Source organism: Streptomyces sp. NPDC086549, assembly GCF_044746205.1.
Classification (GTDB): Bacteria; Actinomycetota; Actinomycetes; order Streptomycetales; family Streptomycetaceae; genus Streptomyces.
On sequence record NZ_JBIVBS010000006.1, the window covers coordinates 451,281 to 508,951 of the forward strand.

The following is a 57,671-nucleotide window of genomic DNA, read 5'->3' on the forward strand; positions in this document are numbered from 1 at the left end:
AGGCCGAGAGCTTCCGCGCACCCAGTGAGGCGGACCTGCCCTATGCCGCCTGGCCTCAACTCAACAGCGACGGCCGCACCTTGCTCACGGTGGAGAAGAACCGCGTCGTGCGGTGGGATGTGGCCAGCCGGCGGCGCGGCGACCAGTCCACGATGCCCGGAGTGCAGGTCGGCCGGATCGCCTCAGCCAGTGACGATGCACAGACGGTCGCCGTGTACGGTCAGAGCGGTGCTCAGGTGTGGGACCTGGCCCGGGGCCGGCGCATCTGGGAAGACAGTTCAGCGAGTCTGCAGCAAGTAAGCCCCAGCGGGCGGATACTCGTGCTCGATGACACAGGGCGCCGTACGGCCCGGTTGTGGGACCCCAGGCGGCAACGCACATTGTTCGAGAGCTCCGAGGTGTATGCGGACGGAGCCGCCATCAGCCCGAACGACCGTATCGCCGCCTTCTGCTCACGCGGCGGCCTGACGGAGCTGTGGGATGTGGCCCGCGGAGCGCGATTGCAGTCCGGTCAGAGGAATATCGACATGGGGGAATGCCAGGCCCGCCTCTCGACAGAGAACAGCGCGGTCAAGTTCAGTGCCGACAGCAGCACCGTGGCACTCCTCGCCCCTCGCCGCACTGTGCGTGTGTGGGACATCTCCTCCGGCAAAGAGCACCTGATCCGCCAGTCGGGTGTGGAAACATTCGCCCTCAGCAAGGACGGGAAGTTCGTCGCAACCGCGAGCAGGGACGAAATCCGGCTGTGGCGCGTGAACGCACCGAGTGAACCGGTCTTTCGGTACTCGCTGGTCAACGAGTCCGTCTCGCAGCTCAGGGTTGATATCGATGCCGGAAGGATTCGGTACCTCAGCGGAGAATGGTATCCCACCGTTTCCGTGCGATCCCTGAATCTGGGCCTGGCGGCCGCCGCCGGATGGCGCTCGGAACCCCTGCGGGCTGCCGCATTCAGCGCGGACGGCCGCTTCCTCGGCGTGACGTGGGACGACCACCCCATGGGCAGGTTCCAGACCCGGGATGGGCTCAGCGGGAAGCTCATCTCCGATCTGCCGGGAATTCGGATACCGCCGAAGAACAACAGGGGGGAAGTGGACAGCATCAGACTGCTTTCCTTCAGCCCAGGCGCAAAGGACCTGGCCTACGCAGTGGCGGCCTCATCCGATCAAGCACGTGATCGGATCAGGATATGGAACATGGCGACGAAGACGGAGGAGGCTTCGCTGTACCCCACCGGTCCCGGGGTCTCCCCGGTCAGCGGACTGGCCTTCACCCCGGACGGTAAAGGGCTGATGATCTCCCGGATGAATGACGGAATCGAGCAGGAAGGGGGGATCGACGTCTGGGACAGGCACCTCCGCACCAGACTCAAAACCCTTCAGGGGGACACATTGAGAGGCGACGTCTGGAGCCGAAGTTTTGCGCTGAGGCCGGACGGCCGGCTCCTCGCCACCAATGACGGGCTGATCCGCCTTCCCGAAGGAAGGATCGTTCGCAGGGGTCTGAGCCAGGAAGCAGTGACCGCTGTCGCGTTCGGCCCCGGCAACGGCAGAAGCGTTCTCGCGGTCGGCGACGCCTCGGGCGGGGTGAGCCTGTGGGACGGTGACGTGCGTCATCGCCTGGGGATGCTGCCGGGCAGGTTCGACAGCTCGCGACGCGGCGTCGAGACGGTGAACGCCCTGGCGTTCTCCCGCGACGGCCGCACACTGGCGGTGGGCGGCAGTGCGGGCACCCTGCAACTGTGGGACGTGGAGTCCGATCAGCCATTGGGTTCCGCGCTGCCCACGCCGGGCGACAGCATCCTGTCTCTCGCCTTCGGTGACGACGACACTCTCTATGCCGCCGGGGCCCACGTCCTCCACCAGCGATACGTACTCGACCTCCAGCAGACGTCCAGGACGGTGTGCAGGCGGACCGGCGGCGGTCTGTCCCGCGGCGAGTGGCAGACATACGTCCATGGGCTGCCTTACCGCAAGGTGTGCTGACCGCACCAGCACCCCCCTCAAAACGCTCAGGCCTGTTCAAACCCCACTGGCTCCCGCCCTCTTGACGAACCAGTCAAGCTGCTTGACCATTATGGTCAAGCAGCTTGACCATTCTTCCTAGGGGGACACCCATGCCCGTCATCCGCTCGTCCGAAGCCGTGACCCACGAGATCCACGGCGCCCGCTTCGTCTCGTACGCCACTCCCCTCACCGGCAGCAAGGAACTCTGCGCCTGGCGGGGCGAGATCCCGGCCGGGACGAAGGCGCCCGCGCACACCGTGACCCACGAGGAGATATTCCACCTGCTCATCGGTGAGCTGGTGATCACCCTCGACGGCCGCACCGACCGGATCACGGCCGGCGACACGGTGATCGTCAACCCCGGCGCGACCCTCGCCGTCGAGAACCCGGCCGACCACACCGCGATCTCCTGGGTCACCACCTCCATCGGTCTGGAGGCGGAGATGGCAGACGGCACGCGCATCGCGCCGCCGTGGGCCAACTGACAACCGCCGCCCGGAGAAGGGGGGGTTACGCGGCCAGCGTCCCCGGCATCACCGCCCGTGGTCCGAACTTCGCTCGCGCGCGGTCCGCGACCTCCTCGATACGGCGGACCTTCTCGTCCACGGGATCGAAGGTGAGCTGGTGGGCGGCCTGCCCGGCGGGGGCGAGCCCTTCCGCGCGGAGGGTGATCGCGCGGACCCGGGCGCGCTGGAGGCCGAGCGCCTCGTACATGTCGTACGCGGTTTTCGCCAGCGCGGCGGAGTGCGCGGTCGGTTCCCCGAGGGTGCGGCTGCGGGTCGTCGAGGAGCGGTCGGCATAGCGCACGGTGAGGGTCAGGGTGCGGCAGACCTTCTCCAGGGCGCGCAGCCGGGCGCCCACTTCCCCGGCGGCCGAGAGCAGGGCGCGGCGGTGCCGGTCGGGATCCAGCTCGTCGATCCCGAAGGGACGTTCGGCGGCCAGGGAGCGGGATACGGCGTTCGGCACGACCCGGCCGCGGTCGACGCCGTTCGCCTTCTCGTGCAGCTCGCGACCGGTCTTCGCGCCGACCAGGCGCTGGAGCGTGGACAGCGGCGCGGCGGCGACCCGGCCGAGGGTGTCGAGGCCGTACTCGCACAGGGTGCGGGCGGTCGCGGTGCCGACGCCGGGGAGCGCGACGACCGGCTTCTCGGCGAGGAACTCCGCGATGGCGTCCGGCTCCTCGGGGACCGCGCAGGTCACCCCGGGCCGGGCCGCGCGCAGCGCCACGCGGGCCAGCATCGGGCCCGGCCCGGCGCCGATCGCGCAGTCGACGCCGTACAACGCGAGCGCGCGGACGCGGATCACCGCCGCCAGCTCGACGGCGCTGCGGCCGAAGTAGCGCTCGGCACCCCGCAGATCGGCCAGCGCCCCGTCCGGGGGCAGCGCCTCCACGACCGGGGTGAACTCCTCCAACAACCCGAGCAGCCCCGGCAGGGCCGCCTCGTACATCGGAGGCAGCTGGAAACGTACGCAGAGGATGGTCATCCCGCACTCCCCGGACTCTGGTGCCACAACTTCCGTATCTGTGAAGGCTCTTGACCCGCCGGTCGCAGATCGGCCCACGGGTGCATCTCGTATCCGGTGGCCATCCGGATCCGGCGGCCGTGTGTCGGATCGCCGTCCGGCCCCTCCGGTCCTTCCGGCACCGGCTCCGCGAGGCGCGCCGCCACCTCGTCGAGCCCGCCCCCGTCGCGCAGTTCGACGAGTTCGGCGAGGTTCCAGGCGGCGGTGCCCACCACGCTGAGGCTGCGCGGGCCGCGCCGCTGCACCACCCCGCGCACCAGCAGCAGCCAGGAGTGGAAGACGGTGTGCGCGCAGGCGTCGTGGGAGTCGTCGAAGAAGGCGAGGTCGACCAGGCCGGTGCCGTCGTCCAGCGTGGTGAAGATGACCCGCTTGCCGGAGCGGATCGGCGGGGTCTGGGTGGCCGCCTTGGCGCCCGCGACCAGCACGGTCTCGCCGTGCCTGGCCTCGCGCAGCCGACGCGCCGACACCACGCCCAGCTCCGTCAGGAACTCCTGGTGGTCGTCCATCAGATTGCGCGAGGCGTCCATGGACAGCACGCCCAGTTCGGCGCTGAGCTTCTCCGCCGAGGTGAGGTCGGGCAGCCCGGCGGGGGCCGTCTTGCGCCCGCCGGCCAGAGGGAGCTGGCCGCCGCGGGCGCCCCGGGCGCCCCGGGCACCGCGGTGCAGCTCGGTCAGGTGCAGTTGCAGATCACGGCGGTTGGCGCCGAAGGCGTCCAGCGCGCCCACCTGGGCCAGCCTCTGGGCGAGCGGGCGACTGGGGTGCGCCCGCTCCCAGAAGTCCAGCAGGGAGGCGTACGGCTGCCCGTCGGCGATCCGCGCCGCCTCGGCCTCGCTGATGCCGTGCACGTCGGAGAGGGCTAGCCGGAGACCCCACACGGCGGATGATTCAGGCGTTTCAGTTGATTCAGACACCAGTTCGATACGGTGGGCGACCGCCGATCGGTTCACGTCCAACGGCAGGATCGGTACCCCGCGCCGGCGCGCGTCCGCCAGCAGCAGCCGCTTCGGGTACATCCCGGGGTCGTGCGTGAGCAGCCCCGCGTAGAAGGCGGCCGGGTGGTGCGCCTTCAGCCAGGCCGACTGGTACGTCGGTACGGCGAAGGCGACCGCGTGCGCCTTGCAGAAGCCGTACGAGCCGAAGGCCTCGATGATCTCCCAGGTCCGCTGAATCGTTTCCGCGTCGTATCCGCGCGCCGCCGCGTGCTGCGCGAACCAGAACCGGATCCGCCCCAGCGACTCCGGGTCGGACAGCCCGCGCCGCACCCGGTCCGCCTCGCCTCGCCCGCAGCCGGTCATGATGTCGACGATGTCGATGATCTGCTCATGGAAGACGACGACCCCATAGGTGTCGCGCAGCGGCTCCGCCAGGTCCGGGTGCGGGAAGCGGACCGGCGCCCGCCCGTGCCGCGCCTCGATGAACGGCCGCACCATGTCGGCGGCGACCGGACCGGGCCGGAAGAGGGAGATGTCGACGACCAGGTCGTGGAACGTGCTCGGCTGCAGGCGCCCCACCAGGTCCCGCTGCCCCGGCGACTCGATCTGGAAGCAGCCCAGCGTCTCGGTGGACCGGATGAGCTCGTACGTCGCCGGGTCGCCCGGCGCGACCGCGTCCAGGTCGATCCGCTCCCCCGTGGCCCGCTCCACCTCGGCGACCGCGTGCGCCATCGCCGACTGCATCCGCACCCCGAGCACATCGAGCTTGAGCAGCCCGAGGTCCTCCACGTCCTCCTTGTCGAACTGCGACATGGGGAACCCCTCCCCGCTGGTCGGCACGACCGGCGTACGGGAGAGGAGGGAGGCGTCGGAGAGGATCACCCCGCAGGGGTGCATGGCGATGCCGCGCGGCAGGGCGTCGAGGGACTCGACCAGCTCCCAGAGCCGTCCGTACCGCTCGCTCTCCCCCGCCAGCTGCCTCAGTTCGGGCAGCTCCTCCAGCGCCGCGCGGGCGTCGCGGGCGCGGATGTGCGGGAAGGACTTGGCGATGCGGTCGGTCTCGGCCGGGTCCATGGACAGGGCCGCGCCCACGTCACGGATCGCATGGCGGACCCGGTACGTCTCCGGCATGGAGACGGTCGCGACCCGCTCGGTGCCGAACCGGTCGATGATCGCCCGGTAGACCTCCAGCCGACGCGCCGACTCCACGTCGACGTCGATGTCGGGCAGCACGACCCGCTCCTTCGACAGGAAGCGCTCCATCAGCAGCCCGTGCTCGACCGGATCGGCGTGCGCGATGCCGAGGAGGTGGTTGACGAGGGAGCCCGCGCCGGAGCCGCGCGCGGCGACCCGGATGCCCATCTCCCGTACGTCGTCCACCACCTGGGCGACCGTGAGGAAGTAGGAGGCGAAGCCGTGGTGGGCGATGATGTCCAGCTCCCGGTGCATCCGCTCCCAGTAGGCGCGCTTGCCGGAGTGGCCGCGCAGCACCATCCCCGCCGCCGCCCGTGAGGCCAGCGCCCGCTGGGCGGTACGGCGGCCGGCGCCGACGAGGTGCGGCTCGGGGAAGTGGACGGTGCCGATGCCGAGGTGGTCCTCGGGGTCGACCAGGCACTCGGCGGCCGTCGCCCTGGTCTGCTCCAGCAGGCGGTGGGCGGTGTCGCGCCGGTAGCCCGCCGCCTCCACGATCCGCTCGGCCACCTTGAGCATGGCGTCCGCGTCCTTGAGCCAGGCCTCACCGGAGTCCAGCTCCTTGGCCGGGTCGATCGGGACGAGCCGGCGGGCGGCGTCCAGGACGTCGGCGACCGGGCCCTGGCCGGGGTCGGCGTACCGGACGGCGTTGCTGAGCACCGGCCGGATCCGCTGCTCGGCGGCGAAGCCGACGGTGCGGGCGGCCAGGCGCAGGGAGCCGGGGCCGGTGCCCTCGCGGCCGTGCCAGACGGTCTCCAGACGCAGGGCGTCGCCGTAGACCTCGCGCCAGGGGGCGAGCAGCCGGGCCGCACGGTCCGGGCGCCCGGCGGCAAGGGCACGGCCGACGTCGGAGGCGGGGCCGAGCAGGACGGTCAGACCGTCGGCGTGATTGTCGGACCAGGTCAGAAGGGGGGTGCCCGCGGTGTCGACGGCGTGGGCGGCGGTGACCAGGCGGCACAGGTCGGCCCAGCCGCGGGCGCCGTCCCGGGCGAGGAAGGTCACGCGGGGCGTCGACTCGTCGATGAAGGCACCGCCGCGTACGGGGGTACGGCGCCTTTCCCGTCGTACGGACTCGTCCTCCCGCACCCGCGCGGGCCCCTCCACCGCCAGTTCGACGCCGAACAGCGGACGGACGCCCGCCTTCGCGCAGGCCTTGGCGAAGCGGACCGTGCCGGAGAGGGTGTCGCGGTCGGTGAGGGCGAGGGCGTCCATGCCCCGCTCGGAGGCGCGCTCGGCCAGGCGCTCCGGGTGTGAGGCTCCGTACCGCAGGGAGAACCCGGAGACGGTGTGCAGATGCGTGAAACCCGGCACACGCACCTCCCGCACTCGTGAGCCCCGACCGGCTCTCGAACATCAGTTCCCTACCCCGTCACCCACCATACCTCCATTTCCGAACACCTGTGCGACTTCCGTCTGAGCGTGTCCCACCTGCGCAAACGTCCGGGCGACGGACCGCTCCACCGCCGCCCGGGCCGCAGCACGCGGAAGTCCCGCCCCTCGCGCGCGGGGCGGGACTCCACGGGCACTCGTGGTGCGGGTCAGCCGATCCGCGCGCCCGTCGCGGACAGCGCCTCCGTGACCGGCTGGAAGAAGGTCTCGCCACCGGAGGTGCAGTCGCCGCTGCCACCGGACGTCAGACCGATCGCGTTGCTGCCCGCGAAGAGCGAGCCGCCGCTGTCACCGGGCTCGGCGCAGACGTCGGTCTGGATGAGACCGCTGACCGTGCCCTCCGAGTAGTTCACGGTGGCGTTCAGGCCGGTGACCTTGCCGTCATGCACGTGGGTGGTCGAGCCGCTGCGGGTGACCTTCATGCCGACGGTGGCCTCCGCCGCGCCGGTGATCTTCTGGGTGGAGCCGTCGTAGAGGTCGACCTCGCTCGGGTGCTCGGCGTCCGAGGTGTACTTGACCAGACCGAAGTCGTCGCCCGGGAAGCTGGACTTCTCGTTCTTCCCGATCTCCTTGCCGGACGAGTCCGACCAGGTGGAGATGGCCGCGGTGCAGTGTCCCGCGGTCAGGAAGTACGGCTGCCCGTCCTTGACCACGTTGAAGCCGAGCGAGCAGCGCCCGCCCGAGCCGGAGATCGCGTCGCCGCCCGCGATGAAGGGCTTGAACTCCCCCTTCGAGCGCTGGAGTTCGGCCGTGCCGCCGAGCCCGTCGACCACCTTGGCGAGCTTGGCCCACTCGGTCGCCGAGACGGTCCTGTCGGCGGTGACGAGGACCTTGTCGGTGACCGGGTCGGTCGCCCACGAGGTGCCGGGGATGGTCGCGTCCTCCTTCAGCGTCGTACGGGCGCCGTCGAGCTCGGCGAGGGAGTTGGCGACGATTCTGGGCTTGCCCCCGGCCTCCTCGACGGTCCTGGCGGCCGTCGCGTCGAGCACGTTGACGACCAGGTTCTTCGTCTTCGCGTCGTAGTACGTGCCCGCCGCGCCCGTGCCCAGGTCGTCGACGAGCGTGGAGGCGAGCTTTCCGGCCGCAGGGGCCGACAGGGTCTCGGGCACGGAGGCCTTGGACGACTCACTGGCGTTCGCACTCTGGAAAGTGACTCCCGCGGCGACCAGTGCGGCAACTCCCGCACCCGCCAGGGCAGCCCGCCGCCCGGGTATGCGTCGGTGCTTCAACTCACGTCCTCCTGTGGGGGGATGGTCCGGGAGGTTGTGGGGACCTCACAGACCGGAAGGCTGGTTGACGGGCGCCTACTCTTCCGAATCTCACAGGGAGCGCACAAGGTCGAGTTCAGGACGCGCGTAGACGGGCACCGCACGCCCCCTCCACCTTTGACCGTCCACGGTCATCGCTGGAAAATTCGCACTGCAAACTCTACTCGCGAGTAATTGATCAGCTGTCAGCAACGTCAGCCCTGGCCTGAATTCGATCCTCCGAATGCCGGAGGCAGTTGCTGCTGCGCCTGCGGTAGCTCCGCGACCCGGACAAGAGGGAGCCCCCGCACGCCGGTTGCGTACGGGGGCCACACAGGCCGAACCGGAGGAAGCGTCAGCCGACGCTCACGCCGTAGTAGCTCAGCGCCTCGGTGACCGGCTGGAAGAAGGTCGTGCCGCCGGAGGTGCAGTCACCGCTGCCGCCGGAGGTCAGACCGTAGGCCACTGAACCCCCGTAGAGCGGACCGCCGCTGTCGCCGCCCTCGGCGCAGACCGTGGTCTGGATCATGCCGTAGACGATGTCACCGCTGCCGTAGTTGACGGTGGCGTTGAGCGCGGTGACCCGGCCGCTGTGGGTACCGGTGGTGGAGCCGCGACGGTAGACCGTCGTGCCCACGCTCGGCGTGGCCGCACTGCTGATGGTCTGGCTGCCGACCGCGCTCGGGTGAGCGATCGACGAGTTGGTGTAGCGCACCAGCGCGAAGTCGTTCGTCGGGAAGCTGTAGCTGACGTTCGTGCCCAGCGTCGTGGTGTGGCCCGAGTTGGAGTACCAGGTGGAGGCGACCTCACCGCAGTGGCCGGCGGTCAGGAAGTAGTACGTGCTCCCGCTGTGCACGTTGAAGCCGAGCGAACAGCGGTAGGAACCGCCGTAGATGGCGTCGCCGCCGGTGATCAGCTTCTTGAACCGACCGGGGGTGTGCTTGATGGTGAGGGCCCCGGAGTTGGTCCCGGCCTGGCGCTTGATCTTGGCGATCTCGGCCTGGGAGACCGTGCTGTCGACGGTGACGACGACACGCTGGGTCTTGCTGTCCACCGCCCAGGCGGTGCCTGGCACGTCGGCCTTCAGGACAGAGTTGCTCGCCTTGGTGAGCTGGTTGGCGCTGAACGTCTGGGCGTCGCTCGCGCTCGCGGTGGGGGCGGCGAACGCGGCCGCGGCCACGAATCCCGAGACCAGGGCTATCAGCCGGGTCCGTCTCGCGATGCCGCTGCGGGGAGTGGTGCGCTTGATCCTCACTTTTCGTTCCCTCCCAGGGGAAGTCGGGGGCCCGCGTGGGGTCGGGGCCCGTGAGGCGCAGCCAGGGAGAGCGCTCGGATCCGAACACGTATGCCCCTGACAAGCGCTGAGGGGGAGTATTCGGCCGAACGGCCGGTAGGCGCAAGGGCACCTTTCGGCCGTGCGACTGTGTTCGATCTGCGCGAACTATGTGCGATCTCGCCGTGTTCTGGGTGAATTGACGCCACGTCACCATTCCCCGCGAAACCCTCAGATCAGACTGCGCTCGCCTGCCTCGATCGCTGTGTCCAGCGTGTTCCCCGGCGGTGGGAAGGGGCAGATGAAGTGATCGGCGAAGGCGCACGGCGGCAGCACGGCCCGGTTGAAGTCCACGGTCGTACGCCCGTCGGCGTCGGGCGCGGGCGGGTGGAGGAACCGGAACCGGAAGCTGCTGTCGCCGCTGGTGGCGTCGGCGAACACCGCCCACAGCGCGCCGTCGGCCTGCTGCGCCGCCTGGAGTGTCAGCCGCTGTCCCGCCAGATCAAAGGCGAGTTCGCCGGCGAGGGCGAGCCCGCGCTCGCGGCCGTCCGCGTTGCCGACGCGCACGGTGCGCGTCGCCTCGTACGGCGTGAAGCGCCCCGGCACCGCCCAACGGGGGTCGTACGGGGTGGCGTCGATGCCCTTGAAGGCCCGGCGTGCCGCGGATGCCGGGTCGTAGTCCCGTACGCCCCAGACCCCCTCGCGGACCAGTACGACCAGCCGGCGTTCACCGAGCGCGACGCGCGCGGTGGCCTCCGGTCCGCTGTCGGCGCCGAGGCGGACCTCCCCCGAGAAGGGCCGCCCGTCCACGGTCAGGCCGTCGGTCCCGGCGGCGGTGAGCACGACCGTGTCACCGTCGAGCGCCCAGCGGCCGGGGAGGTCCGGAAGCCGGCCGTCCGGATGGTCCTCGATCCAGTGCGTGCCGGTGAGCGCGAGCGGCCCGTAGGACGCCGACACCTTCTCCGTGCGGTGCTCGTGCCAGCGCTTCCACTCGTCGGACGCGTCCGTCGTCATGCGATCAGCCCTTTCCATTCGCCTCAGCCCTTCCATTCGGGTCGGGGCGGTCCGAGGTGGGAGCGCGGGATTGCGCCCCCGTATTCCGTGGCGTTCGTCAGGCGGCGGGGCGTAGGGCCAGGTCCCGCAGGAAGGCCAGCGTGGCCCGTGCGGTGGCGTCGTTCTGCCCGAACGCGGGCCCGCCGGTGCGCGGCCGGGTGAAGGCGCCGGGGGTACGGCCGTCGGTGTACGGGCCGAGCGCGAAGCGCCGGGGATGCGGCCGGCCGGCCCGGTCGAGGATCCGTCCGTCGGCGGGGTCGACGCGCAGCAACCCGTCCGGGGTCTCGGCGGCGCCCTCGGCGTGCAGCTCGCGCAGCAGACCGTCGCGGGCCCGCCCGACCGTGGGCTCGGGCAGCCGTGCCTCGACCAGCGCCCGCGCCTCGACGGAGAAACCCGGCACGGTGGAACCGGACGCCCGGAACACCCCGTCCTCGGCGGTCACCGCCATGTCCGCGCCGACGAACCTGACGATGCCCGCCCGCGACAGCGCGAGCATCTGCCGCAGCCGGGGGCCGGGCGGCCCGGAAGCGAGGTAGCTGAAGAAGCCGTGCCACCAGGGGCCGACGTCCCCGAGCCGGATGAGCTGCCCGTAGACCGACAGCAGCCCGAGGAAGACCGACAGGTCGGCACTGTGCTCGGGATCGTGACGGCGGCTCAGATCGGCCTCGGCATAGCCGCGCAGCCCTTCTTGGAACTCCTCGTGCGAGGCGTACCGCACCCCGTCGAGCGGACGGTCGAGCGCGGCGAGGTCGAGCCGGTCGGCGGGGTCCGGTACGGCGGCGGCCACGAGCGCCTGGATGTCGGCGACGTCCCCGGCGGCGTACTTCTCCTCGAAGTCGGCCCAGGCGACCGCCGTCCGCTCGGGATGGACGGTGAACAGCCGGTGGTAGTGCGCGAACCCCAGCTCCTTCTGCACCAGCGGCCACACGTCCCGCCGGAAGTCGAAGCGGTCGGGCCGGGCGAGCAGCGCGTCGACCTCGGCGGGACCGAAGAAGCGCGGCAGCGGGGGGCGTTCGCCGGTCCAGTCGTAACCGATCTTCGAGTGGTACGGCACTCCGCGCCGCGACCCGACGTACAGGACCGGCTCCCGCCCCGACGGGACATAGGTATCACCGCTATCACCCTCGTACCGTCCGCCCCGGCCCTCCGTGAGCAGCACCATCAGGTCGACGAAGGCGAGCCCGAAGCCCCTGACGAGGACGGGTTCGCCGGCCTTCAGCGGGGCGAGGTCGCTGTCGGCGGTGAAGTCGGGCGGCAGGTGGACCAGGCCGTGGGTGCGCGCGTACACGGCCAACTCTTCCTGCTCGGAGTCGAGTTCCGCGTCGAGGTGGCCGAGGGCGAGGACGACGAGGTCGGCGAGGAGCGGGCGCGGGCGGCCCTCCAGCCACACCTGCTGGCGGCCCTCGCGCGAGCCGCTGACGCGCAGGGCACGCCGGGGGTGGTGGTGCACGGTGACGTCCGGGGGCAGGTCGGCGACGGCACGCTCGTACACCCAGCGCAGGTATCTGCCCTGGATCTGCCGGTCCGCGAAGGTACGGCCGTCCAGGCCCGCCCACTCGTGCAGGGTGGGCCCCTCCCGCACCGGTCCCGCCATCCGCACCGTCTCGTCGGTGAACATGGTGACGTCCTCGGCGTGCGAGTTCATCCAGAGCAGCGGGGACTGCGCCTCGCGCCAGATGCGTCCTGCGCCCGGCGGGCAGGGGTCGACCAGATGGATGTCGAGGCCCGAACCGGCGTACAGCTCGGGCGCGTTGGCGGCGATGCGCTCCAGGAGACCGGTCCCCCGCGGCCCGGCTCCCACGATCACCAGTGCCGGTCTCATCGGGTCGCCCCCATCAGCGGGGCGTGCGCGCGCCGGCGTATCTCCGGTGCGGCGGGGACTTTGTCGAGGGTGTCGGATGACATGCGAAGGCTCCGTGACACGTAGGTCGAACACGGGTGGATGCCTTCACACGGGAGCGCCGTGCGGCGCGGGTACGGCCGAGCCCCTCAGCAGGGCCGTTCGCCGACTGTACGTGGGCGTTTCCCCTCACTGTCAAGGCCGTCCGCACTGTGAGCCGTAGGTCTCAGGTCAGTTGACGCGGAACCGGAGACCTGTTCCACTTGCCCCATGCGTCCACAGCAGTGCCTGGTCACCCGCTCCCACATCGACTTCGGTCGCGTGTGGTCCTCTTCCTGTTGAGCTGACCCGCTGCGCGCACCGCCCCGGCGGGCGCCTTTCTCGCGTTCTCCTCCCCCCTTTTTTTGCCTTCGCCTTCACACACGCACCCCTCCCCTCGCGCCCGTTATCACCCTTTCACGCCCTTTCGTATCCTTCGGGGAACGTCACAGACCGCAGTCGCAGCACGAGCAGCACTCAAGGCACTCGCAGCACTGGCAGGCATCGCAGCACGAGGCGTCGCAGTCGCAGTTGCTGCAGCAGCCCTCCCGCTTCTTCCGCGACCAGGGCCCCTCGTACTCGTCGGCGCAGCACATCTTGCAGGTGCAGCACAGCCCGAGGGCGGCCGCGCACCCGGCCCAGAAGCCCCGCTTGTCCGGGCGGGGCGGCTCGCCGCCGAAGGAGATGGCGCCGTGGGGGTTCCCCGGTGTCCGGGGCGCGTACGGGCCCTGCGGCGGCCCGAAGGCGGCCTCGGGCCCGTGCCCGCAGGACGTGGTCCCGAACGCCCGGTCCACGGAGCGCCCCAGCTCGTGCACGAGCAGCAGGTGCGCCAGTTTGCCGTCCACGAACTCGACCTCGCTCAGCGCGAGCCGGATGCCGTGCAGCGCGTCGTCGGCGAGTCGGCGGGCCTCGCCGAGGGGGGTACCGGTCGCGGTGAGCGGGTTCCAGGCACCCGACGCGGCGTCGGATTCCCTGTCCTCCACGGCGTCCAGGAGGTGTGCGAGCCGTCCGAAGAGCCGCCCGGCCTCGGCCAGCGGTATCGCGTTGCCCGGGCGTCCGGCCAGCACCGCGGTGTGCGCGAAGGCCGCGGCGGTCGCGGTCTCGGTCGGCTCGGTGACCGTCAGGACCGGCGTCCCGGGCCCGGCGAGGGACTCGATGCCGACCTGCCGGTCGACGGCGTCGACGAGGAGGGCGGTGTCGAAGCCGACCGCGGACCCGCTCCGCGCCCCTGCCCGGCCCCAGCTCTCGGCGACCCGGCGCGCGGCGAGCGCCACCGGCTTGCGCGCCAGCAGCCCGTCGCGGTCGGCGACATGGTCGCGCACCTTGGCGGAGGCCAGCACCAGCGAGACGGCCGCCGCCAGCCGCGCGCCCTCGCCCTGCGCCACGGAGGCGGTCCGCATCCCGCGCAACGGGCACGGCCCGGCCGTACGCCGCCATGATCCCGCCCGCTCGGCCTGAGCCTCCGTCAGAACCGATATGAGAAGCCCGTCGTAGTTCGTCACGACCCGAGCGAACTGACCGTGGTCTCCGCGCAGCGCGAGACACAGCCCGCACAAATGCGCCATCCACTGGGTCTTGAGGCTCTCACCGAGCCGGTGGCTACAGGGCCTGACGATTCCGAACATGACGATCCCCCGTGGTCCGTACGACGTTGAGCTGCGGCATCGTATCGGCCGACTGTCATGTCGTAGCAGCCGATCCGTTCACCCGGACGCCCCGCTCGTCACCCGTACGCCGCGAAGAATCATATTTCACTCACAGTCAGCAGCCGTGTCCCGTACAGCCCTTGCGAGACGCGGGCTCTCGACGTATGCGCTGTGCACCAGTACCGTCACAAACCCCCCGCGCGGCGTCTATCCACTTGGCGCGCCATCCGCATCATGGACGACCATGGGGTGCGGAAAGCATGAAGGACCGCTGTGAGAGGAGGCGTCCATGGGATCGGTACGCAAGGCGAGTGCCTGGCTTGGCCTCGTCGACGACAACGATGACGAGCGTTACTACGACGACGACTACTCCGAAGGGACCGAGCAGCCCGGGGATGCCTGGGTCACCGACCCGCGGGTCAGGGTGGCCTCGGACGTCGCCGAGGAGAAGGGCCGCCGTATCGGCACGGTCACCCCGGACAGCTTCCGGGACGCGCGTGCCATCGGCGAGCTGTTCCGGGACGGGGTCCCGGTCATCATGAACCTCACGGCGATGGAGCCCGCCGACGCCAAGCGCGTGGTCGACTTCGCGGCCGGACTGACCTTCGGCCTGCGCGGCACGATCGAGCGGGTCGCCACCCGGGTCTTCCTGCTGACGCCGGCGAACACGGAGATCGTCAGCAGCGAGTCGTCGGTCCACCGCTCGGACGGCTTCTTCAACCAGAGCTGAGGCAGGGCCGCTCACCGGCCCTGCCTCGGCCCTGGGGGGGTCGGGTCAGCGGAAGGCGTCGAGTCCGGTGAGCGCCTTGCCCAGCACCAGCTGGTGCATCTCGACGGTGCCCTCGTAGGTGAGCACCGATTCAAGGTTGGTCGCGTGCCGCATGACGGGGTATTCGAGCGAGATCCCGTTGGCGCCGAGGATTGTCCGTGCCGTACGGCAGATCTCGATGGCCTCTCGTACGTTGTTGAGCTTGCCGAAGCTGACCTGCTCGGGACGCAGGCGGCCGGCGTCCATGCGCCGCCCCAGGTGATGGGCGAGCAGAATCCCCTTGTGCAGTTCGACCGCCATGTCGGCGAGTTTGGCCTGGGTGAGCTGGAAGCCCCCGATGGGCCGCCCGAACTGCTCCCGCGTCTTCGCGTATTCGACGGCGGTCTCCAGGCAGCTGCGGGCCGCGCCCATGGCTCCCCAGACGATGCCGTAACGGGCGTGCGAGAGACAGCTGAGCGGACCGCGCAGCCCCACGACCTCGGGGAGTACGGCGTCGGCGGGCAGCCGTACGTCGTCGAGGACGAGCTCGCTGGTGACGCTGGCGCGCAGGGACCACTTGTGCTTGATCTCGGGCGCGGAGAATCCGGGGGCGTCGGTGGGCACGACGAAGCCGCGGATGCCGTCGTCGGTCTGCGCCCAGACGACGGCGACGCCCGCCACCGATCCGTTGGTGATCCACATCTTCCGCCCGTTGAGCACCCAGTCACCGCCGTCGCGCTTGGCGTGGGTGCGCATGGAGGCGGGGTCGGAGCCGTGGTCGGGCTCGGTGAGCCCGAAGCAGCCGATGACGTCGCCGGCTGCCATGCGAGGCAGCCACTGCTGCTTCTGCTCTTCACTCCCGAACCGGTGAATGGCGTACATGGCGAGGGACCCCTGTACGGAGACGAGGGACCGGATACCCGAGTCGGCGGCCTCCAGTTCCAGGCAGGCGAGGCCGTACTGCACGGCGGAGGCGCCGGCGCAGCCGTACCCGCTGAGGGACATGCCCAGGGCCCCGATCCCACCGAGTTCCCTGGCCAGCTCCCTGATGCCGGGCAGCTCGCCCTGCTCGTACCAGTCGGCGACGTACGGCAGGACGCGGTCCGCGGCCCAGTTCCGCACGGTGTCGCGGATGGCCAGGTCCTCCGGGTCCAGCAGATCGTCGATCCCGAGGGGATCGGCGGGGTCGAACGGGGGCAACTTCGAGGACGCGGACATGAGACACCCTCCGGCACGAGACAAAAACTAGCACCGCTAGTTACGACGCAGCCCAGACGTTACGACGCAGGACCACACACGTCCACCCCACTCTCCCACCCACCCGGCCGTACGGGTCCTTCAAGAGGCGGCCGTTTCCACCACCGGTCCACGGACCGGCAGTCGCCGACGGCGAACAACCCCCACGGGAAAGGCCAGCCTTTCAGCCGACCGTCACGGGTGGTGCGCAGGCAGGAGAGCACAGCCCACGCACGGACAGCCTCCGACGACGAGCAACCCCACGGAGAACCCCGCAAAGAAGCGGAGCGATCACGCCGAGACGCGCGACCTCGCCGGCTCCCGAGGCGCCGGCACCTCCACCGCCGCCTCCTCGCACTGCATGACCCGCGGCAACCGCAACGCCATCACCGCCCCGAGCAGCAACAGCCCCGCGCTCACCAGCAACGTGACATGCAGACCGTGCACGAAGGAGTCCCGCGCCGCCCGGCGCAGGGCCACACCGGCCGGCCCCCCGAGCCGCTCGGCAACGTCGTACGCCTCGCCCAGCGAATGCCCCGCCGAAGCCGAGGCCGACGCCGGAACACCCGGCACGGACGCGAGTCCGGGCGTGTACGCCGCGTTCATCACGCTTCCGAGGAGCGCGATGCCGATCCCCGCCCCCAGCTGGTACGACGTCTCGCCGATCGCCGCCGCCCCACCGGCCTGCTCCGACGGCGCCTCGCTCAGCATCGACTCGTACGCCCCGAAGAGGGTCGTCTCCAGCCCGAAGCCGAGCAGGACGAACCCGGCCAGCAGCAGCCCCGCGTTGTCGTCCCCGCCCATGGCCGTCAGCGTCAGCACCGCCGCGGCGGTCAGCAGAAATCCGAAGCACACCATCCGGCGCGGACCGAACCGGCGCAGTATTCGCGCGCCCGCCAGTCCCGACGCCATCGCCGCGATCGTCAACGGCAGCAGCCGAAGCCCCGTCGCCAGCGGCGACAGCCCGAGCACCAGCTGCAGGTACTGCGCCGCGATCAGCTCAAGACCCACGAGCGCCAGCATCGCCAGCACGATGCACCCCACCGACGTACTGAACGCCGGCCGCGCGAACATCCGCAGATCCACCAGCGGAAACGGACGCCGTCGCTGACGGCGGACGAACAGTGCCAGCAGCAGCGCGCCCAGCACCAGCGGCACCAGCGTGAACACGCTCCCCGCCGGCTCCCCGCCGCCGAGCCGCTTCACGCCCAGCACCACACCGAACAGCCCGGCCGCCGCCATCAGCGCACCGACCACGTCCCAGGGGCCGTCCCGCTCTCCCGTCGACTCGGGCAGCAGAAGACGGCCCACCGGCAGGCTGACCAGCATCAGCGGGATGTTGACGAGGAAAACCGAGCCCCACCAGAAGTGCTCCAGCAGGAAGCCGCCGAGCAGCGGACCGACCGCAGCACCGACCGCGGCGACCGCGCTCCAGATGCCGATCGCCAGCGCCCGCTCCCGCCGGTCGGGGAAGACCTGACGCAGGATCGACAGCGTGGCCGGCATGATCATCGCACCGCCGACGCCGAGCAACGCGCGGGCCAGGATCAGCACCTGGGCACTCGGCGCGAGGGCCGCCACCGCGGACGCGACACCGAACAGGGCGTAACCGAGAAGAAGGATCCGTCTGCGGCCCACCCGGTCGCCGAGCGTGCCGAAGAGGATCAGCAGCGAGGCGCAGACGAGCGGATAGACGTCGACGATCCACAGGAGCTCCATGGCTCCGGGCCTGAGGTCCTCCGTGACGGCGGGCACCGCCACGTGCAGCACGGTCGCGTCGAGGGCGACCAGGAGCAGGCTGACGCAGAGGACGACGAGGACGACCCAGCGGTTGGCACCCGCGCCGGCCGCCCGACGGCGCAGCCGAACGGCGGCCGTGGTCGTCCCGGACATGTACGTACCTCCCAGATGAACCCTCGCGTGGGGCGGACCGGCGGGGTGGGGACTCCCCGTCGTACGGCCGGAGAGGAGCGGTGTCTCCGGCCCGCGCATACCAACGCGAGTGACACGTCAATGTACGCGAGTCCGTTCCACCGGAGCGTGGCGGACCTCTCACACTCCACACAGAAATCATGTGGCGTACGCCACTGCCTCTCCCCTTGACCACGCCCCGGGGAAGCCGCCCGGTTCCGGCACCGGTCGATAATCGAGCCCGTGACCGATCTTGAAACGCGCGGGGCACCCCGTGGCGGGCTCCTGCGCCGGACGGCCCCGGCTCTGCTCGGGTACGCGGCCGTGCGCGCCCTGGGCCTGGTCCTGCTCGCGGTGTGGAGCGCGGCGCGCGGCAAGAGCGCGTACACGCTGCTGACCGCCCGCTGGGACGCGCTGTGGTACGCGCGGGTCGCGGAGCTCGGCTATGGCTACGAGGTGCGCCTGCCGAACGGCGACGTCCACTCCAATCTCGCCTTCTTTCCGCTGCTGCCCTGGCTGGAGCGGCTGCTGCACGCGCTCACACCGTTGTCGTACGCCGACGCCGGTTTCGCCGTCGGCCTGGTCGCCTCGCTCGCGGCGGCCTGGGGGATCTTCGCGGTCGCGGACCATGTGTACGGGTCCCGGGCCGGAGTGTGCGCGGTGCTGCTGTGGGCGGTGCTGCCGGTCGGGATCGTGCAGTCGATGGCGTACAGCGAGTCGCTGTTCACGGCGCTCGCCGCCTGGTCCCTGTACGCCGTGCTGACCGGCCGCTGGCCGACCGCGGGCGTGCTGGCCGCGCTGGCCGGGCTGACCCGGCCGGTGGGGCTCGCCGTGGTGGCCGCGATCTGGGCGGCGGGCATTGCCTCGTTCGTGCGAGATCGGCGCGCGGCCGCGGCGCACGGCGCACAAAATGAAGAACACGCCCCCGATGCCGCGAGTGCCGCCCGCGCCCCGCGCATTCCGAGAGCGGACGGCGCACCGGATTCGACACGCGCCCCATCCGTCGCTCCCGGCGCACCCCCCTGGCGTCGCGCCCTCGGCATGCTCCTCGCCCCCCTCGGCGCCGCCGCCTACGTCCTGTGGGTCGGCCACCGCACCGGAAAGGGCCCCCTCGGCTATCTCGATGTACAGGCGGGCTGGCGCAACGGATTCGACGGCGGATACGCCTTCGCCCGCTTCATCGCCGACAAGTTCACGTCATTTCCGTCGGCCCTCGCCGGACTGGGGCTGATCGCCGGGGTCTGTCTGGTGGTGTGGCTGTACGTGACCGGCGTACGGCAGCGCCAGCCGCTTCCGCTGCTGGTGTACACGGGTGTCGTCACCGCGCTCGCCCTCGGCGCGTCCAGCTACTTCGGCTCGAAGCCGCGCCTCCTGCTGCCCGCCTTCCCCCTGCTCCTGCCGCTCGCACTGGCCCTGGCCCGGCTGCGCACCTCCAGAACGGTGCTGGTCACCACCGGTGTCGCGGTGGCCTCGGCGGTCTATGGCGCGTTCTGGCTCAACGGCTCCGGTCCGCCATGATCATCCGAACACACCCGGTGAGCAGTCGGAGAAGTCCACCCCATGATTCGGTGAACGAATTCATAAGCGCCATATAACCGCCGCCCGGCATGATCAAAGGAATTGAAGGAGACTACTGCCGGAGATTGCGGATTCCTCGGAAATAAGACACCGCCTGAGAGGTTTCCCACATCACATCGTCATCACAAAGCCGGTGATTCGACCGGGCTGAGAGCTCACTCGCTGTAACGTCGATTGGGTGCGTACCGAACGAAACCTCACCCGTCTGGACCGGGTGTTCGCCAGGCTGGACCGTGAGCCGGAACGACCGGCCCACATCGATGTGCCGAAGATGAGCCGGCACCGGGTCGTTCTGTTCTCCGCGACCCTGGCTTTCTACATGGCGATCGTGTGGGCCGTGGTGACCAGTTCCTGGCTGGTCCGGCTCGACTGGCAGGTCATGTTCTTCCGGCCGTACCAGCAGTGGTCGGCGATCCACTGGTTCGTCGACTACTACGTGGTGCTCGGCCAGCGCGGCCCCACGGCGGTGATGGTCGCGGCCTGGCTGGGCTGGCGCTCCTGGCGGCAGCACACGCTGCGGCCGATGCTGACGCTCGGTGCCTCACTGCTGATGCTCAACATCACCGTCGGTGCCGCCAAGCTCGGCATGGGGCGGCTCGGTCCGCACTACGCCATCACCATCGGCTCGAACGAGATGGGCCTCGGCGGCGATATATTCCCCAGCGGCCACACCGCCAACGCGGTGGTGACCTGGGGAATCCTGGCGTATCTGGCCTCCACCCCGAGGGCGCGCCGCTGGCTGTCCGCCGCGTCGGCGGTGACCTCGCTCGGCGTCGGGCTGGCCACCGTCTACCTCGGTACGCACTGGTTGAGCGACGTGCTGCTGGGCTGGGCCGCGGGGCTGCTGATCATGCTGGCGCTGCCCTGGGTCGAGCCGCTGATCGCCAGGGCCGAGATCGCGATCTTCGACCTGCGCGACCGCTGGCGCGAAGGCCGCGGCCGTACGGCGCCCGTACCCGTCCCGGTCACCCCGGTGGTGCTCAAGCCGCGCACCGCACCCGCCGAGGAGGAGGCAGCACCGGAGCGCGAGCCGGTCGCGTCGGGCCGCTCGCCCCGGGCACCGATGCACCTGGCGCCGGGCCCGCACACGGCCCGCTCCGAGCGCACGCCGGTCACTCCGGCGGGCAGCCGCCGCCCGCCGCACTCGGACCGTGTTCCGCGCGGTACCGCCCCGGCGGCCCGCCCCCTGCCGGGCGGCTGACCTCCCCCACTGCTGAACGCGTGGGAGGTGCCCCCATGCAGGACAGCGGGGTCCGGTACGCACGACCGACTCCCGCCGCACGAAGGCCCCGGTCTCCTGATCCCAGGAGACCGGGGCCTTCGCCGTCCTCGCCGTCCTCCGCTCAGCCCTTCCAGGCGCGCGCCACCGTGCCGTCCCGCACCTCGAAGTTCAGCCGGCCCACCCGGTACTCCATCGTGATGATCGCGCCCGGCGGCAGCGACCGCACCGCCGACCACCCCCGCTCGCGCGCGAGCCGCTCGGCGCGCGGCGCGTCGAGGCCGACGTACCCTTCCGGACTGTCCTGGGGCTCCGCTGGCGGAGTGGGAATCGGTGCCATACCGTCACGCTAGGCCCTGTCCGACGGCCATGGAAGACGGAAGCCGGAAGCCGCGCACACGGCACGCGGAAGGCTCACATCCCCCTCCGGTCACACTTCTGTCACAGGATCACGACACGCGTTTCGGTTCGGCTCTGTCACACGAACGAGCGGTCGTGTACGCCTTCCCGGCGCATTCGAGCGTAATTCCCGCGTGTCGGGACAGCCCTTCGAATAGCCCGACGGAAAGGGCCCGAAGTGCCGCTCGCGGACGGTCCCGGGACACCATTTCATTCGGAATGCACCGGGTGCCGCGAGTACTGACACCGCATAAGAATTTCACCGCTTCGGCACAGAACCCCCGTACGTCCAGGGCCCACGCACAGGGCGACATGTCCTCACGCCGGTCGCTCCAGAGCGCGCGACAACCGGTCCCGGGCCGTTCTGATCGCCTCGCTGAGCTCCGCGGGCTCCAGCACCTCGAACTCGAAGCCCATCATCATCACGTGAATGACCATCACGTCTAGATCCGCGGCGCCGGCGCGCAGGACGCAGGCGTCGGCGCCGTCGGCCTCCAGGGTCCCGGCCGAGGGCGAGATCCGCTCGGCGGCCCGAGCCAGGGGCACCAGGAGCCGGACGGCGGCCTGTGCGGCGTACGCGCGCGTGGAGACACCCCGGGAGACGTACGCGGCGAGGTCCTCGGCCGGCGGCTCACGCGGGGTGAAGCGCGGGCCGTGCGGCGGCCTGGGCGTGATGCGGTCGGCGCGGAACGTACGCCAGTCCTCGCGGTCGAGGTCCCAGGCGACCAGGTACCAGCGGCGCTCGGTGCACACCAGGCGGTGCGGTTCGACGTTGCGGCGGCTCGGCGTGCCGTCGTAACCGCGGTACTCGAAGCGCAGGCGTTCCGCGTCCCTGCACAGGTGGGCGAGCTCCGTCAGTACGGCCGGGTCGGCGGCGGAGGACTCCGGTCCGCGCAGCATCGGCACGGTGAACGCGTTGAGGGCTCCCACGCGGCGGCGCAGCTTGCCGGGCAGCACCTGTTCCAGCTTCGCCAGGGCCCGTACGGAGCTCTCGCCGATGCCCTCGATGCCCTGTCCGGCGGCCGTGCGCAGGCCCACGGCGACGGCGACCGCCTCGTCGTCGTCCAGCAGCAGCGGCGGCAACTCGGCTCCTGCCCCGAGCTGGTAGCCGCCGCCGGTGCCGGGGCTGGCGTTGACCGGGTAGCCGAGCTCGCGCAGCCGGTCCACGTCCCGGCGCACCGTGCGCGGGGTGACCCCGAGCCGTTCGGCGAGCTCCGGGCCGGACCATTCGCGGTGGGCCTGGAGGAGCGAGAGCAGGCGCAGCAGTCGTGCCGAGGTCTCCAACATGGGGGCGAGTCTGCCAGCCGACGCGGACAGCGACGGTCCGCATCAGGGCGGGTGGGGCAGCTGCGGGAGTCGTAGCAGGTGCTGTCCATGTCGCCCTGGGACACCCAGCCCCTGCCGTCCTCCCGGCGGGCCACCGACAGACACGTCCGGCGCGTCCTCGGCGGCTCGGGCAGGTGCTCGATACGAACTGCGTCGCGGTGCGGTCGTGTTGGGTGGGGAGGCGGGTGAGCGCGCAGGGCGCCCCGGAGGCCGGGGCTTCGGACGGCGGCGCCCCACCCGGTCGGTGGACCAGGTGGGGCGCCGTGCCCGGAACAGGGGGAGCGGCTCAGAGCGAGAGGCGCTGCCCGGGCACGATCAGGTCGGGATCACCGCCGATGACGGCCTTGTTGGCGGCGTAGATCCGCTGCCAGGTGGTCCCGTGCCGGGCGGCGATGCCGCTCAGCGTGTCGCCCTCGCGGACGGTGTAGTCGCCGCCGGAAGAGGCCCGGGACGAGCCGCGGTTGGTGTGGCTCGCCGGCCGTTCCACCGTCTTCGACGGCTTCGCGGGCTCCGCCTTCTCGGTCTTCGCAGACTTCGCGGTCTTCACGGTCTCCGTGTTCCGCGTGCCGGAGGAGGCCGCCGCGGGTGCGGCGCCGTACGCTCCGGCCCGGGCCGAACAGACCGGCCAGGCGCCCCAGCCCTGGGCGTGCTGGACCTTGGTGGCGACGGCGATCTGCTGTTCCCTGGAGGCCTGGTCGGCGGTCGGCGCGTAGGCCGTGCCGCCGTACGCGCGCCAGGTGCCGGCGGAGAACTGGAGTCCGCCGAAGTAGCCGTTGCCGGTGTTGATGTGCCAGTTGCCGCCGCTCTCGCACTGGGCGATGCGGTTCCACACTCCGTTGTCGGCCGCGTCGGCGTTGCCGCTCGTCGCCAGCAGGCCCAGCGGGGCGAGCAGCGCCGCCCCGGCGAGGATCGCCGTCGTACGCGCCTTGCGGGTGGTATCGGCACACTCGGACATGTAATTCCCTCTCCACGGACCCGGGCTCCCCCAAGGCGGAGCGCGCTCCCCGCGTATGGCCGCGGTTCGTCGCGCTCGCCCCGTCCGCCTGAGCCGGTGCTGCGATCGTGCTTGCCTGGTGCGCGGCCGGCGGACGTACCCGAGCGGTGCTCGTTGCACACGGCGAAGGAATGTACGGAGCGTGGCGAGCCGACATCAACCAACTCCTTGTCATTCGAGGCCAGTTCGCCGTTACCTCGGGTATCGGCGATTTTAGGCCACCCACTTCATTCGCTGATTTCAGGATTTGTCGACCAGCCCCTTCGCCGACCTGTGACTCACTTCACCGGACCAAATACCTTCACCTACCAATGAGTTGACCTGGAGTGAGCGATTCCGCACCGTGTGTGACCCTGCGCGGTGGATGGTTCGATTCCGTTCCCCTCGGGGCGTGACTCCCGCCACAGATCGCCGTTGTCTCCTTCATGAGCCCGGAACCCTCCGGGGCTCATGGACCGGGAGCCACCCGGCCCTTCACACACCGCATCCCGAGGGAGCCACCCGTGCCGCGCATGCTCGACGTCAGTGACGCCGTCCGCGCCGAGATCGGCGACGAAGAAGCCGACCGGCTGCTCGCCGGAGAGAACGCCCCGGGCAGTTACGACTGCACGTCCTGCCGCACCCCGGGCGACTCCGAGCAGGAGCGCACCAGCACCGTACTGTTCATCGGGGACGAGACCGCCGTCCTCGCCTTCGCCCACGCCACCTGCCTGCCCTCGCAGGTCGTCCAGGTCACCGAGGAGCAGCTGCAGGGCGCGGTCCGCTCCATCAGCGGCGACAGCGCCGCGGGCGGCGAGGCGCACAACACCGTGCCCGAGCAGGCCGTGCTCGGCGTCACCAGCGGACTCGTCCTGATCGCCGGGGAGCTGCATCCGGCGCTCGTCGTGGAGCCGACCACGCCGATCGTGCGGCCCGGCACGTCGGGCATCGGCGACGACTTCCTGCCGCTGCTCATCGAGCAGGGGTACATGCCCGTGACCGAGCTCAGCGCGGTGCCTCCGGTGCTCCACGGATGGTCGGTACTGCTGGCCGTGGGCCAGCTGCACGCGGTGCTCCAGCCCGGCACCAACGGCGGGCAGCCGGTCGCCTGGTGGCAGGCGCACCAGCCGTTGCAGGTCACGGACAGCTGGCGGGCCGCGGCGAACAAGCATCAGCAGGTGCTGCTGTTCGCGGCTCCGGTGGGCTCCATCGGGCGTCAGCCCCGCGAGGACCTGCTGCGGGGCGCGCTGGACAAGGCGGCGGCCAACGGAAAGCTGGTCGCGGCGGCCCTGCCGCTCGCGGGCATCTGAGAACGGGGCGGCCCCGCGCCCCTGAAGGGGCGCTCCACGACCGCATCCCTTCCACTGCCCGGTCGTTTGGACATACGTGCACGCATACGACGTTCCTCCCCGCCGTCCGTCCTTCTCCTCGATCCCGGCAGCGCGGGCGGGACAGGAGACTCCGGGTGGGTCATCGGCCACGCCCATCTACGACACGCTCTACGCGGAGTGGGTCAGGAGTTTCCGGACGCTGCCGGGCGATCGCAGCGGCGAGGAGGAACTGGAGTTCACCGCCTTCGGGATCGCCCCGCACAGCACAGGCCCGCATGGCACGGGGGCGTACGGGACGGTGTCGCACGGCTCCAGCTCGTACAGCGCGTACAGCGCGGGTGCGTACAGCGCCCGCCACGGCACCGGGCAGCAGCAGGCACAGTGGCAGCGGGTCGGAATGATCGGGCGGCAGGACACCGGGATGCACCACGTTCCCGCGGCACTGCCACCGGGCCCCCGCCGGGGCCAGTGACATACGCGAAGGGCGGCCCTTGACCAAGGGCCGCCCTTCCGCTCGTGCTCACTTCTTCTTCGTACCGCGCTTCTCGCGCACCCGCACGGAGATGTGGATCGGCGTCCCCTCGAAGCCGAACTCCTCCCGCAGCCGGCGCTCGATGAAGCGGCGGTAGCCCGCCTCGATGAAGCCGGAGGCGAAGAGGACGAACCGCGGCGGCTTGGTGCCGGCCTGGGTGCCGAACAGGATGCGCGGCTGCTTGCCGCCCCGGACCGGGTGCGGGTGGGCCGAGACCAGCTCGCCGAGGAAGGCGTTGAGGCGGCCGGTCGGCACGCGTGTCTCCCAGCCCGCCAGGGCGGTCTCGATCGCCGGGACCAGCTTCTCCATGTGGCGGCCGGTACGCGCGGAGACATTGACCCGCGGCGCCCAGACGACCTGGCCGAGCTCGGTCTCGATCTCGCGCTCCAGGTAGTAGCGGCGCTCCTCGTCGAGGTTGTCCCACTTGTTGTACGCGATGACCACCGCGCGGCCCGCCTCGACGGCCATGGTGATGATCCGCTGGTCCTGCACCGAGATGTTCTCGGAGGCGTCGATGAGGATGACGGCGACCTCGGCCTTCTCGACGGCGGCCGCGGTGCGCAGCGAGGCGTAGTAGTCGGCGCCCTGCTGGAGGTGGACGCGCTTACGGATGCCGGCCGTGTCGACGAACTTCCAGGTCACGCCACCGAGTTCGATGAGCTCGTCGACCGGGTCACGGGTGGTGCCCGCGAGTTCGTTGACGACGACCCGCTCCTCGCCCGCCACCTTGTTCAGCAGCGAGGACTTGCCGACGTTCGGGCGGCCGATCAGCGCGATACGGCGCGGGCCGCCGACGGCGGTGCCGAAGGTCTGCTCGGGGGCGTCCGGCAGCACCTCCAGGACGGCGTCCAGCATGTCGCCCGTGCCGCGGCCGTGCAGCGCCGAGACCGGGTGCGGCTCACCGAGGCCGAGGGACCACAGGTACGTGGCATCCGCTTCGCCGCTCTGGCCGTCGACCTTGTTGGCGGCCAGTACCACGGGCTTGCCGGCCTTGCGCAGCAGGCGGACGACCGCCTCGTCGGTGTCGGTCGCGCCGACCTTGGCGTCCACGACGAAGACGACCGCGTCGGCCGCGTCGATCGCGTACTCGGCCTGTGCGGCGACGGAGGCGTCGATGCCGAGGACGTCCTGCTCCCAGCCACCGGTGTCGACGACCTTGAAGCGGCGGCCCGCCCACTCGGCCTCGTAGGTCACGCGGTCGCGGGTGACGCCCGGCTTGTCCTCGACGACCGCCTCGCGGCGGCCGATGATCCGGTTCACGAGAGTCGACTTGCCGACATTCGGGCGGCCGACGACGGCGAGCACGGGCAGCGGGCCGTGGCCCGCCGCCTCGATGGCGCCCTCGACGTCCTCGATGTCGAAGCCCTCTTCCGCGGCGAGCTCCATGAACTCCGCGTACTCGGCGTCGCCAAGCGCTCCGTGGTCGTGCTCTTCGAGCGAGCCCTCGGAGTGAATGTCGTCGTTCATGAAGTCCGTACCTCGTAGTTCATCGTGGTGATCGGTGGAACATCCGGTTTCTCCGGACTGATCCACTACTCAGTGTCGCCTAGCGCCCGGTCAGGCGCCTGGCGTTTTCCAGGTGCGCGGTGAGCTGCTTCTGGATGCGCTCGGTCGCCTCGTCCAGCGCCTTGCGCGTACGTCGTCCGCTGCCGTCGCCCGCGTCGAAGGGGTCGCCGAAGACGACGTCGACGCGGGAGCGCAGCGGAGGCAGTCCCTTTATCAACCGTCCCCGCCGCTCGGAACTTCCCAGCACGGCCACGGGCACGATCAGGGCGCCGCCGCGGACCGCGAAGTACGCGAGGCCCGCGCGCAGCGAGGCGAAGTCGCCCTCGCCACGGGTGCCCTCGGGGAAGATACCGAGCGCTCCCCCGGCCTCCAGCACACCCAGCGCCCGCGAGATCGCCGTGCGGTCGGTGCTCTCGCGGTCCACCTTCAGCTGGCCGATGCCGGTCAGGAACGGGTCGAGCGGGCCGACGAACGCCTCCTTCTTGATCAGGAAGTGCGTCGGCCGGGGCGCGACGCCCATGACCATCGGACCGTCGATGTTGTGGGAGTGGTTGACGGCGAAGATCACCGGGCCGGTCGCGGGCACCTTCCATGCGCCGAGCACGCGCGGCTTCCACAGCCCGTACATCAGCCCGACGCCGATGCGCCGCCCGACCTCGGCTCTCCTCGCCGACGGAACCTCGGTCACTTTCCGGCCCGCTTCTCCTCGACGAGGGTGACGACGCACTCGATGACCTGCGGCAGCGTGAGATCGGTGGTGTCCACCTCGACCGCGTCGTCCGCCTTGGCGAGCGGCGAGGTCTTACGGCTGGAGTCGGCCGCGTCACGCCTGATCAGCGCCTCGCGGGTCGCGTTGACGTCCGCGCCCTTGAGCTCGCCGCTGCGGCGGGCGGCGCGGGCCTCCGGGGAGGCGGTCAGGAAGATCTTCAGGTCGGCGTCCGGCAGCACGGTCGTGCCGATGTCACGGCCCTCGACCACTATGCCGACCTCGGCGGAGGCGGCCAGCGTGCGCTGCAGCTCGGTGATCCGGGCGCGTACCTCGGGCACCGCGCTGACCGCGCTGACCTTGGAGGTGACGTCCTGGGTGCGGATCGGGCCGGCCACGTCGGTGTCGTCGACCGTGATCGTGGGGTTGGCCGGGTCGGTGCCCGAGACGATCTCCGGCTTGTCGGCCACGGCGGCGATCGCGGAGGGGTCCTCCAGGTCGATCCCGTTGTGCACCATCCACCAGGTGATCGCCCGGTACTGGGCTCCGGTGTCCAGGTAGCTCAGGCCGAGCTTCGAGGCCACGGCCTTCGACGTGCTCGACTTGCCCGTGCCGGAGGGGCCGTCGATCGCGACGATCACGGGCTGGGCGGTCCGGGCGGCGCCGTTTTCCACAGCGGGACACCTTCCTGGTGCGGAGTGGTGGGTGTGCGGGACGCGAGGGCGCCCTGCACAAGGTTACTGGGTGCGGGTGACCCGGATGGACGGACCAGGTCGCGCCCCCAGGCACCGGGCCGCACCGACCAGCCCGTCCGGGGGTCCCCTGCTCGAAGAGCTTGGGGGAGACGGAGGGCACGGAGGACGAGGCCGTTCAGGCCGAAGCGGGGGCCCGGGGGCGGCAGCCCCCGGACGGCCACGACAGCACCGGGCACTACTGCCTGAGCGCCCACCCGCGCTCCCGCAGCGCAGCACTGAGCATCGGCGCGGCCTTCGGCTCGACGATCAACTGCACCAGACCGGCCTGCTGCCCGGTCGCGTGCTCGATGCGCACGTCCTCGATGTTGACCCCGGCCCGCCCCGCGTCGGCGAAGATACGGGCCAGCTGGCCGGGCTGGTCGTCGATGAGCACGGCGACCGTCTCGTAGACCCGCGGCGCGGTCCCGTGCTTGCCGGGCACCCGGACCTGCCCCGCGTTCCCGCGCCGCAGCACGTCCTCGATCCCCGCGCTGCCCTCCTGCCGCTTGGCCTCGTCGGAGGACTGCAGGGCACGCAGGGCACGGACGGTCTCGTCGAGGTCGGCGGAGACGTCGGCGAGCAGGTCGGCGACCGGACCGGGGTTCGCGGAGAGGATGTCCATCCACATCCGGGGGTCGGAGGCGGCGATCCGGGTCACGTCCCGGATGCCCTGACCGCAGAGCCGTACGGCCGCCTCCTCGGCGTGCTCCAGGCGCGCGGCGACCATGCTGGAGACCAGGTGGGGCATGTGGGAGACCAGGGCGACGGCACGGTCGTGGGCGTCGGCGTCCATGACGACCGGCACCGCCCGGCAGTGCGAGACCAGCTCCAGGGCGAGGTTCAGCACCTCGGTGTCCGTGTCCCGGGTGGGCGTCAGCACCCAGGGACGGCCCTCGAAGAGATCACCGGTGGCGGCCAGCGGGCCCGACTTCTCGCGGCCCGACATGGGGTGCGTACCGATGTAGGAGGACAGGTCGAGGCCCAGCGCCTCCAGTTCGCGGCGCGGGCCGCCCTTGACGCTCGCCACGTCGATGTAGCCGCGGGCCATGCCCCGGCGGACGGCGTCCGCGAGAACCGCGGACACGTGCGCGGGCGGGGCGGCGACGATCGCGAGGTCGACGGGACCCTCCGGGGCCTCGTCCGTGCCGGCGCCCAGCGCGGCGGCCGTACGCGCCTGCTCGCGGTCGTAGTCGTCGAGGTGGACGGTCACGCCCCGCTGGGACAGGGCGAGCGCGACGGACGTGCCGATGAGCCCGGTGCCGATGACAAGTGCGGTCCTCACTGGGCGATGTCCTTGCGCAGGGCGGCGGCGGTGCCGAGGTAGACATGGGCGATGTCGGCGCGGGACCGGTCCGACTCGATGTGTGCGAGGACCCGCACCACGCGGGGCATGGCGCCCTCGATGTCCAGTTCCTGGGCGCAGATCAGCGGCACGTCGACGATGCCGAGCTTGCGGGCGGCGGCCGCCGGGAAGTCGCTGTGCAGGTCGGGGGTGGCCGTGAACCAGATGCTGATCAGGTCGTCCGCGGTCAGCCCGTTCCGGTCCAGGATGGCGGTGAGCAGGGCCCCGACCTGCTCGTCCATGTGGCCGGCCTCGTCCCGTTCCAGCTGGACGGCCCCCCGGACCGCTCGTACCGCCACGGCGCTGCTCCTTGCTGAGATGTGAATCGGCTCCTGGTCCGTCCAGCCTAGTCAGGGCGGGCCGGGCCGGTGGGCCGCGCCCGCCCGCTGAGACGGTCGCCGCGGACGAGAACCGTCTCAATGTCACCCATATCGCCGTATTCCGCTACTTGGCGTGAGAACACCCCCGTGCGCCTCTTTACGCCAGGGGTGCCGTTCCGCTCTGATGTCAGGAAACCCGCCTCGGGGGAGGCCGTCATGAAACGTCCCGGACCTTTGCTGACCCTGCTCGCGGGTCTTCTGCTCGGCCTGTTCTTGCTGACGCTCGACGCGACGAGCGGGACGAAGAACACGACGCCCACCTACAAGCCCGCTCCCACCCCGACCGCAACCGTCGCGTCACCGACTCCCACCGTGTCGCGCACCCCGGTCGCCGACGCCTCCTACACGGGCCGCACCGACGACGACACGTCCTCGGTGGCCGTAACGATCCGCAACGGGAAGGCGATCGCGTACTTCTGCGACGGCCGCACCAAGGAGTCGTGGCTGAGGGGCGGCGTCGGGGACGACGGCAGCATGCGACTGACCGGACGCAACGGCGCCGAACTGGACGGCAGACTCCAGGAGGGCAAGCGGATCCGCGGCACGCTCGACATCGGCGGCGGACACTACGCCTTCACCGCCGCCAAGGCGGTCAAGCCGTCCGGGCTCTACCGGGCGACGGCCAGGGTGCGCAACGCGAAACTCGACGGCGGCTGGATCGTGCTGCCCGACGGCCGTCAGGTAGGCATCCTCGACCGCGACGGCAAACCCGGGCCCGCACCCCGGATCGACCCCGCGACCGGCGCGGTCACGGTGGACGGCGAGCAGCTGACTGCACGACCCGCGACCCCGTGACCCGAGGGAGCCGACCATGACCGTCGACCCGAACGCCGCCACGCAGAACTTCCCCTCGCCCGAAGGCCGCCCGCACCCGGCGCGCTATCTCGTCCCGGCACTGGTCGCCGCCGCCGTCTCGGTCGCCCTCGGTGTGTACGGAAGGGTCCACCACCCGACGGGGATCGCCTTCGACCTCGCCGGGTTCAGCAGCACGGGCGCCGTGAAGACGTGGCTGGCGACCACCGCCGTCTTCTTCGCTCTCGTCCAGGTCGTCTCGGCGCTGATGCTGTACGGGAAGCTGCCCGGGCCGCGCTGGTCGTCGGCGCTGCACCGCTGGTCGGGCCGGGTGGCGTTCCTGGTGGCGGTCCCGGTGGCGGTGCACTGCCTGTACGCGTTCGGCTATCAGACGTATGAAACGCGCGTTTTGTGGCACTCCGTCCTAGGTTGCTTCTTCTTCGGTGCTTTCAGTGCCAAGATGCTGCTGCTCCGCTGGGAGCGGCTTCCCGGCTGGCTGCTGCCGATCGTCGGCGGACTGGTGTTCGCCGTGCTCACGGTCGTCTGGCTGACCTCGGCCCTCTGGTTCTTCCGCACGTTCGGAGTGACGACATGACCCACCGCTCGACACGGCGCACGGCTCTCGCAACAGGCGCGGCGGCACTCGCCGCAGGGTGCGTGGGCTGCAGCAAATACGGCGAGAAGAAGAGCTCCGAATCATCCCCGCCGCCCGCATCACCCGCATCGCCCGCATCACCCACGTCCTCCCCGAGCGCCGCCGCCGGGCAGGAGCTGGCGAGGACGAGCGACATCCCGGTCGGCGGCGGCACGATCTTCAAGGACAAGAAGATCGTGGTCACCCAGCCGAACCAGAACGAGTTCAAGGCCTTCTCGGCCATCTGCACCCACATGGGCTGCACGGTGAACAAGGTCGCGGACGGCACCATCGACTGCCCCTGCCACGGCAGCAAGTTCCACATCGCCGACGGCTCGGTGGCCCACGGGCCGGCCACCAGGCCGCTGCCCGCGGAGAACATCAAGGTCGAAGGGCAGTCGATCCGGCTGGCATGACCCCCAGCCGGACGCGCACCAAGAAGTCGTGCAGGGCGTCGTGCGCGCGGGGCGCGTCGGGCAGCGCCGAGGCGCTCTGGGCCGCGTCGAGCGTGGCGTGCAGACGTTCCACGTCGGCCGCCACGCGCGCGTGGTCGACATCGGCGCTCCCGTGCTCCCGCTCCGCCTTCGCGGCTATCAGCTCCGGCAGACAACCGGGGGCGTCCGGTCCCTCGGCGAGCGTGGGCAGGTGGGCCTGCACCTCTCCGCTGCGCATGAGGTGGATGCCGGTGAGCAGCACACGGAACGTGTACAGCAGCGGCTTGAGCTCGCCGGTCTTCTCGAACAGCCGCCACTGCGTCGCCGCGAAGCCCCGGTAGTGGTGGGCGTGGTGGCTGGTGAGGACTCCCGGGGCCAGCGCGGCCAGCTCCCGGTGCGCGTCGGTGGTGTGCACGACCAGGGGGGAGAGCAGCTGCTCCAGTACGTAGCCGTTGCGGCGCAGCATCAGTCGTACGAACTTGCGCAGGTCGTGAGTGACGAGGTCCATCTCGACGCCGTAGCGCACCCAGGTCCGTGACCGTGTCTCCTCCGGCTCCCGCAGCCCCACCAGGTCGGCGGCGGGCAGCAGATGGACGCCCCGCAGGTCCAGGTCGGAGTCCTGCGAGGGGAAGCCGTACAGATGCGCGCCGGAGACGGTCGCGAACAGCATGGGGTCCGGCTGTTCGGCGACGACGGGCGTCAGGTCCAGGTGGAGGTCGAGGTCGAGGTCGAGGTCGTCGATCATGGGCTAAGCGTCCCAGAGCGCCCCCAGGGTGAGCAGGTCTCCTCCGTATTCGATCCGGTCCGCCCACGCGGTCGGCCAGGCGTCCGCGCCCAGGTGGGCGCCCGCGAAGGCGCCGGTCAGGCAGGCGATGGAGTCCGAGTCGCCGGAGGTGCACGCGGCCCGGCGCAGTGCGGTGACCGGTTCGTCGACGAAGAGCAGGAAGCACAGCAGGCCGGTCGCCAGGGCCTCTTCCGCGATCCAGCCCGCGCCCGTGGCCAGGCAGGGGTCGTCCTCGGGCGAGACGGTGCGCAGGGCGTCCTGAAGGCGGCCCAGGATCTCCAGGCACTCGTCCCAGCCGCGCGCGATGAAGTGCTCGGGCGAGGGGTCGTGCGAGCGGGTCCACAGGTCGCCGAGCCAGGTGTGGTGGTAGCGGGTGCGGTTGTCGAGCGCGTACGAGCGGAGCAGGCCGACGAGTCCGGTCGGCTCGGTGCCCTGGGCGAGCAGCCGTACGGCACGGGCGGTGAGGTCGGAGGCGGCGAGTGCCGTCGGATGCCCGTGGGTGAGCGCGGACTGCAACTGGGCGGCGCCCGCGCGCTGTTCGTCGCTCAGGCCGGGGGCGAGTCCGATCGGGGCGACGCGCATGTTGGCGCCGCAGCCCTTGGAATCGATCTGGCTGGCGTCCTGCCAGGCCCGGCCTTCCTCCTTGAGCAGGCTGCACGCCTTCAGACAGGTCCGCCCCGGGGCCCGGTTGTTCTCCGGGGACTGGTACCAGTCCACGAACTCCTCGCGCACGGGCCGCGCCAGCCGCTTGGGGGCGAGCACCCCGCGGTCCATGGCCGTCCGCAGCCCGCGTCCCAGCGCCAGCGTCATCTGGGTGTCGTCGGAGACGAAGGCGTGCTTCGGCAGCTCCATCTCCCGCCAGGGTCCGCACTTGGCGAGGATCGACGGGACGTCGTTGAACTCGGTGGGGAAGCCGAGCGCGTCCCCGAGGGCGAGGCCCAGCAGGGATCCGGTGGCGGCGCGCTTGCTCACAGGGCTCGTGGTCATGCGGGGCGTCCTTCCCTGGACGGTCGAAGCAGGGGTGGGTGGAGGGCGGTGGCGGTGCCCGCGCGGTAGAGGGCGGCCGGCTTGCCGCGGCCGCCGGTCAGGCGCGCGGCCCCGGGCACGGGCTCGACGAACCCCGGTGTGGCCAGCACCTTGCGGCGGAAGTTGGGACGGTCGAGCCCCGTCCCCCACACCGTCTCGTAGACCTGCTGGAGCTCACCGAGCGTGAACTCGGGCGGGCAGAAGGCGGTGGCGAGGCAGGTGTACTCGAGCTTGGCGCCGATGCGTTCATGGGCGTCGGCCAGGATCCGGTCGTGGTCGAAGGCGAGCGGCCCGACACCGTCGTACGGCAGCCAGCGGGCCTGGGCCGCGTCGCCGCCGCCGTGCGGCTCGGGCGCGTCCGGCAGCAGGGCGGCGAAGGCGACGGACACGACCCGCATCCGGGGGTCGCGGCCGGGCTCGCTGTAGGTCCGCAGCTGTTCCAGGTGCAGCCCGGAGACCCCGGGAACCCCGGGAACCCCGGGAACCCCGGGAACCCCGGGAACATCGTCCAGGCCGGTCTCCTCGGCGAGTTCGCGACGGGCGGCCGTCTCGGCGGACTCGTCCGGCAGCACGAAGCCGCCGGGCAGCGCCCACCGTCCGGCGAAGGGCTCCTGTCCCCGCTCGACGAGCAGCACGTGCAGCGCGTTCCGGCGCAGGGTGAGGACGGCGAGGTCGACGGTGACGGCGAAGGGCTCGTAGGCGTGCTTGTCGTAGCCCTCCACGGCCATCACCCCCTTTCGCGGCCGGGTCCCGGCCAGGCTTTATGGTCAAGATGACTAATAGTCGCTACGACTATAAATAAGAGCGCTCGGCTCCGCAAGCCCTCAGCGCCTCCCTGAGCGCCTTCCGCGCAAACGGAAGCGGCCGGCACCGGAGAATCCGGTACCGGCCGCCACAGGGCCACTGAGGGCGCTCCTAGAGGTCGACCTCCTTCATCAGCATGCCGACCTCGGTGTTCGACAACCGCCGCAGCCAGCCCGACTTCTGGTCGCCCAGGGTGATCGGGCCGAAGGAGGTGCGCACCAGCTTCTCGACCGGGAAGCCGGCCTCGGCGAGCATGCGGCGCACGATGTGCTTGCGGCCCTCGTGCAGGGTCACCTCGACGAGGTAGTTCTTGCCGGTCTGCTCGACGACACGGAAGTGGTCGGCGCGGGCGTAGCCGTCGTCCAGCTGGACGCCGTCCTTGAGGCGCTTGCCCAGATCGCGCGGGATCGGGCCGATGATGGCCGCGAGGTACGTCTTTTTCACCCCGTACTTCGGGTGGGTCAGCCGGTGGGCCAGCTCACCGTGGTTGGTGAGCAGGATGACGCCCTCGGTCTCGGTGTCGAGCCGGCCGACGTGGAAGAGCCGCGTCTCGCGGTTGGTGACGTAGTCGCCGAGGCACTGACGCCCGTCGGTGTCCTCCATGGTGGACACGACACCGGCGGGCTTGTTCAGCGAGAAGAACTGGTACGACTGCGTCGCGACCGTCAGGCCGTCGACCTTGACCTCGTCCTTCTCCGGGTCGACCCGCTTGCCCTGCTCCAGGACGATCTCGCCGTTGACCTCGACGCGCGCCTGCTCGATCAGCTCCTCGCAGGCACGCCGGGAGCCGTAGCCCGCGCGCGCGAGGACCTTCTGCAGCCGCTCGCCCTCCTGCTCGGCGCCCGGGAAGGTCTTGGGCAGCTTCACGTCCGGCTTGCCGGCGTACCGCTCGCGGTTGCGCTCCTCGGCGCGGGCGTCGTACTCACGGGAACTCGCCGGAGCCGTACGGCCGCGCCCGGTGCCCTGGCCCTGCCTGGGCCCGCCCTTGGCGCCGCCGCGCGCCGAGGCGCCACGACCCGACTTCGGGCCGTCCTGGGTGGCGCCGGGGCCTACGTCGTAGCGCCGCTCCTCCGGGCGCGGCTTCTTCGGCCGGCCGCCCTGCTTGTCGTCGCGGGCGTTCCCGGCGCCGCGGTAATTACCGCGGCCACCGCTGCTCCCGCCGCGGCCGCCGCTGTTGCCACCACGGCTCCCGCCGTTGTTTCCGCTGCTGTTCCTGCCGCTGCTGCTTCGCATCAAAATTCCGTCGTCGTCGTTTTCGTCAAGCGATCGGTGTGATCGTCGTCTGCGTCCGGTGCATCCGGGTCGAACGACGGTACGGCCTCCTGGGTCTCGGCCTCGATCGCCTCCGCCTCCGGGAGGAAGGGCGCGAGCTCCGGGAGCTCGTCCAGACCGCGCAGGCCCATCCGCTCCAGGAAGTAGTTCGTCGTCCTGTACAGGATCGCACCTGTTTCGGGTTCCGTGCCCGCCTCCTCGACCAGCCCGCGCTGAAGGAGGGTGCGCATCACACCGTCGCAGTTCACTCCTCGTACGGCCGAGACGCGGCTGCGGCTCACCGGCTGGCGGTAGGCGACGACGGCCAGGGTCTCCAGCGCGGCCTGGGTGAGCCGGGCCTGCTGGCCGTCCAGGACGAAGCCCTCGACGGCGGCCGCGTACTCGGGGCGGGTGTAGAAACGCCAGCCGCCCGCGACGAGCCGCAGCTCGAAGCCCCGTCCCTGGGCGGTGTACTCGTCGGCCAGCTCCCGCAGCGCGTCCCCGATCTGCCGCTTCGGCCGCTGGAGGATCTTCGAGAGGTGTTCCTCCGTCGCCGGCTCGTCCACGACCATGAGGACCGCCTCCAGGGCGGGCTTGAGGTCGAGGTCGACGACGGTGCGCAGACCGGCCGGTACGTCAGTGATCTCCTCGCTCACGCCTTCTTCTCCTCCTTGGGCTCCTCGGGCGGCCGGTCGAACTCGTCGGTCACCCTCGGCGTCTGGTCCCCGTCGCCGCCCGTCCACCGCACGAGCAGTTCCCCGAGGGCGGTCTCCTGGTCCAGCGCGACGGCCTTCTCCCGGTACAGCTCCAGCAGCGCGAGGAAGCGCGCCACCACGGTCAGGGTGTCGTCGGTGTCCTCGGTCAACACCTGGAAGCTGGCCTCCCCCAGCTCCCTGAGCCGCGCGACCACGATCCCCGCCTGCTCCTGCACGCTGACCAGGGGCGCGTGGATGTGGTCGACGTACACCTGGGGCTTGGCCCGGGGCTGCATCGCCTTGACCGCGAGCCTGGCGAAGCCCTCCGGGCCGATGCTGATGACGACCTCGGGCAGCAGCTCGGCGTGGTGCGGTTCGAGGCCGACGGTACGCGGGTACCGGCGGGCCTCCTGGTCCAGCCGGTAGGTGAAGATGTCCGCGATCTGCTTGTACGCCCGGTACTGCAGCAGCCGCGCGAACAGCAGGTCCCGGGCTTCGAGGAGCGCCAGGTCGGCCTCGTCCTCGACCTCAGCGGCGGGCAGCAGCCGGGCGGCCTTGAGGTCGAGCAGCGTGGCGGCGACGACCAGGAACTCGGTCGTCTGGTCCAGGTCCCAGTCCGGGCCCATCGCCCGGATGTGCGCCATGAACTCGTCGGTGACCTTGGAGAGGGCCACTTCGGTGACGTCGAGCTTGTGCTTCGAGATCAGCTGGAGGAGCAGATCGAAGGGGCCCTCGAAATTGGCGAGCCGGACCTTGAAGACACCGTCGACGACGGGCTCTGCCTCCCCCACGGGCGCCGCCCCGGGCCCCGGCCCGTTCGCCACGGACTCCCGGGGCGCGCTCCCGGACTCCGGTGCGACGGCCTGGGCTCCCCGGGCGAGGGTCCCGGATTCCGGGGCGACGGACCCGGCGTCAGCGGCGACAGCCCCGGATCCCCGGGTGGCGGACGCGGGATCCGGGCCGATGTCCGCGGGCTCCCGGACGACTGCCCCGGAATCGGGGACGACAGCATCGGCGCCGACGGCGACAGCCATGGACTCCCGGGCGGCAGGCTCCGGATCCCGGCCCATGACCCCGGGATCCCGGACAACGGCCTCGGACACCGGAACGACGGCCTCAGCCCCCCGGACGACTGCCCCGGAATCAGGGACGACAGCATCGGCGCCGACGGCGACAGCCATGGACTCCCGGGCGGCAGGCTCCGGATCCCGGCCCATGACCCCGGGATCCCGGGCGGCGGACTCCGCAGTGGCCTCAGCCCCGGATTCCGGGGTGGCGGCCTCCGACCCCCGGCCGAGGAGCTCGGGCTCTGGAAGGGGGACCTCGGTCGTCGGCTCGGGGACGAGGGCCTCGGGCTCCGGCCCCCCGGGGGCGGCCTCACGCTCCGGCTCACGGACTGGTGCCTCGGGCTCCGGCTCGACGGCGGGAGCCTCACGGTCCGGCTCGGAGGCGGGAACCTCGGGCTCCGGCTCCGCGTTCCGCGCAGGGAACGCGACCGGCTCCGCCCGTGACGCGCCCGGACCCCGGCCCAGCGCACGCCGACGGCCGGCGGCTGCGCCGGGGGCGGGAACGTCGTTCGAGGTCATGGCCCCCGCAGGCTACCTCTAGCGCCCGCGCAGCCGCCGTACGAGAATGCTCGCGTCCCCTCGGGACTCCAGGTCGGCCAGCACCACGGCCACCGCCTCGCGGACGATCCGCCCGCGGTCGACCGCCAGGCCGTGTTCGCCGCGGAGCACCAGGCGGGCGTGCTCCAGGTCCATCAGTTCCTCGGCCGACACGTACACCGTGATCTTCTCGTCGTGCCGCTCGCGCCCGCTGGGGCGCCGGGCCGCCGCCCGCCCACCGCGCTTGCGGGGCTGCGCGTTGGCCGGGGAGGCGGCAGAACCTTCCTGCGCCGCCTGCCGCCGCGCGGGGCGCTCGCCCTGGGCGGACCGGCTGCGGGACTCACCGGTGTCGGCCGGATCCGCCTCCACCGCCACGTGCTCCGCCCCGTCGCCGTCACCGCCCTGTACGGGCACCGACGGCGGCACGTCCTCGGCGGTGGCGTCACTCTCCCCCGCCGGAGCCGGCACCCGGGCCTCGCCGTTGGCCGGGCGCCGGGGAGTGGACGGCTGGAGCGCCATTCCCCCTGTCGTACGGAACAGTTCGTCGGCCCCCGGCAGACTCACTCGGCGTGACACCGGGCGAGCACCTCCCTGGCGAGCTGGCGGTAGGCGGCGGCACCGACGGAGTTGGAGGCGTACGTGGTGATCGGCTCACCGGCGACCGTGGTCTCCGGGAAGCGGACCGTGCGGCCGATGACCGTGTGGTAGACGTGGTCGTCGAACGCCTCGACGACACGCGCGAGCACCTCACGGCTGTGCACCGTGCGCGAGTCGTACATCGTGGCGAGGATCCCGTCGAGCTCCAGCTCCGGGTTCAGCCGTTCCTGGACCTTCTCGATGGTCTCCGTCAGCAGCGCGACACCGCGGAGGGCGAAGAACTCGCACTCCAGCGGAACGATCACCTTGTGCGCGGCCGTCAGCGCGTTCACGGTGAGCAGACCGAGCGAGGGCTGACAGTCGATCACGATGTAGTCGTAGTCGGGCAGCAGCGGCTTGAGCGCCCGCTGGAGGGTCGACTCGCGCGCGACCTCCGACACCAGCTGGACCTCGGCCGCCGACAGGTCGATGTTGCTGGGCAGCAGGTCCATGTTGGGGACCGCTGTCTTCAGGAGGACCTCGTCCGCGGACATGCCCCGCTCCATGAGCAGGTTGTAGACGGTGAGGTCGAGCTCCATCGGGTTGACGCCGAGGCCCACCGACAGCGCGCCCTGTGGGTCGAAGTCCACGAGCAGCACGCGCCGGCCGTACTCCGCGAGCGCGGCACCCAGGTTGATGGTCGACGTCGTCTTGCCGACGCCGCCCTTCTGGTTGCACATCGCGATGATCTTCGCGGGGCCGTGGTCGGTCAGCGGGCCCGGGATCGGGAAGTACGGCAGCGGGCGGCCGGTCGGGCCGACGCGCTCGCGGCGCTGGCGGGCAGCGTCGGGCGCGAGCGTGGCTGCGTACTCGGGATCGGGCTCGTACTCGGCGTCGGGGTCGTAGAAGTGCCCCTCGGGCAGTTCGTCGTAGTCGGCGAACTGGTTGCGGGGCGCACCCCTTCCATCGCCGGCCATGGCGTTCACGTGATGGCCATCCATGCTCTGGTGTGCTGTCCGGGTCGCCTGCGGACCGGAACTCTGGCGGGCTGCGAAGGTGCGCACAGCAACGGAGCCGACAGCCTCGAACCCCGCGGGGCCCTGGCCCCGTACAGGCGTTCCTGGTTGACCACCCCCGGGAGAAAATGTCGACTCATTCACAAGTCGTCTTACCTCCTTGGTGACCAGGAAACTTCTAGACAGGTCAGCGTGGCACCATGCCGACGGTTGGCGACTCTATGGCGTGTCGGCGGTCCGCAGCAACACAATCCGCCGGACCCGGCAGGATGTGTCGGCAATGAAACATCCCGCTGTCAAGGGCGTACGGCCGTCGCACCGCAGGTTTCGCCGGTGTGCGAATCGGTCGAAGGGTACGTTCGAGGCGAGTTGACCGAGAGTCGCAAAGTGACCATACACACATCCGGCCGGACCTTGTCGGGCAAGGTCCGGCCGGGCACGTGCGGTTGACGACTCGTGTTGACGTATCGCCTTTACCGTATGGTGACTTAGCGGGTCGGCTCGGCCGACGGCTCAGCCGAGCAGGGTCTCCAGGTCGACGTGCTCCAGTCCGTGCGACTCGGCGACCTCCTTGTAAACGACCTTGCCGTCATGGGTGTTGAGACCCTTGGCCAGCGCGGCGTCGCGGCGCAGCGCCTCGACCCAGCCGTTGTTGGCGAGGGAGACGATGTACGGCAGCGTGGCGTTGGTCAGCGCGTAGGTGGAGGTGTTGGGCACCGCGCCGGGCATGTTGGCCACGCAGTAGAAGACCGAGTTGTGGACCTTGAAGGTCGGCTCGGCGTGCGTGGTCGGGTGGGAGTCCTCGAAGCAGCCGCCCTGGTCGATCGCGATGTCGACAAGGACACTTCCGGCCTTCATCCGGGACACCAGCTCGTTGGTGACCAGCTTCGGGGCCTTGGCGCCCGGGATCAGGACGGCGCCGACGACGAGGTCGGCGTCGAGGCAGGCCTTCTCCAGCTCGAAGGCGTTGGAGACGACGGTCTGGATCTTCGTGCCGAAGATCTTGTCCGCCTCCTTGAGCTTGTTGATGTCCCGGTCGAGCAGGGTCACGTGGAAGCCCAGGCCGATGGCGATCTGCGCCGCGTTCCAGCCGGAGACGCCACCGCCGATGATGACGGCCTTGCCGGCCGGCACGCCCGGGACACCGCCGGGCAGCACCCCACGGCCGCCGGCCGCGGCCATCAGGTGGTAGGCGCCGACCTGGGGGGCCAGCCGGCCCGCGACCTCGGACATCGGGGCGAGCAGCGGGAGCGCGCGGTTCGGCAGCTCGACGGTCTCGTAGGCGATCGCCGTGGTGCCGGACTCCAGGAGGGCGTCCGTGCACTCCTTGGAGGCGGCCAGGTGCAGGTAGGTGAAGAGGATCTGGTCCTTGCGGAGGCGGTGGTACTCCTCCGCGATGGGCTCCTTGACCTTCAGCAGCAGGTCCGCGGTGGCCCAGACCTCGTCGGCGGTCTCCAGGATCTCGGCACCGGCCGCCACGTACTCCTCGTTCGGGATCGAGGAGCCGACGCCGGCGTTCCGCTCGACGACGACCTGGTGGCCGTTGCGCACCAGCTCGTGCACGCCGGCGGGGGTGATGGCCACCCGGAACTCGTTGTTCTTGACCTCGCGGGGGATGCCGACCTTCACGTCGATCACGGTCCTTGGCTCAGAGGGTGTGGGGGTACTACGAGACATACCCGGTCATGCAGTGGCACAACGGGATGCACCGCAGGAGAACGTGCGGCAGAGCCAGTTTAATGAAGGCGTTCCGGCTGTCTAGCCTTTCATTGCATCAATCTTCGATGGGTGCACTACGGATTTCGCAGGCGTCAGAGCCGTGTTCCGTGGCTGAATCGCTGTCGTGGCCCTCCTGCAGCTCCTCTCCCAGCATGCGCTCGGCGGCTCCACGGTGCAGTCGAGCGGCGGCGGAGTCGCCCAGGTGCTCCAGGGTGTCGGCGAGCCGCAGCTGCAGCGCGGCCTGCAACCGGACGTCCTCGGCGCGCCGCGCCCACTCCACCGCCTCCTGGCAGGTACGCAGCGACTCCGCGGGCCGCCCGGCGTACTCCTGGACCCGTGCCAGCTCGCTCAACGCCCGTGCCTGGGCGGCGACATCGCCGTTCTTGCGGTGCCCGGCGACGGCCGCCCGCCAGTTCCGCAGCGCCTCGCCGTAGCGGCCCGCGTAGGTGTGGGCGGTGGCGATACGGCCGTACAGCCGGGCGGCGTCCTCGCGCTCGTCGCGGGCCAGCCGCTGGACGAGGGCCCGGCCGAACCAGTCGGCGGCCCGGTCGTAGTCACCCAGCTCCTGGTGCGCGCCGCCTACGGATTCCATCGCGCGGCCGGTTGCGTACGGGTCGTTCGCCTCGCGTCCGGCGTCCAGCGCGGCCCGGTAGCGGGCCAGCGCCTCCCCCGTCCGGCCGGTCCGGGCGTCCAGGTCGGCCAGGTTCAGCAGGGCGGCGGCCTTCTCGCGGGGCAGACTCCGGCGCTCGGCCACGTCGAGGACGAGACGGTGGATGCCGTACAGGTCGGCGGCGGCGGCATGGGTCCCGAAGTGCGCCACCATGGCCCTGACCAGCTGGGACATCAGCCGGCGGGCCAGTGTGTCCAGCTCCCCGTCGGCGACCGCGAGGCGGGCGGCGGCCAGCAGGGCGGGGCGGCGGATGGTCAGCCAGTCGGCGGCCGCCCTGGGGCTGGGGAAGCGCAGGGAGCGCGGCATGCCCTGGACCTTCTCGCGCGCCTCCGGGTTGTCCGTCTCGGTGATCGCACGGCAGGACTGGAGCAGCCGTACGGTCCGCTCCAGCATGCGGGCTCGGGCTAGCTGGAGCTCGGCGGGGCGGTCCTGGGCCTCGGCGAGGGAGCGCAGCAGGGGGTACAGGCATCCCGGGACCTCGTACTGCGGCAGCGGGGAGTCCACGGCCCGCAGCAGGCCGAGGGCGACGAAGTCGTCCAGGGTGGTGCGGGCGGCGCTCACCGAGCAGCCGGCGAGGGCGGAGGCGGTGTGCGGGTCGACCAGGCCGGCCGGGGCCAGGGAGAGCAGTCGCAGTAGCCGGGCGCCGGTGGCGGGCAGGTGGTCGTGGACGAGCCGGAAGACCCGGCCGAGCGGGGCCCCCTCGTCGGTCTCGGCGTGCAGGCGCTTGGCCAGGTCGGAGACGGCCGCCTGGGGACGGGCGGCGAGCCAGCCGCCGGCCAGGGTCAGCGCGGCGGGATGGGCCTGGCACACCTCGACGAGGTTTTCGGCGGCGCGCGGATCCACGGTGATGCGGACCGAGCCGGTGTAGCGGGTCAGCAGTTCGAGGGCCGACTTGGTGTCGAGGCCGCCCAGGGTGCAGGGCCGGACGTCCGCGATCCCGGTCAGCGGGCCGCCGGACACGGCGACGACCAGGCAGTCGGGGGTGTCCGGCAGCAGTGCGTCGACCTGTTCGGCGCCCGCCGCGTCGTCCAGCAGGAGCAGCATCCGCCGCTCGGCCAGGGCCACGCACAGCGCCTCGGTCAGGTCGTCCTCGGCGGCTCCGGGCGGGGCGGGCAGGTCCAGGGCGGTGAGCAGCTCGCGCGCGGCCCGCTCGACCGGCACCGGGGTGCCGTCGGGCTCGCCGAGCCGGGCGCGCAGCACGCCGTCGGGGTAACGGTCGGCGACCTGCCGTACCAGTTGCTCGGCGAGCGCCGTACGGCCGGAGCCGGGCCGGCCCGCGATCAGGAGCACGCGCGCGCGTGGGGCCTTGCGGCCGGAGATGGTGTCGAGGCCGGCTCGTTCGATGTCGGCGCGGAGTTCCTTCAACTCCCTTGTACGGCCCAGGAAATGGCTCTCCGCGACCGCGCCGCCCGACAGCCGCACGCCGTCCGTGTCCACCGCCTGATCCGTCACGGGCCACACTCCCGTCCCACCGCACGCGCAAGCCCGCCGGGACTCCGGTTCGGGCGTGACCCGAGCCTAGTTCACGCTCTGCAACGTCCCCTGCGGAGCACGGCGGGCAGGTCCCTCGATCGGATCAGGCGATCGTCACACCGGAGGTGGGGTGTGTTCGGGTTCAGGACTCGAAGGGACGCGCGGGCCACGGCGCCTCGGCCGGGCGCAGGGCGTCGAGGCCGTCGCCGTTGCGGGCGGCGACCAGGGAGAGGACGCCCACGACGAGGCAGTTGTTGTGCAGCTCGCCGGCGAGCACACCCCGGACGAGGTCGTCGACGGGCACGCGCGCGTGCTCCATGTCGGCCTCCTCGTCCTCGACCTCGAAGCGCTGCCCCTCGGCCTCGGACAGGCCACGGGCGAGGAAGATCCGTACGGACTCGTCGCAGCCCCCGGGGGTGGTGTAGACGTCGGTCAGGACCCGCCAGTCCTCGGCCTTGACGTGCGCCTCCTCGTACAGCTCGCGCTGGGCGGCGTGGAGCGGGTTCTCACCGGGCACGTCGAGCAGGCCGGCGGGGATCTCCCACAGCTTGTGCCGCACCGGGTGGCGGTACTGGCGGATGACATGGACGCGGTCCTCGGCGTCGAGGGCGAGGACGGCCACCGAGCCGGGGTGGACCTGGTAGTCGCGGCGGACCACGGACCCGTCGGGCATGACGACCTCGTCCGTGCGCACGGAGGTCTTGTTGCCCACGAAGGGGGTCTCGGTCGCCCGGATCTCCCACTCCTCGGGGGTGTCCTTGATCGTCATGCCCTGTCCTCCCACGTGCGCAGATGAAACCGGGGTGCTCACCTTTTGAAGGTTTGCACCCCGGCCACCGTACAACTGGTGTGTTACTTGGAATTCTTCCGCGCGCCCTCGGCCTGCTGACGCTCGACCGACGCCTTCACGAGGCCGGCGAACAGCGGGTGCGGACGGGTCGGACGCGAGCGCAGCTCCGGGTGCGCCTGCGTGGCGACCAGGTAGGGGTGGACGTCGCGCGGGTACTCGACGTACTCGACGAGCTTGCCGTCCGGGGAGGTGCCCGAGAAGACGATGCCGGCCTTCTTCTCCAGCTCCGCGCGGTAGGCGTTGTTCACCTCGTAGCGGTGCCGGTGCCGCTCCTCGACGTACTCCTTGCCGTCGTACACCTCGCGCACGATGGAGCCCTCGGCCAGCTTCGCCGGGTACATGCCCAGCCGCATCGTTCCGCCCATGTCGCCCTCCCCGGCGACGATGTCGAGCTGCTCGGCCATGGTGGAGATGACCGGGTGGCCGGTGGCGGCGTCGAACTCGGTGGAGTTGGCGTCCTGGATGTCGGCCAGGTTGCGCGCGGCCTCGATCACGATGCACTGCAGGCCCAGGCAGAGGCCGAGCAGCGGGATCCTGTTCTCGCGGGCGTAGCGGATGGCGCCGACCTTGCCGAGCACACCGCGGTCGCCGAAGCCGCCCGGGATGCAGATGCCGTCGACGTCGGAGAGCTGCGCCTTGGCCCCGGCCGGGGTCTTGCAGTCGTCCGAGGTGACCCACTTGATCTTGACGCGGGCCTTGTTGGCGAAGCCGCCGGCGCGCAGCGCCTCGGTGACCGAGAGATAGGCGTCGGGCAGGTCGATGTACTTGCCGACCAGGGCGAGGGTGATCTCGTGGTCGGGGTTGTGGACGCGGTCGAGCAGGTCGTCCCAGGTCGTCCAGTCCACGTCACGGAAGGGCAGGTCCAGCTTGCGGACGACATAGGCGTCCAGGCCCTCGCCGTGCACGGTCTTCGGGATGTCGTAGATCGAGCGGGCATCCGGGCAGGCCACGACCGCGGCCTCGTCGACGTCGCACATCAGCGAGATCTTGCGCTTGATCGCGGTCGGCACCTCGCGGTCGCAGCGCAGCACGATGGCGTCCGGCTGGATACCGATGTTGCGCAGGGCGGCGACCGAGTGCTGGGTAGGCTTGGTCTTCAGCTCCCCGGAGGGGCCGATGTAGGGCAGCAGCGAGATGTGCACCACGAAGACGTTGTCCCGGCCGACCTCGTGACGGACCTGGCGTACGGTCTCCAGGAACGGCAGCGACTCGATGTCGCCGACCGTGCCGCCGACCTCCGTGATCACGACGTCCACCTCGTCGGTGGCCATGCGGCGGATTCGGTGCTTGATCTCGTTGGTGATGTGCGGGATGACCTGCACCGTGTCACCCAGGTACTCGCCGCGCCGCTCCTTGGCGATGACGGTCGAGTACACCTGGCCTGTAGTGACGTTGGCGGAGCCGTCCAAGTCGCGGTCGAGGAAGCGCTCGTAGTGTCCGATGTCCAGGTCGGTCTCTGCGCCGTCGTTGGTGACGAAGACCTCACCGTGCTGGAACGGGTTCATCGTCCCAGGGTCGACGTTCAGGTACGGGTCGAGCTTCTGCATCACGACGCGCAGTCCCCGGGCCTTGAGCAGCATGCCGAGGCTGGAGGCGGTGAGGCCCTTGCCGAGAGAGGAGGCGACACCCCCGGTGACGAAGATGTGCTTGGTCGTCGTAGATTTGGGCGGCATGGCCAAGAGGGGGCTCCCGTGGTCGCTGTCTGTGGTGCGGTGCGGCTCCCTTCCCGGAAGTTTCCGGGGGTGCCGTCGCTGCGGTTCGGGGGTTTCATGCCCACCGGTCCACGGGCTACCAGGGTATCAGCGCCGCGAGGAGATGGCTTCCGGCCACGCTCCGCGCTCGTGCCGACACGAGCGCGCGTGCCTTACGGTGGTCTCACCCTGTGCTCACTCGTTCGGCCCACACGGGTTGCCCGGAGCGGCACGCAGATCATCTACGTGCGTCGTATCCTGCTCGGACACTCGCTGCCGAGCCCGGCCGGAAAAGCACGGCACACCCCCGCCTGTACGAACCGGAACAACGAGAGCTCGTCAGTTCGTTGAGCTGTGACTGTCGTTTTGCTGTCGTTCTGCCTCAGGGCGGGCCGGCTGCTTCGCTTCACGGCTCGACGACGCACAACAACGACCCCTTGACCGCACTAGCGAAAGCCCCCTTTTTCCCGGGGGCGACGTGGCCGTTCGACTGGAGTTGCACGTGGCCGGGCGCATCGAAGACTACGCACTCATCGGAGACATGCAGACCGCGGCGCTGGTCTGCCGGGACGGCACAGTCGACTGGCTGTGCCTGCCCCGCTTCGACTCGCACGCCATCTTCGCCGGTCTGCTGGGCACCGAGGAGCACGGCTTCTGGCGGCTCGGACCGGCTCACGCCGCCGACGCGGAGCCGCCCACGGCGGCGCGGCGGACCTACCGGGGCGACTCGCTGATCCTGGAGTCGGAGTGGGACACCCCGCGCGGCACGGTCCGCGTGACCGACTTCATGCCGCCGCGTGACGGCGCCCCGCAGCTGATCCGGATCGTCGAGGGCGTCACCGGCCGGGTGCCGATGCGCTCGGCGCTGCGGATGCGGTTCTCCTACGGCCGGGTGGTGCCGTGGGTGCACAAGCACGAGGGCCGCACGGTCGCCGTGGCCGGGCCGGACTCGGTGTGGTTCGACACCGAGGCCGAGACCTACGGCAAGTCGCTCACGACCTACGCGGACTTCACCGTCGCGCCGGGCGACCGGATCGCGTTCACGATCTCGTGGCAGCCCTCCCACAAGGAGCCGCCACCGCTTCCGGAGCCGGAGACCTCGCTGGAGGCGACCGAGGAGTTCTGGCGCGAGTGGGTGGAGCACTGTACGTACCACGGCCCGTACCGTGAGGCGGTGGTCCGCTCCCTGATCACGCTCAAGGCCCTGACGTACGCCCCCACGGGTGGCATCGTCGCGGCCCCGACCACCTCCCTGCCCGAGGACATCGGCGGCGTCCGTAACTGGGACTACCGCTACACGTGGCTGCGTGACGCGGCGATCACCCTGTCCTCGCTGCTGCGCACCGGCTACCGCGAGGAGGCCCGCGCCTGGCGCGAGTGGCTGCTGCGGGCGGTCGCCGGCGACCCGGAGAACCTGCAGATCATGTACGGCATCGCGGGCGAGCGCGAGCTGGGCGAGGCCGAGCTGGACTGGCTGCCCGGCTACGAGGCCTCCGCCCCGGTCCGGGTCGGCAACGGCGCCGCGCACCAGCTCCAGCTGGACGTGTACGGCGAGGTCATCGAGGCCCTGCACCTGGCCCACATGACGGGCCTGGCCCGCAACGACTACGCCTCGCTGCTCCAGCTGAAGCTGATCCGCTACCTGGAGGACCACTGGGACGAGCCGGACGAGGGCATCTGGGAGGTGCGCGGACCGCGCCGCCACTTCGTGCACTCCAAGGTCATGGCCTGGGTCGCGGTGGACCGCACCATCAAGCTGATCGAGTCCGGCGACGCGGACGGCCCGCTGGAGCGGTGGCGCGAGCTGCGCGACGAGATCCACCGGGACGTGTGCGAGAGGGGCTACGACAAGGAGCGCAACACCTTCACGCAGTCGTACGGCTCGAAGGAGCTGGACGCCTCGCTGCTCCTGATCCCGCAGATGGGCTTCCTGCCGCCGGACGACAAGCGCGTGATCGGCACCATCGAGGCGATCCAGCGCGAGCTGTCCACCCCGGACGGCTTCATCCTGCGCTACCCGACGGAGGGCGAGCACGAGGGCGTCGACGGCCTCCCCGGCGACGAGGGCGCGTTCCTCGCCTGCTCGTTCTGGATGGCCGACGACCTCGCGATGATCGGCCGTGTGGACGAGGCCCGCAAGCTGTTCGAGAAGCTGCTGGCACTGCGCAACGACCTCGGCCTGCTGGCCGAGGAGTGGGACCCGCTCCGCAAGCGCCAGGTCGGCAACTTCCCGCAGGCCTTCAGCCACGTCCCACTGATCGACACTGCCCTTCGCCTGACGGCTTCGGGCGCGTACGGCGGCTGAGCCCTTCGGTGGCGGCGCGCTCCGGAGCGACGCCCTCCGGGGGGCGGCCTGCTGAGTACGGTCGGCCGGGCACAGCTGTCGGGTGCGTGTGACCCACTGACCCGGGTCGGCCGATCACGGGCTGCTGGGCGTGGTCGGCCGAGTGGGGTGGCAGCCGCTCGCAGGTGAGTGCGCACGAGGTCGAGTTGGCTCGATCGTGTGGTGGTCCGCTCGCGGGCTTGCGGCACGAGGGGCCGACCGGGCTGACGTGATCGTGCGATCTGGGATGTGCGACCGGGTGAGCGGGAGTGAGCCCGATCAGCCGCACGCCCCGAACGTCGGCCCCGCCGGGAACGCGGTCGTCGACTGCGATCGGGGGGCCGGGCCCGTCCAGGGCCTGGCCGGCGGATCATGCCGCAGACGCCGGGCCTGGCACACCCATCTGGGTCGATGAGGCGCTGTCGCTTTCCTGCGACTTGATCCGCCGGACAGGCCTAGGCTGGAAACGGATCACTGCCCCTCTGCCGAAGGGGGCGGCCATGGCTGCCTTCTCGAAGGCGGGCGCGGCCCTCGCCGCGCTGCGCGAGGATCTGGTCGGCGAGGTGTTCGCCCCGGGAGACGAGGGCTACGACGAGGCCCGCGCCGTGTTCAGCGGGATGATCGACCGGCGCCCGGCCGTGATCGCGCAGTGCGCGGACGAGGGCGACGTCGTCCGATCCGTGCGCTTCGCGAGGGACCTGGACCTGCGCATCGCGGTGCGCGGCGGCGGGCATGGCCTGGCAGGCGCGGCCCTGACCGAGGGTGCGCTCGTGGTGGACCTACGCCGGATGCACGAGGTGACCGTCGATCCGGCGGCGGAGGCGGCACGGGTCGCGGGCGGTGCCACGATGAGCCATCTGGAGCGGGCCACGCGGCCCTACGGGCTGGCCGCCGTCGGCGCCCCGGCCTCGGCCATCGGCGTCGCCGGGTTCGTCCTGGGCGGTGGCACGGGCCGGCTGGACCGGGCCTTCGGCCTCGCCGTCGACAACCTGATCGGCGTCGAGCTGGTCACCGCCGATGCCGAGCGGGCCCACGCCAACCCCGACGAGAACCCGGAGCTGTTCTGGGCACTGCACGGCGGCGGCGGCAACTTCGGGATCGCCACCGCGCTCACCCTTGAGCTGCACGAGCTGCCGGAGTTCTCCGTCGCGCTGCTGCTGCACCTCCCCGAGTTCGGCCGGGAGGTGGTCCGCACCTTCCGCGAGATCATCCGGACCGGGCCCGACCAGGTGGGCGGCGCCGTGACGTACCCGACCGCGGGCAGGCCGATGTACGGCACGCTGCTGACCTACGCGGGCGGCGAGGCGGATCTGCGCAAGTTCGCCGAGCCTGTGCTGGCGCTGCCGCACGAGGCGGAGCTGCGGGGTACCGAGGCGCTGCGCCTGCTGGACTGCCCTCCCGGGCTGCGCGCCCACTGGTCGGCGGAGTGCCTGACCGGTCTGCCCGACGACCTGGTGGACGTCTTCTGCGCCCGCGCGGAAACGGTGGCCGTGCCGATGCCCGGCGGATCCCGGCACATGCTCCTTCCGCTCGGCGGCGCCGTCGCCACCGGACCGGCCCGGTACCCCGTTCCGTACCGGGACGCGCCCTGGGTGGCGCATCCCTTCGCCCGCTGGGCCGACCCGGCCGACGACGAGCGGGCCCTCACCTGGGTACGGGACGCCCGCGCCGACGTCCGGCCCTGGAGCACCGGTGCCGTCTGCCTCGGCCTCGTCGGCGACGAGGGCCCCGCGCGGGTGACGGCGGGCCTGGGCGCCGGGAACCTGTTGCGGCTGGAGAAGGTGAAGCGGACGTACGACCCCGACAACGTCTTCCGCTGCAACCACAACATCCTGCCGGTGTAGCGCGGGGCCCGAGCTGTCTTCCAGGGGTTTTCGCAGGTAGCGTCCGCTGCATGGAGAGCAGCGCGGACAACGGCCGGTTCGACACCCAGGGCGCCGGGATCACCGTCCAGCGGGCGCTGGAGCTGCCCGGGTTGCGCAGCGGGCTCCCGGAGATCCTGGCGGGCGCCGACCGGCTGGGACGCACCGTGCGCTGGGTGCACGCGGGCGAGGTGCCGAACATCGCCTCGCTGCTGAAGGGCGGCGAGCTGCTGCTCACCACCGGCTACGGACTGGGCACGCGCCCGGCCGAACAGCGGGCGTTCGTGCGCACCCTGGCGGAACGTGGCATCGCGGCTCTGGTCGTGGAGCTCGGCCCGCGCTTCGCCCGGCTGCCCGCCGCCCTCGTCGACACGGCGAGGTCGGCCGGTCTGCCCCTCGTCCAGCTGCACCGCGAGGTGCCCTTCGTCGCGGTCACCGAGGAGATCCACACAGAGATCGTGAACGGCCACTACGCGCTGCTGCAGCGGGCCGAGGAAGTGCACCGCCGATGTACCGAGGCCCTGCTGGGCGGCGGCGGAGTGCCACAGGTCCTGGGCATCCTGGCCGACTTCAGCGGCAACCCGGTCTTTCTGGAGACGACCGACGGCCAGCTCCTGTATGCCGCGGGTGCCGGGCCCGAGGGAGCGGATCCGCTGCAGGTGTGGGAGGGGCTGCGCGGGGCGCACAAGGACACGCCGCCACCGGCCGGTTCGGTGCTGGTGGACGTGCCCGGCGGTGGCCCGGGTACGGGTTCGGTGCGCGCCCGGCTGGTTCTGCTGCCCGTACGGTCGCCGCTGGCTCCCGTGCACCGGATCGCCGCCGAACGGGCCGCGGGCATCCTCGCCGTCGTCCTGATGCAGGCCCGCCAGGAGGAGGAGCTGGCGGCACGCGGCCGCGGCGACTTCCTCACCGACCTCGCCGAGGGCCGTATAGCGGCCGAGGACGCGCCCGCGCAGGCCCGGGTGCTGGGCTTCAAACCGGGCGGCAGCCCACTGCTGCCGGTGGTGATGCGGCTGGGTGACACCCTCTCGCCCGGCGGGGGCTGGGCGGTCCTGGCGCGCGCGGTCGCGGAGGAGCTGGCCTCGGTGGGGGTGCCGGTGCTGCTGGGGGTACGGCCCGTGGAAGGGCGGGTTCCGCTGCTGCTCGGACTGCGGTCGGAGTCGGAGCGGTCGGCCGTCGCCGACCGGGTCGCGGCGGCGCTGCGGGCCGGGGTGGAGCGGGCGGGAATGCAGCGGCCGGGAGCCCAGCCGCCCGTCGTGGTCGTCGGGGTGGCCGGCGGCTGGGCGGCCGCGTCGGCCGGGCTGCGGCACGCTGCCGAGACGGCGGCCGCGGCGCAGGGCCTGGCGGACCGCCCCTGGTACGACGCCCGCCGCCTGGACATCGACCTCCTGCTGTGGCGGCTGCGCTCCCATCCGGACCTGGCGGCCTTCGTGGACCGCGCCATCGGCCCGCTGCGGGACCACGACAACCGTTCCAAGCCGCCGCTGCTGCCCACACTGGAGACCTATCTGGCGCATGCGGGCCGCAAGGCCGAGACGGCCCGCGAGCTGCACCTCAACCGCCAGACGCTCTACAACCGTCTCGCCCGCATCGGGGAGTTGCTCGGCACCGACCTCGACGATCCGCAGACGGTGCTGGCGTTGAGCCTGGCGCTGCGAGCACGCAGGCACGTGCCCTAGGACGACCTAGACGAAGGTGCGTGGTCGGGTCAGCTCGTCGTAGATGCTGAGGACTTGGGCCACGGTCTCGTCCTCGGTCGGCCAGCCGGCCGCCTGCCGTACGCCCCTCTCCCTGAGCGCTTCGCAACGCCCGGGGTCGCCGAGCAGCCGTACGACGGCTTCGGCGAACGCCCCCGGGTCGCCGTACGGGACGAGCTCGGCCGCGTCGCCCACCAGGTCGGGGATGCCGCCGACGGCGGTCGCGACGAGTGGCACGCGCGCGTGCAGCGCTTCCTGGGCGAGGACGGAGCGGGCCTCCCAACGGCTGGGCAGCAGCGCGAGATCGGCGGCGTCGAGCAGCTCGCTCACATCGTCCCGCCGTCCGATGAGCCGGACCGGCAGCTCCTCGTCCTCGATCCGCTCTTGCAGCACCGCGCGCAGCGGCCCCTCCCCCGCAATGACGAGCAGCGGCGGGGGGTCGAGCCGGCGCCACTCGCGGGCCGCGTCCAGCAGGACGTCGTAGCCGCGGTGCCGGTCGAGGGAGCCGACGGCGATGAGCAACGGGCGTCCGGTGGCACCGAGTTCGGCCCGCATCTTGGGGCGCCGCCGGTCGGGGTCGTCGAGTTCGGCGGGCGGGCGCGGGCCGGGCAGCGCGACGGCGGCGAGCCGGGCGTCCCGGGCGCCGGTGCGGCGCGCCCGGTCCACGAGGTCCGAGGTGGTGCCGAGCACCACGGCCGCCGTCTTCACGACCCGCCGCTCCAGCAGGCGCAGCAGATGCGCGCGAGCCCCTTCCGCGTGTGCGCGGTTGTGCCAGGTCACGACGAGCGGGGTGGGCCGGCCGCCGAGCGCGAGCACGGCCCGGAAGGAGGCGTGCAGCCCGTGCGCGTGGACCAGGTCGGCGTCCGCGCAGGCCGCCCGGAGCGCGGCGACGGAGCCCGGATCGCTGCTGCGCGGGACGTGGACGTGCTCGGCGCCGACCCCGGTGAAGCCGTAGGCGCGATCGGCCTCGGCGGGGGCGCACACCGTGACCCGCACGCCCCTCGCGACGAGCCCGGCGGCCAGGGACCGCACGTGTGCGCTGCTGCCGGCGTTGCCTCCGCCCAGCACCTGCACGGTGCGCAGCGGCGACTGACCGTGCGGCGAGTTGCTGCTCACGGGGCTCACGTGGCCGGGGGCTCCTGATTCGGCGTCGGGCGGTCACGAAGGAACGTACAGAAGGTATCGGGCGGAGGGGGATACCGCGCGCGCCTCCTGCGCGTACCGCGTTCCCTGTCAAGGATGCCAGGACGGACGGGTGTTCCGGGAACCCCGGAAAGGCGCGCTGCCCTCCGGCTCGGCGCGCCGCAGGGCAGCGCGCCACCCGCACGAGTGAGGAAAATCCCGGGCCGGGCGAACACCGCGGAGTGTCTGTACGAAGGTCAGACCCTGTGGCCCGTCACAACGAGCGCGCCAACTCGCTCACTCGTTCGCCGTACACGGCAACGACCACCAGTGCGGCGGCGTGCGCGAGCAGTCCGGCGCGCCCGTTGCCCGCGACGACAGCGGCGCCCAACGTCGCGCCCAGGGCGTGCGCCCCCGTGTCACCGATCATCGTGCGCTCCCCGAGGTCCTCCGGGAGCACGGCCGCCGCGGCCCCCATCGCCGCCGCGGACAACTCGGCACCCGGCCCCTTGCGCAGCAGTCCCGGCGCCCCCAGCGCGAGCACCGCTCCAGCGGCCCGCCCGGGCCGTACGTCCACGAGGTTGACGAAGTGCGCGGCCCCGGCGATCACGACCCCCGCGAGCACCTTGTCGCAGAACCGCTCCTTCGACACCGCCCCCGCGACCAGCCCGGCCGCCGAGATGCCGGCCAGCTTGACCATGCCGCTGGTCACCTCGCCGTCCCGCAGCGCGGCCAGATGCGCCCGGAAACCGCGCCGGGGATCGTCGGCCCCGACGACGTCGTCGTAAGCCCCGCAGACCCCTGCGGCCAGCGCGGCGAGCCCGGCGGCGGGGTGCGCGCGCCCGGCGGCCAGGGCGACCGCCCCGGCGGACGCGGGCCCGGCGTGCAGGTCGACGGTCCGCCCGGCGTGGTTCTTCCGCTCCCAACGCCCCGGTCCGCCCGGCGCCTTGGCGCGAAGGGCGGCGGTTGTGGCGCGGGTGAGGGCGGCGGCGAGCGCGAAGGAGCCGGTCCTGCGAGTACGGGTGCTCATCCGGCCACCCTAGAAGCAGGGATCCTCACCCGTCCGCGCGGGCCGCCGCCAGCAGTTCCTCCGCGTGCGCCCGAGCCGTCTGCGAGTCCTCCTGCCCGGCGAGCATCCGGGACAGCTCTCGGACGCGTTCCTCGCCTTCGAGGACCTTCACACCGGACCGGGTGACCGACCCGTCGTTGGTCTTCTCCACGAGCAGCTGCCGGTCGGCGAAGGCGGCGACCTGGGGAAGGTGGGTGACGACGACGACCTGCGCGGTCTTCGCGAGCCGCGCGAGGCGCCGGCCGATCTCGACCGCGGCCTTGCCGCCGACACCGGCGTCGACCTCGTCGAAGAGGTACGTCGGCACCGGATCGGTCCCGGCGAACACGACCTCCACGGCGAGCATCACGCGCGAGAGCTCACCGCCGGAGGCCCCCTTGGCGATGGGCCGTGGCGGCGCGCCCGGATGCGGCGCGAGCAGCAGCTCCACCTCGTCGACGCCCGACGGTCCGTACGCGACCGTACGCCCGCCGACCTCGACACCCTCGGGGTCCTCGGTCTGCCTGATGTCGAAGGACACGCGCGCGTGGGGCATCGCGAGGGACGCCAGCTCGGCGGTCACGGCCGCGGCGAACCGCTCCGCGGCCTCCGTGCGCGCGTCCGTCAGCGCCTGGGCGAGACCGCCGAGGTCGCTGCGCAGCGCGTCCCGTTCGGCGGTCAGCTCGCCGATCCGCTCGTCGTCGCCGTCGAGTTCGGTCAGCCGCACGGCGCCCTGCTCGGCCCAGGCGAGGACGGCGTCGATGTTGTCGCCGTACTTCCGGGTGAGCGCGGTGAGCGCGGCCCGCCGCTCCTCCACGGCGGCCAGCCGCAGCGGGTCGGCGTCCAGGTCGTCGGCGTACCCGGCGAGCTCTCCCGCCACGTCGCCCAGCAGGATCCCGATCTCGCCGATCCGGTCGGCGAGCGGGGCCAGCGCCGGGTCGTGGGAGCGCACGGCCTCCAGGGCCCGGTGCGCGCCCGCCACGAGCGTCGCCGCGTCGATGCCCTCGGGGTCCTCCGGGTTGCCCGCGAGCGCCGCGTGCGCGGCCGTGGCGGCGGACGCCAGCGCCTCCGCGTGGCCGAGCCGCTCGGCCTCCTCCGCCAGCTCCGTGTCCTCACCGGCGCGCGGCTCGACACCCGCGATCTCGTCGAGGCCGTACCGGAGCATGTCGGCTTCCTGGGCGCGCTCACGCGCGCGTGTGACGATCTCCTCCAGCTCGACGGAGACGGCCCGCAGCCGCCGGTAGGCCTCCGTGTACTTGGCCAGCGGTCCGGCGACCGCGTCGCCCGCGTACCGGTCGAGGGCCTGCCGCTGCCGGGACAGCTTGAGCAGCCCCTGCTGGTCGGTCTGCCCGTGCACGGCCACCAGGTCGTCGGCCAGCTCGGCGAGCAGCCCCACGGGCACGCTGCGCCCGCCCAGGTGGGCCCGCGAGCGCCCCTCGGCGGAAACGGTACGGCTGATCAGCAGCGCCCCGTCGTCGAGCTCGGCCCCGGCCTCCTCCGCCCGTACGACGGCGGCCGCGCCCGAGGGCACGGCGATCCGCCCCTCCACGACCGCCTTCCCGGCGCCGATCCGCACGAGCGCCGGATCCGCGCGCCCGCCCAGCAGCAGCCCCAGGCTGGTGACCACCATGGTCTTGCCCGCACCCGTCTCACCGGTGACGGCGGTGAACCCGGGCGACAGCTCGACGACGGCGTCGTCGATGACTCCCAGCGACCGTATCCGCATCTCTTCCAGCACGGACAAGACCATACGAGGTCAGGACGGGGAAGTGCGACGGCCCCCGCCCCCATCGTGTGAAGGCGCAGGTGACGATTGCGCATCGCGCACGCGATGTCACCCGCGCGAGCTAGCTAGTGAGGCGCGCCCCGCCATCCGGAGACCGGCAGTGCGAACTTCGCCACCAGCCGGTCCGTGAACGAAGCGTGGTGCAGCCGGGCCAGCCGTACCGGTACCGCACCGCGTCGCACCTCGACGCGCGCCCCGGGCGGCAGCTCGACCGTCCGCCGTCCGTCGCACCACAGCACGCCCGGCGGAATGTGCGGCAGCACCTCCACCGCGAGCACCGACTCCGGCGAGGTGACCAGTGGCTTCGCGAACAGCGCGTGCGCCGAGATCGGCACCATCAGCAGGGCCTCGACCTCGGGCCACACCACGGGGCCGCCCGCCGAGAAGGCGTAGGCCGTCGACCCGGTCGGCGTCGACAGCACGATGCCGTCGCAACCGAAGCCCGTCACCGGCCGCCCGTCGATCTCCAGCACGACTTCGAGCAGCTTCTCGGCGCCGGCCTTCTGCACGGCCGCCTCGTTCAGCGCCCAGTCGGTGTGCACGATGTCCCCGTTGCGGTGCACGACGACGTCGACGGTCATCCGCTCCTCGACCTCGTACGCCTTGCTCACCACCCGGTCGACGACCTTGTCGAGGTCGTCCCGTTCGGCCTCCGCGAGGAACCCGACGCTGCCGAGGTTGACGCCGAGCATCGGCACGCCGGACGCCCGCGCGAACTCCGCGCCGCGCAGCAGCGTGCCGTCACCGCCCAGCACGATCAGCAGCTCGCAGCCGTCGAGGCTCTGCGGGGTCGCCTCCTCGACGAGCTCCACCTCCTCGGGCAGCGGCAGGTCGCGTGCCTCGTACTCCAGGACCCGTACGCCCACGCCTGACTGCAGCAGCCCCTTGACCACCAGTTCGGCGCTGCGGATGGCCGCGGGCCGCCCGGTGTGGGCGAGCAGGAAAACAGTACGAGCTCGGTTCTGTGTCAACGCGGCCCCTCCGCCACTGCACGGTCAACATCGGCCGGGTCCAGTTCCGGTGCCCCGGCCCGCAGCCACAGAAAGTATTCGACATTGCCGGACGGCCCGGGCAGTGGACTGGCGGTGACTCCACGCACACCGAGCCCCAGCTCCCACGCCTTCTCGGCCACACCCCGCACGGCCTCCGCCCGCAGCTGCGGACTCCGTACGACTCCCCCGCTCCCCAGCCGTTCCTTCCCCACCTCGAACTGCGGCTTGACCATCATCACCAGGTCGGCGTCCGGCTTCACGCACCGCTTCAGGGCGGGCAGCACCAGCCCGAGCGGGATGAAGGACAGATCACCCACGACAAGATCCACAGGTTCCCCATCGATCGCTTCAAGCGTCAACTCGCGTACGTTCGTACGGTCCTTGACGGTGACGCGTTCATCATTCTGGAGGGACCACGCGAGTTGACCGTAACCGACGTCGACGGCCACGACGTGCGCGGCACCCGCTCGCAGCAGGACGTCGGTGAAGCCGCCGGTGGACGCGCCGGCGTCCAGCGCCCGCCGCCCCTGGACGACGAGCCCCTGGGGCACGAAGGCCGCCAGCGCGCCGGCGAGCTTGTGGCCGCCCCGGGACACGTACTCGGGATCGCTGCCGTCGGCCTGGACCACGATCGCGGCCGCGGTCTCCACCTGTGTGGCCGGCTTCGTCGCGACGGTCTTGCCGACGGTGACCCGTCCGGCGGCGATCAGCTGGCTGGCATGCTCGCGCGAACGGGCGAGCTTCCGGCGGACCAGCTCCGCGTC

47 protein-coding genes (2 of these 47 cut by a window edge) are annotated in these 57,671 nt (G+C 71.5%); 13 read left to right on the forward strand and 34 right to left on the reverse strand.

The features are described 5' to 3' along the window. Together ACIPSA_RS22315 and ACIPSA_RS22320 are read left to right on the forward strand one after the other, a co-directional pair. Positions 1–1,982: the 3' portion of a WD40 repeat domain-containing serine/threonine protein kinase gene (locus ACIPSA_RS22315; RefSeq protein ID WP_402637631.1), read on the forward strand. It extends 1,660 nt beyond the left edge of the window; only the last 1,982 of its 3,642 coding nucleotides appear in the window; the start codon falls outside the window, past its left edge; it ends in the stop codon at positions 1,980–1,982. A 131-nt stretch (positions 1,983–2,113) separates the two neighbouring features. Next, positions 2,114–2,488, forward strand: a complete 375-nt coding sequence (locus ACIPSA_RS22320) for a cupin domain-containing protein (protein WP_402637633.1) — start codon at positions 2,114–2,116, stop codon at positions 2,486–2,488. Positions 2,489–2,513: 25 nt separating this feature from the next. Here ACIPSA_RS22320 and ACIPSA_RS22325 read toward each other — a convergent pair whose 3' ends face one another. The 7 genes from ACIPSA_RS22325 to ACIPSA_RS22355 all read right to left on the reverse strand — a co-directional run bounded on the left by ACIPSA_RS22325 (position 2,514) and on the right by ACIPSA_RS22355 (position 14,116). Next, positions 2,514–3,488 (reverse strand): DNA polymerase thumb domain-containing protein, encoded by a 975-nt coding sequence (locus ACIPSA_RS22325; RefSeq protein WP_402637635.1) that lies wholly within the window; start codon positions 3,486–3,488, stop codon positions 2,514–2,516. Next, positions 3,485–6,961, reverse strand: coding sequence for a DNA polymerase III subunit alpha (locus ACIPSA_RS22330; RefSeq protein WP_402637637.1), 3,477 nt, complete (start codon positions 6,959–6,961; stop codon positions 3,485–3,487). Before ACIPSA_RS22330 ends, ACIPSA_RS22325 begins: the two co-directional genes overlap by 4 nt. A gap of 227 nt (positions 6,962–7,188) precedes the next feature. After that, complete coding sequence (locus tag ACIPSA_RS22335; protein ID WP_402637639.1) at positions 7,189–8,268, reverse strand: S1 family peptidase; 1,080 nt, start codon at positions 8,266–8,268, stop codon at positions 7,189–7,191. A 373-nt stretch (positions 8,269–8,641) separates the two neighbouring features. Then, positions 8,642–9,541, reverse strand: coding sequence for a S1 family peptidase (locus ACIPSA_RS22340; RefSeq protein WP_402637641.1), 900 nt, complete (start codon positions 9,539–9,541; stop codon positions 8,642–8,644). A gap of 249 nt (positions 9,542–9,790) precedes the next feature. Further along, on the reverse strand, positions 9,791–10,573 hold the full coding sequence (locus tag ACIPSA_RS22345; RefSeq protein ID WP_402637643.1) for a DUF1684 domain-containing protein: 783 nt from the start codon (positions 10,571–10,573) through the stop codon (positions 9,791–9,793). 97 nt (positions 10,574–10,670) lie between these two features. After that, positions 10,671–12,434: an FAD/NAD(P)-binding protein gene (locus tag ACIPSA_RS22350; RefSeq protein ID WP_402637645.1), complete on the reverse strand. Its 1,764-nt coding sequence runs from the start codon at positions 12,432–12,434 to the stop codon at positions 10,671–10,673. Positions 12,435–12,937: 503 nt separating this feature from the next. Beyond that, positions 12,938–14,116, reverse strand: coding sequence for a DUF5685 family protein (locus ACIPSA_RS22355; RefSeq protein WP_402637647.1), 1,179 nt, complete (start codon positions 14,114–14,116; stop codon positions 12,938–12,940). Between the two features lie 310 nt (positions 14,117–14,426). Between ACIPSA_RS22355 and ACIPSA_RS22360 the strand changes: the two genes are divergently transcribed. Beyond that, positions 14,427–14,867 carry a cell division protein SepF gene (locus ACIPSA_RS22360; RefSeq protein WP_402637649.1) on the forward strand — a complete coding sequence of 147 codons (441 nt, stop codon included), beginning with the start codon at positions 14,427–14,429 and terminating at the stop codon, positions 14,865–14,867. A gap of 45 nt (positions 14,868–14,912) precedes the next feature. On the opposite strand, the gene ACIPSA_RS22365 is transcribed toward ACIPSA_RS22360, so the two are convergent. Continuing rightward, a complete protein-coding gene (locus ACIPSA_RS22365; protein ID WP_402637650.1) occupies positions 14,913–16,103 on the reverse strand; it encodes an acyl-CoA dehydrogenase family protein in 1,191 nt (396 codons plus the stop codon). Between the two features lie 309 nt (positions 16,104–16,412). Beyond that, complete coding sequence (locus tag ACIPSA_RS22370; protein WP_402637651.1) at positions 16,413–18,014, reverse strand: MFS transporter; 1,602 nt, start codon at positions 18,012–18,014, stop codon at positions 16,413–16,415. A gap of 261 nt (positions 18,015–18,275) precedes the next feature. Between ACIPSA_RS22370 and ACIPSA_RS22375 the strand changes: the two genes are divergently transcribed. Next, positions 18,276–19,550, forward strand: a complete 1,275-nt coding sequence (locus ACIPSA_RS22375; RefSeq protein WP_402637653.1) for a mannosyltransferase family protein — start codon at positions 18,276–18,278, stop codon at positions 19,548–19,550. Positions 19,551–19,788: 238 nt separating this feature from the next. Beyond that, positions 19,789–20,811: a phosphatase PAP2 family protein gene (locus ACIPSA_RS22380; protein WP_402637654.1), complete on the forward strand. Its 1,023-nt coding sequence runs from the start codon at positions 19,789–19,791 to the stop codon at positions 20,809–20,811. Between the two features lie 142 nt (positions 20,812–20,953). Here ACIPSA_RS22380 and ACIPSA_RS22385 read toward each other — a convergent pair whose 3' ends face one another. The 3 genes from ACIPSA_RS22385 to ACIPSA_RS22395 form a co-directional block, all read right to left on the reverse strand. Then, positions 20,954–21,169: an I78 family peptidase inhibitor gene (locus ACIPSA_RS22385; protein WP_402637655.1), complete on the reverse strand. Its 216-nt coding sequence runs from the start codon at positions 21,167–21,169 to the stop codon at positions 20,954–20,956. Between the two features lie 377 nt (positions 21,170–21,546). Further along, positions 21,547–22,515 (reverse strand): helix-turn-helix transcriptional regulator, encoded by a 969-nt coding sequence (locus ACIPSA_RS22390; protein ID WP_402637657.1) that lies wholly within the window; start codon positions 22,513–22,515, stop codon positions 21,547–21,549. A gap of 325 nt (positions 22,516–22,840) precedes the next feature. Beyond that, positions 22,841–23,509 carry a transglycosylase family protein gene (locus ACIPSA_RS22395; RefSeq protein ID WP_402637659.1) on the reverse strand — a complete coding sequence of 223 codons (669 nt, stop codon included), beginning with the start codon at positions 23,507–23,509 and terminating at the stop codon, positions 22,841–22,843. A 542-nt stretch (positions 23,510–24,051) separates the two neighbouring features. On the opposite strand from ACIPSA_RS22395, the gene ACIPSA_RS22400 reads away from it, so the two are divergent. Together ACIPSA_RS22400 and ACIPSA_RS22405 are read left to right on the forward strand one after the other, a co-directional pair. Then, complete coding sequence (locus tag ACIPSA_RS22400; RefSeq protein WP_402637661.1) at positions 24,052–24,837, forward strand: hypothetical protein; 786 nt, start codon at positions 24,052–24,054, stop codon at positions 24,835–24,837. Positions 24,838–24,913: 76 nt separating this feature from the next. After that, positions 24,914–25,330, forward strand: coding sequence for a hypothetical protein (locus ACIPSA_RS22405; RefSeq protein ID WP_402637662.1), 417 nt, complete (start codon positions 24,914–24,916; stop codon positions 25,328–25,330). A 48-nt stretch (positions 25,331–25,378) separates the two neighbouring features. Here ACIPSA_RS22405 and der read toward each other — a convergent pair whose 3' ends face one another. The 5 genes from der to aroH all read right to left on the reverse strand — a co-directional run bounded on the left by der (position 25,379) and on the right by aroH (position 29,977). Continuing rightward, a complete protein-coding gene (gene der, locus ACIPSA_RS22410; protein WP_402637663.1) occupies positions 25,379–26,857 on the reverse strand; it encodes a ribosome biogenesis GTPase Der in 1,479 nt (492 codons plus the stop codon). A gap of 79 nt (positions 26,858–26,936) precedes the next feature. Beyond that, the gene (locus ACIPSA_RS22415; protein WP_402637665.1) at positions 26,937–27,584 is read right to left on the reverse strand and encodes a lysophospholipid acyltransferase family protein; all 648 of its coding nucleotides are present in this window, start codon (positions 27,582–27,584) and stop codon (positions 26,937–26,939) included. Then, the gene (gene cmk / locus ACIPSA_RS22420) at positions 27,581–28,276 is read right to left on the reverse strand and encodes a (d)CMP kinase (protein WP_402637667.1); all 696 of its coding nucleotides are present in this window, start codon (positions 28,274–28,276) and stop codon (positions 27,581–27,583) included. The genes ACIPSA_RS22415 and cmk overlap by 4 nt, the downstream gene beginning before the upstream one ends. A gap of 256 nt (positions 28,277–28,532) precedes the next feature. Further along, positions 28,533–29,618, reverse strand: coding sequence for a prephenate dehydrogenase (locus ACIPSA_RS22425; protein WP_402637668.1), 1,086 nt, complete (start codon positions 29,616–29,618; stop codon positions 28,533–28,535). Then, positions 29,615–29,977, reverse strand: coding sequence for a chorismate mutase (gene aroH / locus ACIPSA_RS22430; protein ID WP_402637669.1), 363 nt, complete (start codon positions 29,975–29,977; stop codon positions 29,615–29,617). The genes ACIPSA_RS22425 and aroH overlap by 4 nt, the downstream gene beginning before the upstream one ends. Positions 29,978–30,214: 237 nt before the next feature. On the opposite strand from aroH, the gene ACIPSA_RS22435 reads away from it, so the two are divergent. Genes ACIPSA_RS22435 through ACIPSA_RS22445 form a run of 3 tightly spaced genes read left to right on the forward strand, consistent with a single transcriptional unit; the run spans position 30,215 to position 31,900 of the window. Next, the gene (locus ACIPSA_RS22435) at positions 30,215–30,853 is read left to right on the forward strand and encodes a hypothetical protein (protein WP_402637670.1); all 639 of its coding nucleotides are present in this window, start codon (positions 30,215–30,217) and stop codon (positions 30,851–30,853) included. A gap of 16 nt (positions 30,854–30,869) precedes the next feature. Further along, entirely contained in the window at positions 30,870–31,445 is a 576-nt protein-coding gene (locus ACIPSA_RS22440; RefSeq protein ID WP_402637671.1) for a DUF6529 family protein, read from the forward strand. Next, positions 31,442–31,900 carry a Rieske (2Fe-2S) protein gene (locus ACIPSA_RS22445; RefSeq protein ID WP_402637672.1) on the forward strand — a complete coding sequence of 153 codons (459 nt, stop codon included), beginning with the start codon at positions 31,442–31,444 and terminating at the stop codon, positions 31,898–31,900. Before ACIPSA_RS22440 ends, ACIPSA_RS22445 begins: the two co-directional genes overlap by 4 nt. On the opposite strand, the gene ACIPSA_RS22450 is transcribed toward ACIPSA_RS22445, so the two are convergent. The 12 genes from ACIPSA_RS22450 to ACIPSA_RS22505 all read right to left on the reverse strand — a co-directional run bounded on the left by ACIPSA_RS22450 (position 31,866) and on the right by ACIPSA_RS22505 (position 46,059). Beyond that, the gene (locus tag ACIPSA_RS22450) at positions 31,866–32,663 is read right to left on the reverse strand and encodes a DNA polymerase beta superfamily protein (RefSeq protein ID WP_402637673.1); all 798 of its coding nucleotides are present in this window, start codon (positions 32,661–32,663) and stop codon (positions 31,866–31,868) included. The two genes, ACIPSA_RS22445 and ACIPSA_RS22450, sit on opposite strands and share 35 nt — an antisense overlap. A 3-nt stretch (positions 32,664–32,666) precedes the next feature. Further along, on the reverse strand, positions 32,667–33,689 hold the full coding sequence (locus tag ACIPSA_RS22455; RefSeq protein WP_402637674.1) for an ADP-ribosylglycohydrolase family protein: 1,023 nt from the start codon (positions 33,687–33,689) through the stop codon (positions 32,667–32,669). Continuing rightward, positions 33,686–34,456: an NUDIX hydrolase gene (locus tag ACIPSA_RS22460; protein WP_402637676.1), complete on the reverse strand. Its 771-nt coding sequence runs from the start codon at positions 34,454–34,456 to the stop codon at positions 33,686–33,688. Before ACIPSA_RS22460 ends, ACIPSA_RS22455 begins: the two co-directional genes overlap by 4 nt. 187 nt (positions 34,457–34,643) lie before the next feature. After that, positions 34,644–35,765, reverse strand: a complete 1,122-nt coding sequence (locus ACIPSA_RS22465) for a pseudouridine synthase (RefSeq protein WP_402637677.1) — start codon at positions 35,763–35,765, stop codon at positions 34,644–34,646. Further along, a complete protein-coding gene (gene scpB, locus ACIPSA_RS22470) occupies positions 35,765–36,439 on the reverse strand; it encodes an SMC-Scp complex subunit ScpB (RefSeq protein WP_402637679.1) in 675 nt (224 codons plus the stop codon). The genes ACIPSA_RS22465 and scpB overlap by 1 nt, the downstream gene beginning before the upstream one ends. Beyond that, the gene (locus ACIPSA_RS22475) at positions 36,436–37,512 is read right to left on the reverse strand and encodes a segregation and condensation protein A (protein WP_402637734.1); all 1,077 of its coding nucleotides are present in this window, start codon (positions 37,510–37,512) and stop codon (positions 36,436–36,438) included. The genes scpB and ACIPSA_RS22475 overlap by 4 nt, the downstream gene beginning before the upstream one ends. A 570-nt stretch (positions 37,513–38,082) precedes the next feature. Continuing rightward, a complete protein-coding gene (locus tag ACIPSA_RS22480) occupies positions 38,083–38,658 on the reverse strand; it encodes a hypothetical protein (protein WP_402637680.1) in 576 nt (191 codons plus the stop codon). Further along, positions 38,643–39,818, reverse strand: coding sequence for a ParA family protein (locus ACIPSA_RS22485; protein WP_402637681.1), 1,176 nt, complete (start codon positions 39,816–39,818; stop codon positions 38,643–38,645). The genes ACIPSA_RS22480 and ACIPSA_RS22485 overlap by 16 nt, the downstream gene beginning before the upstream one ends. A gap of 369 nt (positions 39,819–40,187) precedes the next feature. Next, a complete protein-coding gene (gene ald, locus ACIPSA_RS22490; RefSeq protein ID WP_402637682.1) occupies positions 40,188–41,312 on the reverse strand; it encodes an alanine dehydrogenase in 1,125 nt (374 codons plus the stop codon). Positions 41,313–41,448: 136 nt separating this feature from the next. Then, positions 41,449–43,515, reverse strand: coding sequence for a tetratricopeptide repeat protein (locus ACIPSA_RS22495; RefSeq protein ID WP_402637684.1), 2,067 nt, complete (start codon positions 43,513–43,515; stop codon positions 41,449–41,451). A gap of 163 nt (positions 43,516–43,678) precedes the next feature. Next, on the reverse strand, positions 43,679–44,305 hold the full coding sequence (locus ACIPSA_RS22500; protein WP_402637685.1) for an NUDIX domain-containing protein: 627 nt from the start codon (positions 44,303–44,305) through the stop codon (positions 43,679–43,681). An 83-nt stretch (positions 44,306–44,388) separates the two neighbouring features. Beyond that, a complete protein-coding gene (locus ACIPSA_RS22505) occupies positions 44,389–46,059 on the reverse strand; it encodes a CTP synthase (RefSeq protein WP_402637687.1) in 1,671 nt (556 codons plus the stop codon). A 520-nt stretch (positions 46,060–46,579) separates the two neighbouring features. Here ACIPSA_RS22505 and ACIPSA_RS22510 point away from each other — a divergent pair. The 3 genes from ACIPSA_RS22510 (at position 46,580) to ACIPSA_RS22520 (ending at position 51,941) form a co-directional block, all read left to right on the forward strand. After that, positions 46,580–48,382 (forward strand): glycoside hydrolase family 15 protein, encoded by a 1,803-nt coding sequence (locus ACIPSA_RS22510; protein WP_402637689.1) that lies wholly within the window; start codon positions 46,580–46,582, stop codon positions 48,380–48,382. Between the two features lie 518 nt (positions 48,383–48,900). After that, positions 48,901–50,244, forward strand: coding sequence for an FAD-binding oxidoreductase (locus tag ACIPSA_RS22515; protein ID WP_402637690.1), 1,344 nt, complete (start codon positions 48,901–48,903; stop codon positions 50,242–50,244). 50 nt (positions 50,245–50,294) lie between these two features. Then, positions 50,295–51,941: a PucR family transcriptional regulator gene (locus ACIPSA_RS22520; protein ID WP_402637692.1), complete on the forward strand. Its 1,647-nt coding sequence runs from the start codon at positions 50,295–50,297 to the stop codon at positions 51,939–51,941. Between the two features lie 6 nt (positions 51,942–51,947). Here ACIPSA_RS22520 and ACIPSA_RS22525 read toward each other — a convergent pair whose 3' ends face one another. The 5 genes from ACIPSA_RS22525 to ACIPSA_RS22545 all read right to left on the reverse strand — a co-directional run. Then, complete coding sequence (locus ACIPSA_RS22525) at positions 51,948–53,084, reverse strand: glycosyltransferase family 4 protein (protein WP_402637693.1); 1,137 nt, start codon at positions 53,082–53,084, stop codon at positions 51,948–51,950. 271 nt (positions 53,085–53,355) lie between these two features. Next, positions 53,356–54,111: a hypothetical protein gene (locus ACIPSA_RS22530; RefSeq protein WP_402637695.1), complete on the reverse strand. Its 756-nt coding sequence runs from the start codon at positions 54,109–54,111 to the stop codon at positions 53,356–53,358. A gap of 25 nt (positions 54,112–54,136) precedes the next feature. Further along, positions 54,137–55,879 (reverse strand): DNA repair protein RecN, encoded by a 1,743-nt coding sequence (gene recN, locus ACIPSA_RS22535; protein WP_402637697.1) that lies wholly within the window; start codon positions 55,877–55,879, stop codon positions 54,137–54,139. Between the two features lie 101 nt (positions 55,880–55,980). Next, positions 55,981–56,886: an NAD kinase gene (locus ACIPSA_RS22540; RefSeq protein ID WP_402637698.1), complete on the reverse strand. Its 906-nt coding sequence runs from the start codon at positions 56,884–56,886 to the stop codon at positions 55,981–55,983. Then, positions 56,883–57,671: the 3' portion of a TlyA family RNA methyltransferase gene (locus ACIPSA_RS22545; protein WP_402637700.1), read on the reverse strand. Its footprint extends 27 nt past the window's final position; only the last 789 of its 816 coding nucleotides appear in the window; its start codon lies off the right edge, out of view; its stop codon occupies positions 56,883–56,885. Before ACIPSA_RS22545 ends, ACIPSA_RS22540 begins: the two co-directional genes overlap by 4 nt.

What these genes read in the sequence shown, in the direction of transcription:
- ACIPSA_RS22320 (WP_402637633.1), top strand. Translation starts at nt 2,114, where the DNA reads ATGCCCGTCATCCGCTCGTCCGAAGCCGTGACCCACGAGATCCACGGC.
- ACIPSA_RS22325 (WP_402637635.1), bottom strand. Translation starts at nt 3,488, where the DNA reads ATGACCATCCTCTGCGTACGTTTCCAGCTGCCTCCGATGTACGAGGCG.
- ACIPSA_RS22345 (WP_402637643.1), bottom strand. Translation starts at nt 10,573, where the DNA reads ATGACGACGGACGCGTCCGACGAGTGGAAGCGCTGGCACGAGCACCGC.
- ACIPSA_RS22350 (WP_402637645.1), bottom strand. Translation starts at nt 12,434, where the DNA reads ATGAGACCGGCACTGGTGATCGTGGGAGCCGGGCCGCGGGGGACCGGT.
- ACIPSA_RS22355 (WP_402637647.1), bottom strand. Translation starts at nt 14,116, where the DNA reads ATGTTCGGAATCGTCAGGCCCTGTAGCCACCGGCTCGGTGAGAGCCTC.
- ACIPSA_RS22360 (WP_402637649.1), top strand. Translation starts at nt 14,427, where the DNA reads ATGGGATCGGTACGCAAGGCGAGTGCCTGGCTTGGCCTCGTCGACGAC.
- ACIPSA_RS22365 (WP_402637650.1), bottom strand. Translation starts at nt 16,103, where the DNA reads ATGTCCGCGTCCTCGAAGTTGCCCCCGTTCGACCCCGCCGATCCCCTC.
- ACIPSA_RS22370 (WP_402637651.1), bottom strand. Translation starts at nt 18,014, where the DNA reads ATGTCCGGGACGACCACGGCCGCCGTTCGGCTGCGCCGTCGGGCGGCC.
- ACIPSA_RS22385 (WP_402637655.1), bottom strand. Translation starts at nt 21,169, where the DNA reads ATGGCACCGATTCCCACTCCGCCAGCGGAGCCCCAGGACAGTCCGGAA.
- ACIPSA_RS22390 (WP_402637657.1), bottom strand. Translation starts at nt 22,515, where the DNA reads ATGTTGGAGACCTCGGCACGACTGCTGCGCCTGCTCTCGCTCCTCCAG.
- ACIPSA_RS22395 (WP_402637659.1), bottom strand. Translation starts at nt 23,509, where the DNA reads ATGTCCGAGTGTGCCGATACCACCCGCAAGGCGCGTACGACGGCGATC.
- der (WP_402637663.1), bottom strand. Translation starts at nt 26,857, where the DNA reads ATGAACGACGACATTCACTCCGAGGGCTCGCTCGAAGAGCACGACCAC.
- ACIPSA_RS22435 (WP_402637670.1), top strand. Translation starts at nt 30,215, where the DNA reads ATGAAACGTCCCGGACCTTTGCTGACCCTGCTCGCGGGTCTTCTGCTC.
- ACIPSA_RS22440 (WP_402637671.1), top strand. Translation starts at nt 30,870, where the DNA reads ATGACCGTCGACCCGAACGCCGCCACGCAGAACTTCCCCTCGCCCGAA.
- ACIPSA_RS22445 (WP_402637672.1), top strand. Translation starts at nt 31,442, where the DNA reads ATGACCCACCGCTCGACACGGCGCACGGCTCTCGCAACAGGCGCGGCG.
- ACIPSA_RS22450 (WP_402637673.1), bottom strand. Translation starts at nt 32,663, where the DNA reads ATGATCGACGACCTCGACCTCGACCTCGACCTCCACCTGGACCTGACG.
- ACIPSA_RS22455 (WP_402637674.1), bottom strand. Translation starts at nt 33,689, where the DNA reads ATGACCACGAGCCCTGTGAGCAAGCGCGCCGCCACCGGATCCCTGCTG.
- ACIPSA_RS22460 (WP_402637676.1), bottom strand. Translation starts at nt 34,456, where the DNA reads ATGGCCGTGGAGGGCTACGACAAGCACGCCTACGAGCCCTTCGCCGTC.
- ACIPSA_RS22465 (WP_402637677.1), bottom strand. Translation starts at nt 35,765, where the DNA reads ATGCGAAGCAGCAGCGGCAGGAACAGCAGCGGAAACAACGGCGGGAGC.
- ACIPSA_RS22475 (WP_402637734.1), bottom strand. Translation starts at nt 37,512, where the DNA reads ATGGCTGTCGCCGTCGGCGCCGATGCTGTCGTCCCCGATTCCGGGGCA.
- ACIPSA_RS22500 (WP_402637685.1), bottom strand. Translation starts at nt 44,305, where the DNA reads ATGACGATCAAGGACACCCCCGAGGAGTGGGAGATCCGGGCGACCGAG.
- ACIPSA_RS22505 (WP_402637687.1), bottom strand. Translation starts at nt 46,059, where the DNA reads ATGCCGCCCAAATCTACGACGACCAAGCACATCTTCGTCACCGGGGGT.
- ACIPSA_RS22515 (WP_402637690.1), top strand. Translation starts at nt 48,901, where the DNA reads ATGGCTGCCTTCTCGAAGGCGGGCGCGGCCCTCGCCGCGCTGCGCGAG.
- ACIPSA_RS22520 (WP_402637692.1), top strand. Translation starts at nt 50,295, where the DNA reads ATGGAGAGCAGCGCGGACAACGGCCGGTTCGACACCCAGGGCGCCGGG.
- ACIPSA_RS22530 (WP_402637695.1), bottom strand. Translation starts at nt 54,111, where the DNA reads ATGAGCACCCGTACTCGCAGGACCGGCTCCTTCGCGCTCGCCGCCGCC.
- recN (WP_402637697.1), bottom strand. Translation starts at nt 55,879, where the DNA reads ATGGTCTTGTCCGTGCTGGAAGAGATGCGGATACGGTCGCTGGGAGTC.